55 protein-coding genes and 2 riboswitches (1 of these 57 only partly in view) are annotated in these 55624 nt (G+C 70.0%); of the genes, 15 read left to right on the plus strand and 40 right to left on the minus strand.

The features are described 5' to 3' along the window. Positions 1-422 (plus strand): hypothetical protein (locus ABZ297_RS03750; RefSeq protein ID WP_355338846.1); only part of this gene is annotated, 422 nt, incomplete at its 5' end. A 334-nt stretch (positions 423-756) separates the two neighbouring features. Here the strand turns inward: ABZ297_RS03750 and ABZ297_RS03755 are convergent. Further along, entirely contained in the window at positions 757-1314 is a 558-nt protein-coding gene (locus tag ABZ297_RS03755; RefSeq protein ID WP_355338849.1) for an amino-acid N-acetyltransferase, read from the minus strand. Between the two features lie 286 nt (positions 1315-1600). Beyond that, positions 1601-1761: riboswitch (cyclic di-AMP (ydaO/yuaA leader) on the plus strand. A 5-nt stretch (positions 1762-1766) separates the two neighbouring features. Here ABZ297_RS03755 and ABZ297_RS03760 point away from each other — a divergent pair. Further along, entirely contained in the window at positions 1767-2819 is a 1053-nt protein-coding gene (locus tag ABZ297_RS03760) for an NlpC/P60 family protein (RefSeq protein WP_355338852.1), read from the plus strand. A gap of 10 nt (positions 2820-2829) precedes the next feature. Here the strand turns inward: ABZ297_RS03760 and ABZ297_RS03765 are convergent, their stop codons facing one another. Together ABZ297_RS03765 and ABZ297_RS03770 are read right to left on the minus strand one after the other, a co-directional pair. Beyond that, positions 2830-3042 carry a LuxR C-terminal-related transcriptional regulator gene (locus ABZ297_RS03765; RefSeq protein WP_043615366.1) on the minus strand — a complete coding sequence of 71 codons (213 nt, stop codon included), beginning with the start codon at positions 3040-3042 and terminating at the stop codon, positions 2830-2832. Between the two features lie 431 nt (positions 3043-3473). Beyond that, positions 3474-3881, minus strand: a complete 408-nt coding sequence (locus ABZ297_RS03770) for a helix-turn-helix domain-containing protein (protein WP_355338855.1) — start codon at positions 3879-3881, stop codon at positions 3474-3476. Positions 3882-3959: 78 nt separating this feature from the next. On the opposite strand from ABZ297_RS03770, the gene ABZ297_RS03775 reads away from it, so the two are divergent. Then, complete coding sequence (locus tag ABZ297_RS03775; protein ID WP_355338858.1) at positions 3960-4889, plus strand: NADP-dependent oxidoreductase; 930 nt, start codon at positions 3960-3962, stop codon at positions 4887-4889. 100 nt (positions 4890-4989) lie between these two features. Here the strand turns inward: ABZ297_RS03775 and lysX are convergent, their stop codons facing one another. Continuing rightward, positions 4990-6471: a bifunctional lysylphosphatidylglycerol synthetase/lysine--tRNA ligase LysX gene (gene lysX / locus ABZ297_RS03780; RefSeq protein ID WP_355338861.1), complete on the minus strand. Its 1482-nt coding sequence runs from the start codon at positions 6469-6471 to the stop codon at positions 4990-4992. Between the two features lie 144 nt (positions 6472-6615). On the opposite strand from lysX, the gene ABZ297_RS03785 reads away from it, so the two are divergent. Continuing rightward, positions 6616-7107 carry a hypothetical protein gene (locus ABZ297_RS03785; protein WP_355338864.1) on the plus strand — a complete coding sequence of 164 codons (492 nt, stop codon included), beginning with the start codon at positions 6616-6618 and terminating at the stop codon, positions 7105-7107. Positions 7108-7180: 73 nt separating this feature from the next. Here ABZ297_RS03785 and ABZ297_RS03790 read toward each other — a convergent pair whose 3' ends face one another. The 5 genes from ABZ297_RS03790 to ABZ297_RS03810 form a co-directional block, all read right to left on the minus strand. Further along, a complete protein-coding gene (locus ABZ297_RS03790) occupies positions 7181-7963 on the minus strand; it encodes a type III pantothenate kinase (protein ID WP_355338867.1) in 783 nt (260 codons plus the stop codon). A gap of 3 nt (positions 7964-7966) precedes the next feature. Next, positions 7967-10480, minus strand: coding sequence for an L-aspartate oxidase (locus ABZ297_RS03795; RefSeq protein WP_355338870.1), 2514 nt, complete (start codon positions 10478-10480; stop codon positions 7967-7969). Positions 10481-10558: 78 nt separating this feature from the next. Continuing rightward, positions 10559-11392 (minus strand): pantoate--beta-alanine ligase, encoded by an 834-nt coding sequence (gene panC / locus ABZ297_RS03800; RefSeq protein WP_355338873.1) that lies wholly within the window; start codon positions 11390-11392, stop codon positions 10559-10561. 22 nt (positions 11393-11414) lie between these two features. Then, positions 11415-12305, minus strand: a complete 891-nt coding sequence (locus tag ABZ297_RS03805) for a DUF2520 domain-containing protein (RefSeq protein ID WP_355338876.1) — start codon at positions 12303-12305, stop codon at positions 11415-11417. Positions 12306-12617: 312 nt separating this feature from the next. Then, positions 12618-12842 (minus strand): chaplin family protein, encoded by a 225-nt coding sequence (locus tag ABZ297_RS03810; RefSeq protein WP_355338879.1) that lies wholly within the window; start codon positions 12840-12842, stop codon positions 12618-12620. 191 nt (positions 12843-13033) lie between these two features. Here ABZ297_RS03810 and ABZ297_RS03815 point away from each other — a divergent pair, with 191 nt between their 5' ends. Then, the gene (locus ABZ297_RS03815) at positions 13034-13996 is read left to right on the plus strand and encodes an SAM-dependent methyltransferase (RefSeq protein ID WP_355338882.1); all 963 of its coding nucleotides are present in this window, start codon (positions 13034-13036) and stop codon (positions 13994-13996) included. Here ABZ297_RS03815 and ABZ297_RS03820 read toward each other — a convergent pair. Next, the gene (locus tag ABZ297_RS03820) at positions 13980-15173 is read right to left on the minus strand and encodes a cytochrome P450 (protein WP_355338885.1); all 1194 of its coding nucleotides are present in this window, start codon (positions 15171-15173) and stop codon (positions 13980-13982) included. The genes ABZ297_RS03815 and ABZ297_RS03820 overlap by 17 nt on opposite strands. Beyond that, the gene (locus tag ABZ297_RS03825; protein ID WP_355338888.1) at positions 15173-15358 is read right to left on the minus strand and encodes a hypothetical protein; all 186 of its coding nucleotides are present in this window, start codon (positions 15356-15358) and stop codon (positions 15173-15175) included. The genes ABZ297_RS03820 and ABZ297_RS03825 overlap by 1 nt, the downstream gene beginning before the upstream one ends. Before the next feature lie 121 nt (positions 15359-15479). Continuing rightward, positions 15480-15595, plus strand: a riboswitch (SAM riboswitch). A 102-nt stretch (positions 15596-15697) separates the two neighbouring features. On the opposite strand from ABZ297_RS03825, the gene ABZ297_RS03830 reads away from it, so the two are divergent. Further along, positions 15698-16948, plus strand: coding sequence for an aminotransferase class V-fold PLP-dependent enzyme (locus tag ABZ297_RS03830; protein WP_355339045.1), 1251 nt, complete (start codon positions 15698-15700; stop codon positions 16946-16948). Between the two features lie 49 nt (positions 16949-16997). Here the strand turns inward: ABZ297_RS03830 and ABZ297_RS03835 are convergent, their stop codons facing one another. After that, positions 16998-17699: a DoxX family protein gene (locus ABZ297_RS03835; RefSeq protein WP_355338890.1), complete on the minus strand. Its 702-nt coding sequence runs from the start codon at positions 17697-17699 to the stop codon at positions 16998-17000. A gap of 140 nt (positions 17700-17839) precedes the next feature. Between ABZ297_RS03835 and ABZ297_RS03840 the strand changes: the two genes are divergently transcribed. Both ABZ297_RS03840 and ABZ297_RS03845 read left to right on the plus strand, forming a co-directional pair. Then, positions 17840-18982, plus strand: coding sequence for an NADH-quinone oxidoreductase subunit D (locus ABZ297_RS03840; RefSeq protein ID WP_355338893.1), 1143 nt, complete (start codon positions 17840-17842; stop codon positions 18980-18982). A 7-nt stretch (positions 18983-18989) separates the two neighbouring features. Further along, positions 18990-20078, plus strand: coding sequence for an acyltransferase (locus ABZ297_RS03845; protein ID WP_355338896.1), 1089 nt, complete (start codon positions 18990-18992; stop codon positions 20076-20078). Between the two features lie 4 nt (positions 20079-20082). Here ABZ297_RS03845 and ABZ297_RS03850 read toward each other — a convergent pair whose 3' ends face one another. The 11 genes from ABZ297_RS03850 to dacB form a co-directional block, all read right to left on the minus strand. Then, positions 20083-20538 (minus strand): DUF3180 domain-containing protein, encoded by a 456-nt coding sequence (locus tag ABZ297_RS03850; protein ID WP_355338899.1) that lies wholly within the window; start codon positions 20536-20538, stop codon positions 20083-20085. Continuing rightward, positions 20535-21038: a 2-amino-4-hydroxy-6-hydroxymethyldihydropteridine diphosphokinase gene (gene folK / locus ABZ297_RS03855; RefSeq protein WP_355338902.1), complete on the minus strand. Its 504-nt coding sequence runs from the start codon at positions 21036-21038 to the stop codon at positions 20535-20537. Before folK ends, ABZ297_RS03850 begins: the two co-directional genes overlap by 4 nt. Beyond that, positions 21035-21400: a dihydroneopterin aldolase gene (folB, locus tag ABZ297_RS03860; RefSeq protein WP_355338905.1), complete on the minus strand. Its 366-nt coding sequence runs from the start codon at positions 21398-21400 to the stop codon at positions 21035-21037. Before folB ends, folK begins: the two co-directional genes overlap by 4 nt. Then, the gene (locus ABZ297_RS03865; protein ID WP_350804921.1) at positions 21390-21836 is read right to left on the minus strand and encodes a nuclear transport factor 2 family protein; all 447 of its coding nucleotides are present in this window, start codon (positions 21834-21836) and stop codon (positions 21390-21392) included. Before ABZ297_RS03865 ends, folB begins: the two co-directional genes overlap by 11 nt. Continuing rightward, a complete protein-coding gene (gene folP, locus ABZ297_RS03870) occupies positions 21833-22684 on the minus strand; it encodes a dihydropteroate synthase (RefSeq protein WP_355338908.1) in 852 nt (283 codons plus the stop codon). The genes ABZ297_RS03865 and folP overlap by 4 nt, the downstream gene beginning before the upstream one ends. Positions 22685-23547: 863 nt before the next feature. Then, positions 23548-24132 (minus strand): GTP cyclohydrolase I FolE, encoded by a 585-nt coding sequence (folE, locus tag ABZ297_RS03875; protein ID WP_355338911.1) that lies wholly within the window; start codon positions 24130-24132, stop codon positions 23548-23550. Further along, positions 24129-26123 carry an ATP-dependent zinc metalloprotease FtsH gene (gene ftsH, locus ABZ297_RS03880; protein ID WP_355338914.1) on the minus strand — a complete coding sequence of 665 codons (1995 nt, stop codon included), beginning with the start codon at positions 26121-26123 and terminating at the stop codon, positions 24129-24131. The genes folE and ftsH overlap by 4 nt, the downstream gene beginning before the upstream one ends. Positions 26124-26362: 239 nt before the next feature. Further along, complete coding sequence (gene hpt, locus ABZ297_RS03885) at positions 26363-26914, minus strand: hypoxanthine phosphoribosyltransferase (RefSeq protein ID WP_355338917.1); 552 nt, start codon at positions 26912-26914, stop codon at positions 26363-26365. A 10-nt stretch (positions 26915-26924) separates the two neighbouring features. Next, positions 26925-27926 carry a tRNA lysidine(34) synthetase TilS gene (tilS, locus tag ABZ297_RS03890; protein ID WP_355338920.1) on the minus strand — a complete coding sequence of 334 codons (1002 nt, stop codon included), beginning with the start codon at positions 27924-27926 and terminating at the stop codon, positions 26925-26927. A 58-nt stretch (positions 27927-27984) separates the two neighbouring features. Beyond that, entirely contained in the window at positions 27985-29061 is a 1077-nt protein-coding gene (locus ABZ297_RS03895) for a zinc-dependent metalloprotease (RefSeq protein WP_355338923.1), read from the minus strand. A gap of 205 nt (positions 29062-29266) precedes the next feature. Next, positions 29267-30688, minus strand: a complete 1422-nt coding sequence (gene dacB, locus ABZ297_RS03900; protein WP_355338926.1) for a D-alanyl-D-alanine carboxypeptidase/D-alanyl-D-alanine-endopeptidase — start codon at positions 30686-30688, stop codon at positions 29267-29269. An 85-nt stretch (positions 30689-30773) separates the two neighbouring features. Between dacB and ABZ297_RS03905 the strand changes: the two genes are divergently transcribed. Then, positions 30774-31268: an inorganic diphosphatase gene (locus tag ABZ297_RS03905; protein ID WP_355338929.1), complete on the plus strand. Its 495-nt coding sequence runs from the start codon at positions 30774-30776 to the stop codon at positions 31266-31268. A gap of 4 nt (positions 31269-31272) precedes the next feature. Here the strand turns inward: ABZ297_RS03905 and ABZ297_RS03910 are convergent, their stop codons facing one another. The 5 genes from ABZ297_RS03910 to ABZ297_RS03930 all read right to left on the minus strand — a co-directional run bounded on the left by ABZ297_RS03910 (position 31273) and on the right by ABZ297_RS03930 (position 37257). Beyond that, positions 31273-32385 carry an NlpC/P60 family protein gene (locus ABZ297_RS03910; RefSeq protein ID WP_355338932.1) on the minus strand — a complete coding sequence of 371 codons (1113 nt, stop codon included), beginning with the start codon at positions 32383-32385 and terminating at the stop codon, positions 31273-31275. An 81-nt stretch (positions 32386-32466) separates the two neighbouring features. Further along, positions 32467-33123, minus strand: coding sequence for a hypothetical protein (locus tag ABZ297_RS03915; protein ID WP_355338935.1), 657 nt, complete (start codon positions 33121-33123; stop codon positions 32467-32469). Between the two features lie 8 nt (positions 33124-33131). Beyond that, positions 33132-34577: a sigma factor-like helix-turn-helix DNA-binding protein gene (locus ABZ297_RS03920; protein ID WP_355338938.1), complete on the minus strand. Its 1446-nt coding sequence runs from the start codon at positions 34575-34577 to the stop codon at positions 33132-33134. Positions 34578-34772: 195 nt separating this feature from the next. Then, a complete protein-coding gene (locus ABZ297_RS03925) occupies positions 34773-35582 on the minus strand; it encodes a hypothetical protein (protein ID WP_355338941.1) in 810 nt (269 codons plus the stop codon). A gap of 64 nt (positions 35583-35646) precedes the next feature. Then, complete coding sequence (locus tag ABZ297_RS03930; protein WP_355338944.1) at positions 35647-37257, minus strand: ATP-binding cassette domain-containing protein; 1611 nt, start codon at positions 37255-37257, stop codon at positions 35647-35649. Between the two features lie 187 nt (positions 37258-37444). Here ABZ297_RS03930 and ABZ297_RS03935 point away from each other — a divergent pair, with 187 nt between their 5' ends. The 5 genes from ABZ297_RS03935 to ABZ297_RS03955 all read left to right on the plus strand — a co-directional run bounded on the left by ABZ297_RS03935 (position 37445) and on the right by ABZ297_RS03955 (position 41439). Further along, positions 37445-37906, plus strand: coding sequence for a hypothetical protein (locus ABZ297_RS03935; RefSeq protein ID WP_355338947.1), 462 nt, complete (start codon positions 37445-37447; stop codon positions 37904-37906). A gap of 44 nt (positions 37907-37950) precedes the next feature. Further along, positions 37951-38256: a hypothetical protein gene (locus tag ABZ297_RS03940; RefSeq protein WP_355338950.1), complete on the plus strand. Its 306-nt coding sequence runs from the start codon at positions 37951-37953 to the stop codon at positions 38254-38256. Between the two features lie 224 nt (positions 38257-38480). Next, positions 38481-39665 carry a DUF4185 domain-containing protein gene (locus tag ABZ297_RS03945; RefSeq protein ID WP_355338952.1) on the plus strand — a complete coding sequence of 395 codons (1185 nt, stop codon included), beginning with the start codon at positions 38481-38483 and terminating at the stop codon, positions 39663-39665. After that, on the plus strand, positions 39662-40672 hold the full coding sequence (locus ABZ297_RS03950; protein ID WP_355338955.1) for a DUF4432 family protein: 1011 nt from the start codon (positions 39662-39664) through the stop codon (positions 40670-40672). Before ABZ297_RS03945 ends, ABZ297_RS03950 begins: the two co-directional genes overlap by 4 nt. After that, complete coding sequence (locus ABZ297_RS03955; protein ID WP_355338958.1) at positions 40669-41439, plus strand: SDR family oxidoreductase; 771 nt, start codon at positions 40669-40671, stop codon at positions 41437-41439. The genes ABZ297_RS03950 and ABZ297_RS03955 overlap by 4 nt, the downstream gene beginning before the upstream one ends. A gap of 928 nt (positions 41440-42367) precedes the next feature. Here ABZ297_RS03955 and ABZ297_RS03960 read toward each other — a convergent pair. The 8 genes from ABZ297_RS03960 to ABZ297_RS03995 form a co-directional block, all read right to left on the minus strand. Then, positions 42368-43570, minus strand: a complete 1203-nt coding sequence (locus ABZ297_RS03960) for a transposase (protein WP_355338961.1) — start codon at positions 43568-43570, stop codon at positions 42368-42370. A gap of 73 nt (positions 43571-43643) precedes the next feature. Next, positions 43644-44129 carry a hypothetical protein gene (locus tag ABZ297_RS03965; protein WP_355338964.1) on the minus strand — a complete coding sequence of 162 codons (486 nt, stop codon included), beginning with the start codon at positions 44127-44129 and terminating at the stop codon, positions 43644-43646. A gap of 9 nt (positions 44130-44138) precedes the next feature. Further along, positions 44139-45371: an enolase C-terminal domain-like protein gene (locus ABZ297_RS03970; protein ID WP_355338967.1), complete on the minus strand. Its 1233-nt coding sequence runs from the start codon at positions 45369-45371 to the stop codon at positions 44139-44141. Then, a complete protein-coding gene (locus ABZ297_RS03975; RefSeq protein ID WP_355338970.1) occupies positions 45368-48409 on the minus strand; it encodes a hypothetical protein in 3042 nt (1013 codons plus the stop codon). The genes ABZ297_RS03970 and ABZ297_RS03975 overlap by 4 nt, the downstream gene beginning before the upstream one ends. Further along, positions 48409-49218: a carbohydrate ABC transporter permease gene (locus ABZ297_RS03980; RefSeq protein ID WP_355338973.1), complete on the minus strand. Its 810-nt coding sequence runs from the start codon at positions 49216-49218 to the stop codon at positions 48409-48411. Before ABZ297_RS03980 ends, ABZ297_RS03975 begins: the two co-directional genes overlap by 1 nt. Next, positions 49215-50060 carry a sugar ABC transporter permease gene (locus ABZ297_RS03985; RefSeq protein WP_355338976.1) on the minus strand — a complete coding sequence of 282 codons (846 nt, stop codon included), beginning with the start codon at positions 50058-50060 and terminating at the stop codon, positions 49215-49217. The genes ABZ297_RS03980 and ABZ297_RS03985 overlap by 4 nt, the downstream gene beginning before the upstream one ends. 150 nt (positions 50061-50210) lie before the next feature. Further along, positions 50211-51467: an ABC transporter substrate-binding protein gene (locus ABZ297_RS03990; RefSeq protein ID WP_355338979.1), complete on the minus strand. Its 1257-nt coding sequence runs from the start codon at positions 51465-51467 to the stop codon at positions 50211-50213. A 17-nt stretch (positions 51468-51484) separates the two neighbouring features. Then, positions 51485-52186, minus strand: coding sequence for a FadR/GntR family transcriptional regulator (locus ABZ297_RS03995; protein WP_355338982.1), 702 nt, complete (start codon positions 52184-52186; stop codon positions 51485-51487). 60 nt (positions 52187-52246) lie between these two features. Between ABZ297_RS03995 and ABZ297_RS04000 the strand changes: the two genes are divergently transcribed. After that, a complete protein-coding gene (locus ABZ297_RS04000; RefSeq protein ID WP_355338985.1) occupies positions 52247-52396 on the plus strand; it encodes a hypothetical protein in 150 nt (49 codons plus the stop codon). A 3-nt stretch (positions 52397-52399) separates the two neighbouring features. Here the strand turns inward: ABZ297_RS04000 and ABZ297_RS04005 are convergent, their stop codons facing one another. The 4 genes from ABZ297_RS04005 to ABZ297_RS04020 all read right to left on the minus strand — a co-directional run. Continuing rightward, positions 52400-52933, minus strand: a complete 534-nt coding sequence (locus ABZ297_RS04005) for a DUF305 domain-containing protein (protein WP_355338988.1) — start codon at positions 52931-52933, stop codon at positions 52400-52402. Positions 52934-53006: 73 nt separating this feature from the next. Beyond that, the gene (locus tag ABZ297_RS04010; protein ID WP_355338991.1) at positions 53007-53930 is read right to left on the minus strand and encodes a phosphotransferase; all 924 of its coding nucleotides are present in this window, start codon (positions 53928-53930) and stop codon (positions 53007-53009) included. Between the two features lie 56 nt (positions 53931-53986). Then, complete coding sequence (locus ABZ297_RS04015) at positions 53987-55210, minus strand: acyltransferase (RefSeq protein ID WP_355338994.1); 1224 nt, start codon at positions 55208-55210, stop codon at positions 53987-53989. A gap of 219 nt (positions 55211-55429) precedes the next feature. After that, positions 55430-55624: the 3' portion of a hypothetical protein gene (locus ABZ297_RS04020; protein WP_355338997.1), read on the minus strand. The gene runs 27 nt beyond the window's last position; only the last 195 of its 222 coding nucleotides appear in the window; its start codon lies off the right edge, out of view; it ends in the stop codon at positions 55430-55432.

Consider the following 55624-nt stretch of genomic DNA (forward strand, 5'->3'; position numbering starts at 1 on the left):
TGGCCGTAGCCCTGCTGGCCGTACTGCTGCTGACCGTAGTCAGGCTGAGACTGAGCCTGCTGACCGTAACCCTGCTGCTGGCCGTACTGCTGCTGGCCGTAGTCGGGCTGGGAGGCGGACTGCTGGCCGTAGCCCTGCTGGCCGTACTGCTGCTGACCGTAGTCAGGCTGAGACTGAGCCTGCTGACCGTAACCCTGCTGCTGGCCGTACTGCTGCTGACCGTAGTCAGGCTGGGAGGGGGCCTGCTGGCCGTAACCCTGCTGCTGGCCGTAACCCTGCTGGTACTGCTGGCCCTGCTGGCCGTAGTCAGGCTGAGACTGAGCCTGCTGACCGTAACCCTGCTGCTGGCCGTACTGCTGCTGGCCGTAGCCGGGCTGGGAGGGGGCCTGCTGGCCGTACTGCTGGCCCTGCTGGCCGTATGAGGGCTGACCGTACTGCGGCTGCTGGCCGTACTGCTGCTGGCCAGGCTGGCCGTACTGCGGCTGCTGCCCGTAGCCGGGCTGCCCGTACGCGTCGTCGACCCGGTAGCCCACGACCGTGGCGTCGGGATCGACCTGACCGTGAGGGCGGCTCGCGTTTTGTTGTCCGTATTCGGGCGCCCCGGGAGACGGATTCTCGCCGGAGTCGTCCTGCGGATACGGCGGCTGTCCGGTGCTCACCGTGTCACCTCGCTTCGAGTGCGCGTGTGGCACATGTCAGGACACATGCCTGTGCCGCCCAACGTATCGACATAGGTATCAACAATCACCTTTCCACTTAGTCAAGGACTGCGTCACCCGATGTCAAGTGGAGCAGCATCCGGGTGTTGCCCAGGGTGTTCGGCTTGACGTGTTCAAGATCAAGGAACTCGGCCACACCCTCGTCATACGAGGCCAGAAGCTCGGCGTAGACCTCGGGCGAGACCGGTGTGCCGTTGATCGGCCGGAATCCGTGCCCCGCGAAGAAATCCACCTCGAAAGTGAGACAGAAAACACGGCGCAGCCCAAGATCCTTGGCCGTACCGATCAGGGCGGAGACGATCTGGTGACCGATTCCGAACCCCCGGAGGTCGGGGTCCACCGCGACGGTGCGGATCTCCGCCAGGTCCTCCCAGAGCACGTGCAGCGCCCCACAGCCGACGACCCGCCCGCCCCTCTCGGCCACCCAGAACTCCTGCACGTCCTCGTACAGGGTGACGGTGGCCTTCTCCAGCATCCGGGGCCCGGCGCCGGCGTAGGTGTCGACCAGGCGCCTGATGGTCCGGACGTCGGGCGTGCGGGCACGCCGCACGACGGTCTCGGTGTCAGCGACTGACAGTTCGGCGACCTGCTCCATGGCTCTCCAGGGTACAGACCCGATTACGGCTCACCCCTATCTCTCATCTCTCCCCCATCTTGTGACATGCCGTGGCCGGACGAGCACGTTGAGATTCGTCCCGTTCATCCGACCGCCTACCATGCCAAGTTTGGCCAAAGTGGGCATAAAGTCTGTTCCGTACGTGTAGGCACGAGATCACCTTGTGACTCTTCGGTTGTGAAACCTCTACAGACTTGGCAGTTCTGGTTGAGCACCAACCGCGAGTGCACTAGTGTCCAGCGACGATGCCACCGCCGCGACCCGTTGCGATGGCGCGCCCAATCCCCACGCGGGGAGCCGGGGACCCAGCGGTGGCGAGCTGTTCAGGCGCCACCTACCCCGGGGTGAATCCGGATCACCGCGTCCGGTAGGGCTGCTCCGGCCCGAACCCGTCAGCTAACCCGGTAGGCGCCTACGAGAGGAGCTTGTTGGTGAAGCGCACGCGCGACCGTGGGGGGAAGTCGGCGGGCAAGCACGCCCGCCCTCCAGAACCGGCGCCCTCCAGCAGGCGCGTTCGCCGGTTCGGCGTGGTCGGCGCCGCGATCGCGGCCCTGCTCTTCGCCATCCCCGTCGGTTCGGCCGCCGCCGAGCCCAAGCCCTCCCTCAAGGAGCTCTCCGACCGCGTCGAGAAGATGCACAACGAGATCGAGACGCTGAGCGAGCAGTACAACGGCCAGCGCGAGAAGCTCAAGGCCGCCCAGAAGGCCGTCGACGCCGCCAAGAAGGTCCTGTCCACCAGCGAGGCCGAACTGGCCGCCAAGCGCGCCAAGGCGAGCCTGCTGATCCAGCACGAGTACATCTCCGGCGGTCTCGACCGGGGCCTGGCCTTCGCCACCGACTCCGACCCCGAGTCCTTCCTCGACAGGGCGGCCACGACGTACGTCCTCGCGCAGGAGCGGGGCCAGGAGGTCAACCAGCTCGCCGCCGCAAGAGCGAACGCCGAGCAGGCCAAGACGACCGCCACCTCGCGCATCGCGGAGGTCCAAAAGCTCGTCTCCGACCTGGGCAGCAGACGCGACAACATCACCAAGCTGGTCGCCAAGGTCGAGAGCGGTCTGTTCAAGCGCGCGATCGGCGAGGCCGGGCGTCCCGGCACCCGTGCCACGCGGGTGAGCCTGCCCATCGCCGGATCGGGCAAGGCCGCCCAAGCCGCCAGGTGGGCGCTCACCCAGCAGCTCAAGCCGTACGTCTGGGGCGCCGAGGGGCCGGGGTCCTACGACTGCTCCGGCCTGGTGATGGCGGCCTACCAGCAGGTGGGCATCTCGCTGCCGCACTACACGGGCGACCAGTGGACCGCGGGCAGGCACATCTCCAGGGAGGAACTGCGCCCCGGCGACCTGGTGTTCTTCTACGGCGACCTGCACCACGTCGGCATCTACATCGGCGGCGACATGATGGTGCACGCGCCGCAGACGGGCGACGTCGTGCGCATCGCGTCGCTGGCCCGACGCCCGTTCGCGGGCGCCGTGCGCATCGCCGACTGAAGGCGAGGCGTCAGATGAGCTGACGCCTCGCGGCCCAGGCCACCGCCTCGATCGCGGTGGCCACGCCGATTCTGTCGCAGATTCCGCGAAGTCTTCGGCGAACCGTCCGTCCGCTGATATCCAGACGCCTTCCGACCCGATCTACTGTGACTCCCTTGGCCAGCTCCGCCAGCAACGCTAAATCGGCATGGCTGAGCTCAACGCCTTCAGTGAGCACATCCATCGGGAGCCCTCCCCCCAACAGCTCTGACCCCTGCAAAGCTGCTCGTCTCGCAGAAGGTAAACGCTTCTCCGAAACGCCGTCAAGCATGACGATCGTCGCATTTGACGAACTGCATTGACATGATCAGCTCTATGTGAACTACTCGCCATATGTCGGCACACTTCGGAGCACAATGAGCGATCACACTGATCCTTACAGTGCTCCTCCTGCATCGATCACAGCTATCGATGTGCTGGGATTCGATCCATTCAATGAAGATTTTCTTCGGAAGCCGCGCCCGACATACACAAAAATGCGCGCTTCCCGCGGCCGGCGCGAGATACCGGCCCGCAGCCTCGACTCGATCGCGCGGGACGGGCCGGCCTCTGAGAGCGCCGCCTTCGCGTACGTCCGCGCGCTCGTCCCGCCAGGCGCAAGCGGCCCGGCCCGGCTCAAACGCTGGACGGGGTGGCGTCGTAGCGCTCTCTGGCGGCCTCGACGTCGCCGATGTTCGTCTCGGCCCAGCTCTTGATCGCGGCCATCAGTGGCAGCAGGCTCTCGCCCAGCGGCGTCAACTCGTAGTCGACCCGGACCGGCACCGACGGTGTGACCGTACGCGTGACCAGGCCGTCGCGTTCGAGCCCGCGTAGGGTCTGGGTAAGCATCTTCTGGCTGACCCCGGCGATGATCCTGGCCAGGTCGCTGTAGCGGAGCGGCCCCCCTGACAGCGCGTTGAGCAGCAGCGTCACCCACTTGTCGCTGAGCCGGTCGAGCAGCTTCCTGGACGGGCACTCGGCGATGTAGGCATCGAACGCCTGCTTGGCCTCGACCCGCCGCTCGGCCGCCGTCGTCGTCGCCACGCCGCACTCCTCCCGGTTGGTTACGCACTTCTGGGTGCCTACTTACCATAAGAGAGTAACCCTCCTACGGTCGACGGCATGACGAACATGCGTGCACTCATCGGCGGTTCCGGCGCTCCCCAGCTGGTGGAGGTCCCGGTGCCGGAGGCGGGGCCCCTACAGGTACGGATCAAGGTGTCGGCGGCGGGGGTGAACCCCTTCGACCTCGCGGTGGCCGCGGGGACGCTGGCGCAGTACGGCGTGGCGCGCCAGCTCGACTCCTACGGGCTCGGCTTCGACGTGGCCGGAACCGTTGACCAGGTCGGCGCGGGCGCCGCCTTCGAGGTCGGGGACGAGGTCATCGGGCTGGCGGCCAGACTGGAACTGCCGGTCAAGGCCCAGGCCGACTACGTGGTGCTGGACGCGTCGGCCGTCGCGCGGGCTCCGCGGGGCGTCCCCGCGGCCGAGGCGGCCACGATCCCGCTCAACGGGCTGACCGCCTGGCAGGCCCTGGACCGCGCCGGCCTGTCGCAGGGACAGGCGCTTCTGGTGACGGGAGCCGCGGGGGCTGTCGGCGGCTACCTGGTGGAGCTGGCGGCCCTGCGCGGGCTGCGGGTGGTGGCGGTCGCCGGCCCTGGCGACGAGGAGCTCGTACGGGGCCTCGGGGCCGAGTGGTTCGTCCCGCGTTCGGCGGATCTCGCCGCGTCCGTCAGAGCGCTCGTGGCGGGCGGTGTGGACGCCTGCGTCGACGCGGCGGTCATCGGCCTGGGCGCGCTCGACGCGGTACGGGACGGCGGCACGTTCGTCTCGCTCACGCCCGGGGTCTCGCTCGTCCCCCTGCGGGGCACCGACGTCACGTCGGTCTTCTTCCGCGCGGACGCGGCGCAGCTCGCCGAGCTGGCCCGGCTCGTCGAGACGGGCAGGCTGATGCTCCGGGTGGCGGACACCTACCCGCTGGAGAAGGCCGCCGACGCGCACGCCCGCCTCGCCTCGGGCGGCCTGCGCGGCCGCCTAGTCCTGGTGCCCTGAGCCCGCCCATGCCACGTCGCCGTGCGCGGTGGGCGCGGTGGGCGTGAGTCCGGGTGCCCGCCACGGGTGCCCCGCCGCGTCGGGCGGCGGGGCGAGGTGGTCACTGCGAGGGCTTCACCAGCGGGAACAGGATGGTCTCGCGGATGTTCTTGCCGGTGAAAGCCATGATCATCCGGTCGATGCCGGCGCCCATACCGCCCGTGGGCGGCATCGCGTACTCCAGCGCCTGCAGGAAGTCCTCGTCGAGCTGCATGGCCTCGGGGTCGCCGCCCGCGGCCAGCAGCGACTGCTCCACCAGGCGGCGACGCTGCTCGATCGGGTCGACGAGCTCGGAGTAGGCGGTGCCGAGCTCGGTGCCGAAGCCGATGAGATCCCACTTCTCGGTCAGCAGCGGATTGTCGCGGTGCTGGCGGGTCAGCGGGGACGTCTCCAGCGGATAGTCCATGACGAACGTGGGCTGGATGAGCGTGTGCTCCACCAGCGCCTCGAAGATCTCCTGGACCAGCTTGCCCTGACCCCACTTCGGATCCCAGTGGACGTCGTGCTTGTCGGCCAGCACGCGGACGCGTTCGAGCGGCGTGTCGGTGGTGATCTCCTCGCCGACCGCCTCCGACACCGCGCCGTACAGCGTGATGCGGGGCCACTGCTCGATGCCCAGATCGACTTCGACGCCCTCGTGCACGACCACCGAGGTGCCCAGCGCGGCCACCACGGCCTTCTGGTACATGCGCTGGGTGAGGTCGGCCATGTCGTTGTAGTCGAGGTAGGTGCCGTACGCCTCGATCATGGTGAACTCGGGGTTATGCGTGGAGTCGGCGCCTTCGTTGCGGAAGTTCCGGTTGATCTCGAAGACCTTCTCGATACCGCCGACCACGAGCCGCTTCAGGTAGAGCTCGATCGCGATGCGAAGGTAGAGCTCCATGTTGTAGGCGTTGATGTGGGTGGCGAACGGACGGGCCGCCGCGCCGCCGTGGATCGGCTGCAGCATCGGCGTCTCGACCTCGAGGTAGCCCTCCTCGTGCCAGAAGTCACGCACGGCGCGCACGGTGGCGCTGCGGATGCGGGCCATCTCGCGGGCCTCGTCGTTGACGATGAGGTCGACGTAGCGCTGCCGGACGCGCGCCTCGGGGTCGGTGAGCCCCACGTGCTTCTCGGGCAGCGGCCGCAGGCACTTGGACGTGATCTGCCACCGGTCGGCCAGGATCGACAGCTCGCCGCGCCGGGAGGTGATGACCTCGCCCTCGATGCCGACATGGTCGCCCAGGTCGACGTCGCGCTTCCAGGCCGCCAGCGACTCCTCGCCGACCTTGTCGAGCGAGATCATGACCTGGAGGTCGCCGCTGCCGTCGCGGAGCGTGGCGAAGCAGAGCTTGCCGCCGACGCGGTTGAGCATGACGCGGCCCGCGACGCCGACACGGTCGCCGGTCGCGGTGTCAGGCTCGAGGCCCTGGTATTTCTCCCTGATCTCGGCGTTGGTGGCCGTACGGGGGAAGTTCACCGGGTAAGGATCGACGCCCTCGCTGCGAAGGCGGTCGAGCTTCTCCCTCCGGATGCGCATCTGCTCAGGAAGTTCCTCGCTCACCCCACAAAGAGTAGGGGATATGGCGAACTGAAAGAGTTCGTCGGTTCTCTGCAGGGGCGCTGCAAGAGCTCCGCCTTACCAATGACTCAACGAGCTCAGGGGGACCGGTAGGGCGCCGGACCAGGGGGAGCTCAAGGAGAGATCATGTTCAAGAAGATCGCGTTAGGCTTCCTCGCCGTCGCAGCCACGAGCGCGCTGGCCCTGTCGCTTCCTTCGGCCGCGAGCGCGGCGACCACCGCCGACTCGCCCAGCTACGACGACTACTCCGACTACTGGGGCCCGGTCTACGCCCAGCACCGCCTGGCCAAGTCGCAGGGTTCGGTCGACGTCCAGTGGGACGACGACCAGGAGTCCAACTCCGTGCACGTCAGCGGCAGGCTCTACGACCGGGACGACCGTGACTACGACGAGGGCGGCAAGTGCGGATACGTGCAGTTCCAGGCCAGCGACTTCGACCACGACTGGTCGACGGTCTACACCAAGAAGTACTGCGGCTTCACGGGCTACAAGAAGTTCCAGTTCGACACCGAGGACGTCTTCAGCCTGCGGGTGAAGGTCTGCCAGGTCGGGCCGTCGGGTGGCTACCCGACCAGGTGCGGTCGGTGGGACTACCTGTACACCGCCGAAGCCGAGTAGTCGTCCGCAGCCACAGGCGGCCCCCGACCCGAGCGGGGGCCGCCTGCTCCGCTGTCCAGGGGCGCGTTCCTGGCTAGGTCACGTTCCTGTTGTAGACGAGCCGCAGGCCGATGAGCGTCAGCCACGGCTCGTGCACGTCGATCGAGCGCGACTCGCCGACCACCAGCGCCGCGTGCCCGCCGGTCGCCACCACGGTGACCTCGTCGGGGTCGTCGGACAGCTCGGCCGCCATCCGCTCGACGATGCCGTCGACCTGGCCGGCGAATCCGTAGATGATGCCCGCCTGCAACGCCTCGACGGTGTTCTTGGCGATCACCGAGCGGGGCCTGACCAGCTCCACCTTGTGCAGCTGGGCGCCGGCCGCCGCGAGCGCGTCGACGGAGATCTCGATGCCGGGCGCGGTGACGGCGCCGACGTACTCGCCCTTGGCCGAGACGGCGTCGAAGGAGGTGGCGGTGCCGAAGTCGACGATGATGCAGGGCCCGCCGTACTGGTCGATGGCCGCCAGCGCGTTGACGATGCGGTCGCTGCCGACCTCCTTGGGGTTGTCCATCCGGACGGGCACGCCGGTGCGCACTCCCGGCTCCACGACCACCGCGGTCACGTCGCCGTAGTACCGGCGGCACATCTCGCGCATCTCGTTCAGCACGCTCGGCACGGTCGAGCAGATCGCGATGCCGCTGATGTCGGCCCCCTTGAGCAGCGGCGACTGCCCCAGCAGGCCCTGGAGGACGACCGCGATCTCGTCGGCGGTGCGGCGGGCGTCGGTGGCCAGCCGCCAGTGCTCGATGACCTCGTCGCCCTCGAAGAGGCCGAGCACCGTGTGCGTGTTGCCGACGTCGATCGTGAGCAGCATCAATTACCCCCGTAGGTCCAGCGCGATGTCCAGGGCCTGCGCCGAGTGCGTGAGAGCGCCCACCGCAAGGTAGTCAACGCCAGTTTCAGCTACATCACGGGCGGATTCCAAGGTCAACCCCCCGCTCGCTTCCAGTTTCGCCCTATTTTTCACAATTTGGACGGCCTGAGCGGTCTCCTCGATCGTGAAGTTGTCCAGCAGGATCTCCTGGGCTCCCTCGTCCAGCACCGGACCCAGCTGGTCGATCCGGTCGACCTCCACCTCGATGGGCAGGTCCGGATACCGTTCTCGCACCGCGCGGAAAGCCTCGGCCACGCCTCCCGCGGCCACCACGTGGTTGTCCTTGATCAGGGCCGCGTCCGACAGCGACATCCGGTGGTTGACCCCGCCGCCGCACCGCACCGCGTACTTCTCCAGCGCCCGCAGCCCCGGCAGCGTCTTGCGGCTGTCGCGCACCCGCGCACCCGTCCCGCTGACCGCCTCGACCCACCTGCCGGTCAGCGTGGCGACGCCCGACAGGTGGGTGAGCAGGTTCAGCGCGGTGCGCTCGGCGGTCAGCAGGCCGCGCGTCGGGCCCTCGACCGTCATCAGCACGTCGCCCGCCCTGACGCGCTCGCCGTCCTTGGCCCTGCGCTCCACCCGCGCCGCGCCCAGCCTGACGAACACCGCCTCGGCGACCGCCAGGCCCGCGACGATGCCGTCGGCGCGCGCCACCACGTCGGCGACCGAGCGCTGCTCGGCCGGGACGGTCGCGGCGCTGGTCACGTCGCCCGCGTGCGTCAGGTCCTCCGCCAGCGCCCGGTCGATCAGCGCGTCCACCTCGGACGCGTCCAGCTCCGTCGCGGCCAGCTCCTGCGCCAGGCGAGCCGGCATCGCGTCTCCGTGCGGCGTGTACGTCATGCGTTGCCCCTCCTCCGTCAGGGTCACGTCCAGGTGCCCCAGCCAGTCGTTGTCGTCGCGCTCGGGGAAGTCCTCGCGCCAGTGCGACCCGCGCGTCTCCAGCCGCGCCCCCGCCGTGCCCACCAGCACGGTGGCCACGGTGAGCAGGTTCGTCGCCTCCCACGCCTCGGTGCACGGCGCCACCGCGACGGGGGTCCAGCGGGCGTCGCGCAGCGCCCTGGCCGTGGCCGCGAGCGACTCGCGGCTGCGCAGCACGCCGGCTCCGGTGCTCAGGTGGGCCTGGACCCTGGCCCTGGCCCTGGGATCGACCAGGCCGGTCGGCCCCCGGCCCGCGACGGGCTCGCCGGGCGCGGGACGTCCCTCGTGGATGTCCCGCGCGATGCGCTCGGCGAACACCAGGCCCTCCAGCAGCGAGTTGGAGGCCAGCCGGTTCGCGCCGTGCACGCCGGTGCAGGCGACCTCGCCGCATGCGTACAGACCCTCGATGGACGTCCTGCCGCGCAGGTCCGTGCGGACGCCGCCGCTGGCGTAGTGCGCGGCGGGGGCGACCGGGATCGGCTCGGTGGCGGGGTCGATGCCGTGCTCGCGGCAGACCGCGTAGATCGTGGGGAACCTGGCCTTCCACCGCTCCGCGCCGAAGTGCCGGCCGTCGAGGTGGACGTGGTCGCGCCCGCTCTCCTGGATGACGCGCATGATGGCCTTGGCCACGACGTCGCGCGGCGCCAGGTCGGCCAGCTCGTGCACGTCCCGCATGAACCGGTTGCCTTCGTGGTCGATCAGGAACGCGCCCTCCCCCCTGACCGCCTCGGAGATCAGCGGCTGCTGCCCGGAGGAGCCCTCCCCCAGCCAGAGCACGGTGGGATGGAACTGGACGAACTCCAGATCGCGCACCACCGCCCCGGCCCTGAGCGCGAGCGCCACCCCGTCGCCGGTGGAGACGGCGGGGTTCGTCGTGGACGCGTAGACCTGACCCATGCCGCCCGTGGCGAGCACCACCGCCCTGGCGCGTACCGCGCCCACCCCGTCGCGCGCTCCCTCGCCCATCACGTGCAGCGTGACGCCCGTGGCCCGGCCCCTGGCGTCCTTGAGCAGGTCGAGGACGAGCGCGTGCTCGATCACCTCGACGGCGCTCGCCCGCACCGCCTCGACCAGGGCCCGCTGCACCTCGGCGCCCGTGGCGTCGCCCCCGGCGTGCACGATGCGGTCGCGCCGGTGCCCGCCTTCGCGGGTGAGCTGGAGGTCCCCGTCGGCGGTGCGGTCGAAGCGCGCGCCGCGCGCCATCAGCCGCCGCAGCGCGCCAGGCCCCTCGGTCACCAGCGCCCGCACCGCCCGCACGTCGCACAGCCCGACCCCGGCCACCAACGTGTCGTTCAGGTGCTCCTCGGGCGTGTCGGCCGGGTCGAGCACGGCCGCGATCCCGCCCTGCGCCCACCTGGTGGACCCGGACGAGAGCACGTCCTTGGTGACGACCAGGACCCTGGCCGCCGGATCGAGCTCCGCGTACCGCAGGGCCACCGTCAGCCCGGCGACGCCCGAGCCCACGACGACCACGTCCGCCTCGGCGGTCCAGCCGGGCTCAGGGGCCGTCAGCCGGAGGGGAATCGCCGGTGCACTCATGGGGGACCTCCTCGCTGGACGATTTCGTCAACATGACGATAACGTCCGCCCGCGAGTGCCCCGGCCCGGGGGGCGGTTTCAGCCGTCCAGGGTGAGGACGACGTTGTCGATCAGCCGCGTGGCGCCGACCCTGGCCGCGACCGCGAGGACCGCCTCGCCCTTGAACGCCTCGCCCGCCTCCTCGAAGGTGCCGGGATCGACCAGCGCGAGGTAGTCGACCGACAGCGCGGGGCCGGCCTCGTCGAGCACGGCCTGCGCCGCCGCACGGATCTTCGACGGGGTGAGCTCCACCGCGCCCGCGCGCAGGGCCCGCGAAAGGATCAGGGCTGCCTGCCGGTCGTCGGCCGACAGGTAGCGGTTGCGGCTCGACAGCGCCAGCCCGTCGGCCTCGCGGACGGTCGGCGCGCCGACGATCTCCACGGGCAGGTCGAGGTCGGCCACCATGCGCCGGATCAGCGCGAGTTGCTGGGCGTCCTTCTGCCCGAAGACCGCGACGTCGGGCTGGACCAGGTTGAACAGCTTGAGGACGACCGTGAGCACGCCGTCGAAGTGGCCGGGCCTGGACGCGCCCTCGACGATCTCGCCCATCCGCCCGGCGTGCACGCTCACCTGGCGGTCGGGCCGGTACATGTCCTCCGCCGAGGGGGCGAAGACGACGTCCACCCCCTCGGCGCGGCAGACCTCAAGGTCGGCGTCGAACGTGCGTGGATAGCGGGAGAAGTCCTCGCCCGGGGCGAACTGCAGCGGGTTGACGAAGATGCTCACCACCACGTGGCCGGCGCGGGCGCGGGCCTCGCGGATCAGCGAGCGGTGGCCCTCGTGCAGCGCGCCCATGGTCGGCACCAGCGCGACCTCGCCCTGACCACGGGCGTTGACCAGGTCGGTGCGGTTGCGGGCGACGGTCAGCTGCATGCGTTCCCTCCGAAGGCGGCGGTCAGGTCCATATGTTTCCCCCGAGGGCGTCGAGCAGGCGTTCGGCCTCCTCCGGCTTGAGCAGCCCGGCCGCCAGCGCCCTGTCGGCCGTCAGTCTTGCCAGCGCGATGTAGGCGTCGGCCACCTCGGGCGCCGCCAGGATCAGCGCGTCGACGTGCTTACGCACGGTTCCCGCGTCGCCGCGCACCACCGGACCCGTCAGGCCGGCGATGCCGAGCCTGAGCACGTTGTCGAGGGCCGCGCCGAGCAGCGGGCCGAGCATCCGGCCCGGGTGCTCGACGCCGATGCGGCGCAACAGCTCGGACGACTCCGCGATGAGCGTGACCATGTGGTTGGCCGCGTTCGCCAGGGCCGCGTGGTAGAGCGCGCGGTCGGAGTCGGCGATCCAGACGGGCTCGCCGCCCATCTCGATGACCAGGGCCTCGGCGATGGGACGTAGCGGCTCGGGCGCGGTCACGCCGAACGAGGAGCCGGTGATCTTGTTGAGGTCGTCGTCCCTGCCGGTGAACGTCATCACCGGGTGCAGCGCGAGCGGCATCGCCCCCGCCTCGGCCGCCGGATCGAGCACCGACAGCCCGTACGCGCCGCTGGTGTGGACGAGGATCTTGCCCCTGAGGTCGGCGCCCGTGGCGGCCAACCCCGTGACGAGGTCGGGCAGCGCGTCGTCGGGCACGGTGAGCAGGATCAGCTCCGCCGCCGTAACCACCTCGTCGGGCCTGGACAGCTCGACGCCGAGCCGATCGGCGGCCCAGCGGCGGGCGGTGTCGGAGACCCCGCTGGCGGCGACGACCCGGTGCCCCGCCTGGGCGAGCGCCGCGCCGAGCGCGGAGCCGACCTTCCCTGCTCCCAGCACGCCGACGGCCAGCCGTGCCGGGCGATCACCTGCGTCCATGACGTCCCACCCCTGTCGACCTGATGGCACTGCCGACCAGCGTAACGGCCACCGGACACTACGCATGTGACTGGGGTTTTGCCGCATGTTGAGTTAGCGACAAATTGGACAAGGGCAGACAATTCATGCACCCCCTGTCGGAAGAGATGAGGAGAGGGGTCATCGCAGGGCAGCGGGCGCCGAGCCCTGGCTGGGCCCGACGCCCGCAACCGTGCCCTCGGACTCCTCGGGGGTGCGCACGTGGCACGGCCATCCGCCGACTGGCCGGCCGCAGAGCTCGGACCGGCGTCTCAAGCCGGCCCGGGCTTTTGTCTAGTAGCGGTGCACGTGGGCGGAGGCGCCGCCCATGCAGCCGGCGCCCGCGATGCCGAGGATCGCCACCGCGTTGCCGCAGATGTCGATCGGCACGGTGATGGGCGCGAAGATCTGGTTGCCGGACAGCACGCCACCGTCGCCGCTGGTGTCATCGGCGTAGGCGGGGGCGGCCAGCGACAGCATGGCGAGCGCGCCGGCCACGACCAGGGTCTTCTTGAACACGAGAGCTCCTCTCGGAACGCGGCCTGAGCCGCGGGGACGAATGTCACGTTCGAGACGACCACCCCGACACAAAGGGGACGACCGATCGTGGCCGCTCGATGACTTTCGGTAACGCTAGCGCATGTTCGCCACAAGACGTGGCCATCTCATTACTGTGCGTTGTCTGCCCAGAGCGTGAGATAGTCCAGGGCATGTGGCTCACCTGGCGCGCCGCGACCCAGCGCGCGCTGTACGGCGAGGGCGGCTTCTACCTGCGCGAACGGCCTTCCGGTCACTTCCGCACCTCGGTCAGCGCCTCGGCCGCGTTCGCCGAGGCCGTGCTGGCCCTGCTGCTGGAGGTCGACGCCGACCTCGGCTCGCCGCCCCGGCTCGACCTCGTCGACATCGGAGCGGGTGAGGGCGTCCTGGTCGGCCGCGTCCTCGACGCCGCGGAGCCCGCGCTGCGCGAGCGGCTGTGCATCACCGCCGTCGAGCTCTCCACCAGGCCCGACGGCCTGGCCGAGCCGATCGCCTGGCGGGCGACGATCCCCTCGGGCATCACCGGGCTGGCGATCGCCAACGAGTGGCTCGACAACGTCCCGCTGGACGTGGTCGAGCAGACCGCCGACGGACCCCGGCTCGTCCTGATCGACACGGAGACGGGCGAGGAACGGCTCGGTGACCCGCCGCCTCCCGCCGACCTCGCCTGGCTCGAGCGGTGGTGGCGGCTGTCGCGAGTGGGCGCGCGGGCCGAGATCGGCCGCCCCCGCGACGCGGCCTGGGCCTCCGTCCTGGGACGGCTCAGGAAGGGCCGCGCAGTGGCCGTCGATTATGCACACCCTGTGGATAACCGTCCGCCTTGCGGCACTCTCACCGGATACCGCGACGGTTCGGTCGTCGCGCCCATCCCCGACGGTACCTGCGATATCACCGCACATGTCGCGCTCGACGCATGCGCGGCGGCCGGCGAACTGGCCGGCGCGATATCCACAACCTTGTCCACACAGCGCGACGCGCTGCGGGCGCTGGGCATCACCGGCACCCGTCCGCCGATCGACCTGGCCCGCACCGATCCGCGCGGCTATCTCCGGGCCCTGGCCCGAGCCTCGGAGGAGGCCGAGCTGATCGACCCGCTGGGCCTGGGCGGCTTCGGCTGGCTCAGCCAGCGACGCTGAGGTCCAGCGACCGCAGGCCCCGGATGACGTAGCCCGGCTTCCACTCGGGCTCGCTGACGAGCTCCAGCTTGGACGTCCGGTCCAGCAGCGCGCCGAACGACTCCATCAGCTCGATCCTGGCCAGCGGCGCGCCCAGGCAGAAGTGGATGCCCGCGCCGAAGGAGATGTGCGGGTTGTCCGCGCGGCCCACGTCGAGCCGTTCCGGGTCGTCGAACACCTCGGGGTCGTGGTTGGCCGAGCCGAACAGCAGCGCCACCTCGACCCCGCGCGGGATGCGGACCCCGTGGATCTCGATGTCCTCCAGCACCCAGCGCTCGAACAGCTGCAGCGGGGTGTCCCAGCGCATCAGCTCCTCGATGGCCGTGGGCAGCAGCGAGCGGTCCTCGCGCAGCCTGGCCAGCTCGCCCGGGTTGCGCAGCAGGGCCCGCCAGCCGTTGCCCGTGACGTTCACGGTGGCCTCGTGGCCGGCGTTGAGCAGCAGGACGCAGGTGCCGGCCAGCTCGTCCTCGGTCAGCTCGTCGATCTGTGCGAGCGCGCTGATCAGGTCGTCGCCGGGGGCGGCCTTCCTGGAGCGCGCCAGGTCCTTGAGGTAGTCGGCGAACTCCGACGCCGCCCTGACGGCCGCGTGCTGGGCCTGCAGGCTCGGGTTGAGCTCGTACATCCCGCACATATCCGCCGACCAGGGGCGCAACAGGTGCCTGTCCTGCTCGGGAATGCCGAGCATCTCGGCGATCACCGTCACGGGGAGCGGCTCGGCCACCTCGGCGATGAGGTCGCCGCCGCCCTTCTCCACGAACGCGCCGACCAGGCCCTCGGCGATGGCCCGGACCCGGGGGCGGAGCGACTCGACCATGCGCGGGGTGAACGCCTTGGAGACCAGCCGGCGCAGCCTGGTGTGCACCGGCGGCTCGACGTCCAGCATGCCCGCTCTGGAGATCCGCCAGAACGGCTCCTGGAACTCCGGCTCCGGCTGCCTGCCGAACTCCTCGTGAGTGGCCACCTCCAGGTAGGAGCGGCCCAGCCGGCGGTCCCTGAGCAGGGCGTTGACGTCGGCATGGCGGGAGACGAGCCACTGACCCGTCGGCTCGAAGAAGCTGACGGGCGCGTCACGCCTCAGCTCGGAGTAGACACCGTAGGGGAAAGCGACGAAATCCGGATTCCAAGGATCGAAGCGCACTATTTCATCTTAGAAGCGACCTCTTCGTGCTTGGCGTGCTTGTTGCGTACTCGAATGTTGAGCGGCAGGTCGCGTCCCGAGATGCCGAACACCTCGAGCAGCGGCGGCTTCAGCCGCACCACCCACGACAGCCCGAGCAGCAGGAGCAGGCGGCAGAACCCGATCCAGATCTGAGGGTCGATCACCCAGTCTCACATCTGCCTTCCGCCGTACCGTGGCGGATCGTTCTGGGTCCAACGACCCGACGGCTGGAGAAGTTCGCGACTTGCGATCGTGGGCCGGGTGTCGGTTATAGTTCCCGACGTAGGTCATGAGTGCCAGCGCACAGCCCCGGCTTGCTGGCCGGCAACCCTCGCGTCCGCGGCGGGGTGCCCCGGGTGAAGACCTGGTCCGCCACGGGGTGTGGCGGGCAAGCGCGGGCTCCGTGGCTGCTCCAGGGGTCCGATGACCCCAGGAGGTTTGCTGTGTCCACGCTGACGATCTTCAACTCCGCGACGGTCCCCGCCGCTCGCGAGGACCGTCCCATCCATGACCGGCGTCCCCTGCCCGCCGTACTCGGCGCGGACCTGGAAGTACCGGTCAAGGGCGGCAAGCTCGTCGGCTACGCCAACCTCGACTACGCGGCGAGCGCCCCCTGTCTCGAGCCGGTCAGCGCCGCCGTCACCGCCGCGCTCCCGGCCTACTCCAGCGTGCACCGCGGCGCGGGGTACGCCTCCCAGCTCACCACCGCCCGCTACGAGCAGGCCCGGCACACCGTCAGGGCCTTCGTCGGCGCCCGTCCCGACGACGCGGTGATCTTCACCCGCAACACCACCGACGCCACCAACCTGCTGGCCGGCTGCCTCCCCGCCGACACCACCGTGGTCGTCTTCGACACCGAGCACCACGCGTCGCTGCTGCCCTGGGCCCGCGCGGTACGCCTTGCGCCGCCCCCCTTCCCCGGTGAGGCCGTCCGCATCGCCGACGAGGCGCTGGCCGGCATCGACGGGCCCAAGCTGCTGGTCGTCACCGCCGCGTCCAACGTGACCGGCGAGCTCTGGCCGATCGCCGCCCTCGCCCACATCGCGCACCGCCACGGCGCCCGCATCCTGGTCGACGCGGCCCAGCTCGTCCCCCACCGGCAGCTCAATCTGACGGCGCTCGCCCTCGACTACGTGGCCTTCTCCGGGCACAAGCTGTACGCGCCGTTCGGCGCGGGCGTCCTCGTCGGCAGGCGCGACTGGCTCTCGGTCGGCGAACCGTACCTGAAGGGCGGCGGCGCGGTCCGCTCAGTCGGCGCGGCCGACGCCGCCGACCAGGGCACCGACTGGCACGACGACCCGGAGCCACGCCACGAGGCGGGCACCCCCAACGTTCTCGGCGCGATCGCGATCGCCGCCGCCTGCGACGCGCTGACCGCCACCGGCTGGACCGCGCTGGTGCGCGAGGAGGAGCGGCTGATCGCGCGGCTCCGCGCCGGGCTGGCCGCCATCGACGGCGTGCGCGAGCTGTCACTGTGGGGCCCTGACCACCCGCGGGTCGGCATCGTCTCGTTCGTCGTCGACGGGTACTCGGCCCGCGAGGTCGCCGAGGCGCTGTCGGGCGAGCACGGGATCGGGGTGCGCGACGGCAAGTTCTGCGCGCACCCGTTCGTCCGGCACCTGCTCGGGACGGCCGACGGCGGCTGCGAGGACGGCACCGCCTCGGCCGTGCGGGCCTCCATCGGCCTCGGCACGACGGAGGAGCACGTCGACCGCCTGATCGGCGCGCTCCGCGACCTCACCACCCGGCGCTAGCCCTCCACCAGGCCGGCGACGGCGCGGCTCAGGTGGCGGTCGGCTCTCGTCAGCGGTTCGGCGGGCGCCCCTTTCCCGGCTCGTCGGAGATCAGCGAGTCGATCTCCGGGATGTCGTCGTCGGTCAACTTGCCCGAGCTGGGTGCGGTGCCCTGCCGGGGAATCGAGGTCGGCCTGGTCTGGTGCGCCGACTCCCCAGCCCCGCTCTCTCCGCGGCGGGGCTCGCCAGTGCCGGACTCCCCAGGGCGGGCCTCACCTGCGTGGGGCTCGCCGGTGCCCGTCGGGGCGGGCACGGTCGGCGCGTGCGCGGCCAGGTCCGCCTCGGCGGCGCGGCGCTCGGCACGCCGTCTGTACATCCTGTTGAGGATGCCGTCGACGCCGACCCGGCCTCCGCCCAGCGCGAGGAGCGGCACCAGCGCGGCCGCCGACGCGCCTGCGAGCTCCCACCCGCCGGTCTCGATGAAGATCCCGTGACCGGCGTGCACGAAGAGGTACGCGCCGATCATCTCGATGAGCAGCAGCAGCGCCGACAGCCGCACCAGCAGGCCGATGATCAGGAAGGCGCCGCCGACAGTCTCCACGACAGTGGCGTACGCGGCCGAGAGCTGCGGCAGCGGGATGCCTGCCTGGGTGAACAGCCGGCCCATGATTCCGAAGCCGGCCTGCCACTTCTGCAATCCGTGCGCCAAGAAGATCACGCCGAGCAGCAGCCGGGAGATCAGCGCGGCTCCGTCGAACAGAACTCTCTTCATGGTGTCTCCCCCCGTTGCTCGTACCCCTCCCCCCTCGACACCCCGCGATGCGCTTTCATACCGTTCCTTGACCCTTGCCCTGTGGTGTCCCCTTGACCCCCCGGCTGGAACACCACAGCGGCCGGTGGCAGCATGGCCGTATGACGGAACGCGTGGTCGGGATCGGGGCAGGCGCGAAAGAGCTCGCCACCGAGGACATGATCCTCAACATCGGCCCGCAGCACCCGTCCACCCACGGCGTGCTGAGGCTCAGGCTGACCCTCGACGGCGAGCGCATCGCCGCCGCCGAACCGATCATCGGCTACATGCACCGGGGCGCGGAGAAGCTGTTCGAGGTCCGCGACTACCGGCAGATCATCATGCTCGCCAACAGGCACGACTGGCTGTCGGGCTTCGCCAACGAGCTGGGCGTGGTGATCGCCGCCGAACGCATGCTCGGCATGGAAGCGCCCGTCAGAGCGGTCTGGGCGCGTACGCTGCTCGCCGAGCTGAACCGGGCGCTCAGCCACCTGATGTTCCTCGGCTCCTACCCGCTCGAACTGGGCGCGATCACCCCCGTCTTCTACGCGTTCAACGAGCGCGAACGCATCCAGGGCGTCATGGAGGAGATCTCCGGCGGACGCATGCACTACATGTTCAACCGCGTCGGCGGGCTGAAGGAGGACCTGCCGCTCGGCTGGCTCGACCGCGTCGCCGAGGTGGTGGCCGAGACGCGGCGCCGGGTGCCCGACATCGAGAACCTCATCCTGAACAACGAGATCTTCCTCGCCCGTACGCGGGGCGTCGGCGTCCTCAGCCGCGAGCAGATCATGCAGTACGGCGTGAGCGGCCCCATCGCCCGCGCCTCCGGCGTCGACTTCGACCTGCGGCGCGACCAGCCCTACCTGGCCTACCCGGAGCTGCCCGTGAAGGTCGTCACCCGCAGCGCGGGCGACTGCCACTCGCGCTTCGAGGTGCTGCTCGACCAGCTGAAGGTCTCGCTCGACCTGGCCGACGCGTGCGTCGAGCGGCTGCGCTCGATGCAGGGCCCGATCAACCAGCGCCTGCCCAAGGTGCTCAAGGTGCCCGAGGGCCACACCTACGCCTGGACGGAGAACCCGCTCGGCATCAACGGCTACTATCTCGTGTCCAAGGGGGACAAGACCCCGTGGCGACTCAAGCTTCGCTCCGCGTCCTACAGCAACATCCAGGTGCTCCGGGAGATGCTGCCAGGCCACCTCGTGGCCGACATGGTGGCCATTCTCGGCTCGATGTTCTTCGTCGTAGGTGACATCGACAAGTGACAGACAAGTGACAGCTCCTCAACGTGACAAGCCTCAGCGTGACAAGTACGTCGACTGGTTGCGCGCTCTCAGCCTGGTCGTGGTGGTCGTCTGGCACTGGGCGTTCACGATCCTGCAGTGGAAGCCCGATGGCCCGGAACCGACCAGCCCGCTCGGCTTCACGTCCGGGCTGTGGATCTTCACCTGGCTCTTACAAGTTCTGCCGCTCTTCTTCTACGTGGGAGGGCATGTCCACCTGCTGTCGTGGGAGCGTGCGCAGGCGCGCGGGCTCGGCATCGGCAGGTTCGTCTGGCGGCGCATCCGCGCGCTGGCCATCCCCGCGCTCTTCCTGTCGGGCATCTGGATCGCCATCGGCGCGGCCGTCACCTGGGCGTTCGGGGTGCCATGGATGTGGCGGGTGGTGCTGCTGGTGCTCAGCCCGCTCTGGTTCCTCGGCGTCTACCTGGTGCTGATCGCGCTGCTCCCGGTCGCGCTGTGGCTGCACCGCCGCTACGACGTGCTGGCGCTGATCTGGCTCGGCGGCGCCTCCCTGGTCGTGGACGTCGTGCGCTTCCGCTACGGCGTCGACTGGGTGGGCTGGCTCAACATGGTCCTGGTCTGGGGCCTGGCGCACCAGGCAGGGTTCTTCTACGACCGGATCGTCATCCTGCCCAGGCGCTACGACGTCGGCATCCTGTGGACCGGCCTGTTCGCCCTGTTCGGGCTCGTCTACTCGGGCATCTACCCCGGCTCGATGGTCGGTGTCCCCGGCGACAAGTGGTCCAACATGGCCCCGCCCACGTTCGTCATCGTCGCCCTGCTGATCTTCCAGATCGGCCTGGTGGAGGTGCTGCGCCCGTCGATGGAGCGCCTCCTTGAGAAGCCGGGCTGGCGTCGCGTCAACGACACCATCAACCGCTACGCGCTGCCGCTGTTCCTCTTCCACACCACCGGCATGGCCATCGCGCTCGGCCTGTCGTGGTGGCTGTTCGGCTCGCTCGGCGCGCAGGTGCCGCCCGATCTCAAGTGGTGGCTCGAACGTCCCATCGCCGTCATCGGCCCGCTGGTCTGCACCCTGCCGGTCATCTACCTCTTCAGGCGGAGAACGCCCACATAGCCCCCTACTTGGGCTGCTTGTCCTCCGGGCCCTTCGGGATGCGGCAAGAGTGCTCCAGGTAGAGAGCTGCACCGATCAGCACCACGAACGCCAGGAACGAGCCCGTCGCGATGAAGAACTCGAAGCGGGGCGTCTCCTTGGTCAGCATCTGGACGGTGAACAGGGCGAACCCGGCGAAGACGCCCGCGAAGACGGCGCCCGCGTACGCCGACGCCTTGGCCAGCGCCGCCAGCCGAGCCACCGCCAGCGGCTCCACCGGCTTGGTGTCGGGCTTCCTGGCGATCCTGGCCTTGGTGACCCACCCGCTGTACGCCTCGCCCAGCGCCAGCAGCAGGACCGTGGGGATCGCGGTCCACGGGACGATCGGCAGCTCGTCGTAGAACTGGCGGACGACCACCCAGGTGACCAAACCGACGACGATGACGAGGCCGACCAGCGGGCCGGGACGGGTGGGCGTCAATCGGGCCTCTGCAGCTTCAGGTCGTCGCGGAGCGAGACGCCGCTCTGGTCCACGCCGACGAGCAGGTCGGCCACCCTCCCCCGGCCCGGCAGCACGCCGTCGGGATCGATCTGCAACCACGGCACCAGGACGAACGCCCGTTCGTGCGCCCGCGGGTGCGGCAGCGTCAGCTCCGGGTCGTCGCTGATCACATCGCCCACCGTGATCAGGTCGATGTCGATCGTGCGCGGCCCCCAGCGTTCCCGGCGGACCCGGCCGAACGCGGCCTCCTCGCTCTGCACCCGCTCAAGCAGCGTGCGCGGCGCGAGCGTGGTCTCGGCGATCACGATCGCGTTGAGATACGGCTCCTGACCCGCCGGGCCGCCCACCGGTTCGGTCTCGTAGACCGGCGACGCCGTCACGAAGTCCAGCCCCGGGGCGTCGAACAGGCTGTCGATGGCGCCCTGCAACGTCTGGAAGCGGTGACCCAGGTTGCTGCCGAACGCGAGAACGGTCTTCACGAGCGTCCCCTCTCGATCGTCACCACCACGTCGTCGAACGGCAGCGGGATCGGCGCCGCCGGTTTGTGCACGCTCACCTCAACCGACCGTACCTGCTCGTAGGCCAGGCAGACGTCCGCGAGGCGCTGCGCGAGTGTCTCGATCAGCTGGACGGGCTCGCCCTCCACGACCTTCACCAGCGCCTGTGCGAGCTCACCGTAGTGGACGGTCTGGGTGAGGTCGTCGGAGGCCGCCGCCGGGGCCGTGTCGAGGGACAGCGTCGCGTCGACCACGAACTCCTGCCCCAGCTCCCGCTCCGCCGCCAGCACGCCGTGCCTTCCCCGGGCCCGCAGGCCCTTCAGCGCGATGCGATCAGCGCTCAAGCTCGCCTTCCTCCTCCTCGTCGTCGTCTCCCTGGAGCACCGGCGAGCTGTGGTGCATCCACAGCCGCCACCCCTGCCCGGTGCGGACGTACACGTTGCTGGCCACCACCTTGCCCGCGGCGAAACTCGACTCGCCCTCCTCGCCCGCGGTGAGGATGTTCTCCACGCAGGTCAGCACGGCCACATCGCCCAGCACGGTGGTGTTCACATCCGTCAGCACGAACTGGATGTAGGTTGTGTTCGCCATGATCAGCGCCCACGAGCGCAGCACCTCCGACCGCCCGGACAGCAGCGACCAGCCCGGATGGACGCAGCTCACCTGCTCCTCGGCGGAGTCTTCGGCCCAGATCTCGGTCATCCTGTCGAGGTCAGCGTCCTCGATCGCGGTGTAGAACGCCTGGTTGACCGTCTCGATCGCGGCGGTGTCGACGCTCATGTGCTGGCTCCGGCTCTCTTCCACGCGGAGGCCACCCGCACGGCATCGGCGTTAGGACGTACCTGATGAACCCGGACGCACCAGGCGCCCTGATGCGCGGCCAGCGCCGTCACCGCCGTCGTGGCGTCGTCGCTGTGGTCGAACGGACGCGGTGTGCCGTCGGGGTCGGCGAGCAGCCGCCCCAGGAACCTCTTGCGGGACGCCCCGACAAGCAGCGGGTAACCCAGCTCGGTCAGCTGCGACAGCCCCGCGAGCAGCGCCCAGTTGTGCTCGGCGTTCTTGGCGAAGCCGAGCCCCGGATCCAGCACGATCTGCTCCTCGGACACGCCCTCCGCCAGCACCAGATCGACCCGCTTGGCCAGCTCCTCGCGCACCTCGACCACCACGTCGGCGTAGACGGCCCTGCTCTGCATGTCGTGACTGTGACCACGCCAGTGCATCACCACGTACGGGACGCCCGTCTCGGCGACCACGCGCGGCATCTCCGGGTCGGCCAGGCCGCCGCTCACGTCGTTGACCAGCTTCGCACCGGCCTCGACCGCCGCCTTGGCGACCTCTGCCCGCATCGTGTCGACGCTGACGGAGACCCCCTCGCGGCTCAGCGCCCGGATCACCGGCACCACCCGGGCCAGCTCCTCCTCCAGCGACACCCGCGCGGCGCCAGGACGCGTCGACTCGCCGCCCACGTCGACCAGATCGGCCCCGTCGGCGACCAGTTCCAGCCCGTGACTGATGGCCGCGGCCTCGTCGAACCAGAGGCCGCCGTCGGAGAACGAGTCAGGCGTCACATTGACCACGCCCATGACAAGGCACCGCTCCTCGACTCTCAGCCCCGGCACGCTAGTCATGCCCCAAGCCTAGGCGGTGCCCGATCCCGCACACCGCCACGGGTCCCCCCTTCCCCATAACGATCCCGCGTCCCGGCCACGATCCCCCCACCCCAGCGATCCGCTCCCCGCCCCCATCCCGTTCCCGTGATAGTGCACACCCCGCCTGCGCCCCGGCCTCTCCCCGATCCCCCGTGATCCGCTTCCCGCCGGGATTCATCCCCTCCGCGATCCTGGCTCCCGCCCGGGTCCGTCCCCTCCGTGACCCGCTTCCCGTGGTCGCAGAAGAGCTTCTTTTACGGCCGGCATGGGCCAGCCCCACCCGCCGACCATGGCGGGCGCCTGTCCAGGGAAACGCTCCTCCGGTGGGAGGCGCCCCCGCCGCTACGACGCGTCCTCAGCCACCTCAGAGGGACGCCGCACCCACCTCGAAGCCCGACCTCGTCACCCCCGAGGGAGGCAACCCACGTTTGACCAGATAGACACCGTCACCTTCGTTCCACAGGGGTTGGAGAGGTGCCGGCGGAGTCGCAGGAAGGCCCTGACGAGGGGCGCCATGCGCGCGATTCGCCCCAAGTGCCCAATGAGAAGCGTGAAGCCCGGAGATTGAAAGGGGCTGAGATGGTCTCACCGTCTCGTAACGGCGCCCGGCCACGTACCGGTCAGAGGCCGTATTCCTGGAGGCCCTCAGCCCCGTACGGCGGGTGGCGTCTGCCCCCGCCGTGCCGTAACAGAAAAAGGCCTCAACAAGCGACGCCGGCCCGCCACACCGAAACAGAAGAAGGCTTCAACGAGCGACGCCGGCCCGCCGCGCCGTAACAGAAAAGCGCCCTAGCGAGCGGGACCGGCCCCGCCGGAACAGAAACAGAAACAGAAGCGGACGACTACGGGTGGCGGCCCAGGATGAGCGCCATCGCCTCGGAGCGGGTTTTGTCGCTGGTGCGGAAGTCGCCGCGGACGGCGGAGGTGACGGTCTTGGCGCCCGGCTTGCGCACACCCCGCATCGTCATGCACAGGTGCTCGCATTCCACCACGACGATGACCCCGCGCGGATCCAGGACGCGCATCAGCGCGTCGGCGATCTGGCTGGTCATGCGTTCCTGCACCTGCGGGCGGCGGGCGAAGACGTCCACCAGGCGGGCCAGCTTGGACAGGCCCGTCACCTGGCCGCGGTCGTTGGGGATGTAGCCGACGTGGGCCACCCCGTGGAACGGGACCAGGTGGTGCTCGCAGGTCGAGTAGACCTCGATGTCCCTGACGAGCACCATCTCGTCGTGGTCGACGTCGAAGACCTTGGTGAGGACGTCTTCCGGCCGCTGCCCCAGCCCCGAGAACTGCTCGGCGTAGGCGCGGGCGACCCGGGCGGGCGTGTCGAGGAGGCCGTCGCGGTCGGGATCCTCGCCGATGGCGTAGAGGATCTCGCGGACGGCCTTCTCGATCCGCCCCAGGTCAACGTCGTGCGAATTCACGCACTTTCTCCGGAGGGCAGAGCGTCCTGGCGGCCGGAGGGGAGGGAGCCGTTGGTCGACTGCTCCTTCGGCGTCAGGATCGGCGGACGGTCGGAGGGGAGCCGCTTGCCGTAGCCCGCGTAGGACGGGCGGTGCTCCTTGACGACCACCGGTGCGAAGATCTGCAGCACCTGCTCGCGGGAGAGAGTCTCCTTCTCCATGAGCTCCAGCACCAGGTTGTCGAGGACGTCGCGGTACTCGACCAGAATGTCCCAGGCCTGGTCGTGCGCCGTCTCGATCATCCGGCGGACCTCTTCGTCGATCGTGGACGCGATCTTCTCGGAGTAGTCGCGCTCATGGCCCATCTCGCGGCCCAGGAAGACCTCGGCCTGGCCGGTGCCGAACTTGCGGGCGCCGAGCTGCTCGCTCATGCCGTACTCGGTCACCATCCGGCGGGCGACCGCCGTGGCCTTCTCGATGTCGTTCGAGGCGCCGGTGGTGGGCTCGTGGAAGACGAGCTCCTCCGCCGCGCGCCCGCCGAGCAGCATGGCGAGCTGGTCCATCATCTCGGACCTGGTGGCCAGGAACTTGTCCTCCATGGGCAGCGTCATCGTGTAACCGAGGGCGCGGCCGCGGGACAGGATCGTGATCTTGTGGACCGGGTCGGAGTTCGGCAGCGCGTGCGCCACCAGCGCGTGACCGCCCTCGTGGTAGGCGATCATCTTCTTCTCCTTGTCGGACATGACCCGCGACTTGCGCTCGGGCCCTGCCATGACACGGTCGATCGACTCCTCGAGCACGTCCATCGTGATCAGCTTCTGGTCGGCGCGCGCCGTGAGCAGCGCGGCCTCGTTGATCACGTTGGCCAGGTCGGCGCCCGTGAAGCCGGGCGTGCGACGGGCGATGACGTCCAGGTCGACGTTCGGCGCGAACGGCTTGCCGCGGCCGTGGACCTTGAGGATGCCCTTGCGGCCCTCCAGGTCGGGACGGTCGACGGTGACCTGACGGTCGAAGCGACCAGGACGCAGCAGCGCCGGGTCGAGGATGTCGGGCCGGTTCGTCGCGGCGATGAGGATCACGCCGCCCTTGACGTCGAAGCCGTCCATCTCGACGAGCAGCTGGTTCAGCGTCTGCTCGCGCTCGTCGTGACCGCCGCCCAGGCCGGCGCCGCGGTGGCGGCCGACGGCGTCGATCTCGTCGATGAAGATGATCGCCGGGGCGTTCGCCTTCGCCTGCTCGAACAGGTCGCGGACACGCGAGGCGCCGACGCCGACGAACATCTCGACGAAGTCGGAACCGGAGATCGAGTAGAACGGCACCCCGGCCTCACCTGCGACCGCGCGGGCCAGCAGGGTCTTACCGGTGCCGGGCGGGCCGTACAGCAGGACGCCCTTGGGGATCTTCGCGCCGATCGCCTGGAACTTGGCCGGGGCCTGCAGGAACTCCTTGATCTCCTGGAGCTCCTCGATGGCCTCGTCGGCGCCGGCGACGTCGGCGAAGGTGGTCTTGGGGGTGTCCTTGGTGATCAGCTTCGCCTTGGACTTGCCGAAGTTCATCACCCGCGAGCCGCCGCCCTGCATCTGGTTCATGATGAACAGGAAGATCAGCACGATGATGACGATCGGCAGGAAGCTCACCAGGATGCTGATCAGGACGTTCTCCTGAGGCACCTCGGTGGTGAAGCTCTTGGTCTTACCAGCCTGGACCTGGTTCTGCAGCTCGTCGGTCAGCTTGCTGCCGTAACCGGACACCCAGTCGGACTGGATCATCTTGGTCGGAGTGTCGCCGGACTTGACCGCGATCGGGGTGTTCAGCGTCACCTCGATCCGGTTGTCCTTGTCAACGATCTTGGCGTTGCTGACGTTTCCGGCGCGAATCTGCTGGAGGACCGTGGACGTGTCGGCTTGCTTGAAGTTGCCCCCGCCGCTCCAGAGCTGGGTGACGAGCAGGAGCAGCACGACGATGCCCAGGATCCACAGCAGTGGCCCACGTGTAAATCGCTTGAGATCCATCCGATGCGGAACCCCTTGCGGGCCCGTCCCTTCCTGACCATGGCCTGGAACCCCGGGTACGCCCCGGGGCCGCGGCATCCGACGCCGCGACTTCTGACTACCCGAAGGGGGACACAGGGTCGCCCTCCTGGAGTCAGAAGGTACACCGGCACAGCGCGCGGAGGGACCGCCCGCTACACCGGTCTTGCCCTACCAACGTACGTCAGGTTGCGGCGTGTTCCCGGCCACCGTCAGGATTGCTACCTGTAAACGTGCGGGGCAAGCGTGCCGATGAAGGGCAGATTGCGGTACCGCTCGGCGTAGTCAAGGCCGTAGCCGATGACGAATTCGTTGGGAATGTCGAAGCCCACGTACTTGACGTCGAGCGGCACCTTCACCGCGTCCGGCTTGCGGAGCGCGGCGCAGATCTCCAGCGAGGCCGGGTTGCGCGACTTGAGGTTCTCCAGCAGCCAGTGCAGCGTCAGGCCCGAGTCGATGATGTCCTCGACGATCAGCACGTGGCGGTTCATGATGTCGGTGTCGAGGTCCTTGAGCACCCGCACGACGCCGGACGACCTGGTGCCCGCGCCGTACGACGACACCGCCATCCAGTCCATCTGCACGGGCACGTGCAGCGCTCTGGCCAGGTCGGCCATCACCATGACCGCGCCTTTCAGCACGCCCACGAGCAGGACGTCCTTGCCCGCGTAATCCTCGTCGATCCGCCCGGCCAATTCTTTGATCTTCGCCTGGAGCTCGTCCTGTGGAATGAGGACCTTCTCCAGGTCCTTGCCCATGTCGGCAGCGTCCACCTGTGGTTCCTTACGGGATGGGACTGATGGCGAGTATCAGGGTGCCACACCGCCTCACGGCGGTCCGACCCCCGGGCAGGTCCACGCCCTTCTGCCCGTGCCAGGCGGTGACGAGCCGCTCCACGGCGAGCACGTGCGTGGCGGACAGCGCCCCGGACGGCGCTCCGACGGCGATGGCGGCCCTGCGCAGCACCCGCCGTCTGACGGCCCCTGGGAGCCCTTCGAGCCCGGGGACGGTCAACGTCACGATTCCGCCGATATCGCTAAGAGCGCAATTCTGGTACGCCATGTCCGCCCACTCGTCGAGGGCGTCGGCGTCGTCCCTGGCGAGTCTCGCGGTGCGCGCGAGCGCTTCTGTGACGCCTGGGCCGAGTTCCCGTTCGAGCAGCGGCAGGATCGCGGCCCTGACGCGGACCCGCGTGTAGCGGACGTCGTCGTTGTGCGGGTCGTTCCACGGGGCGAGCCCGAGCGCTTGGCAGGCGGCGACCGTGGTGGCTCGCGAGAGCTCCAGGAACGGCCTGCGGTAGCGGCCGCTCGCCGCGGCCATGCCGGAGAGCGATCTGAGCCCGCTCCCCCTGGCCAGGCCCAGGAGCACGGTCTCGGCCTGGTCGTCGCGGGTGTGACCGAGCAGCACCGCCACGGCTCCGAGCCTGTCGGCGGCCGCGGTGAGCGCGGCGTACCTGGCGTCTCTGGCGGCGGCCTCGGGGCCGCCCGCCGTGCCCACGCGCACGGTGAGCACCTCGGCGGGGTCGAGCCCGAACTTGCCCGCGAGCGCGGCGACCTCCACCGCGCGCTCCGCCGAACCGTCCTGCAGGCCGTGGTCGACGGTGAGCAGCCCACCCCTGAGCCCGGCGCGCGGCGCGACGAAGCCGAGCGCGGCGGCCAGGGCCAGCGAGTCGGCGCCGCCGCTGCACGCGGCGAGCACGAGCGCGCCCCGGTCGAGGTCGCTCAGCGCCTCGCGCACGACCCGCCGCACGTCGGCGACGGCTGGATGGGGACCCACGGGTCCCATTGTTCCGCGCCCCCGCACCTCGCGCCGCCGAAGCGGATCGGGTTGGGGGCGCGGTGGGTCAGGCCGGGAGCGCGGGGGTGCCGATCACGCGGCGCACCCAGCTGCGCGGGTCGGTGATCTCCGAGGACGTCGGCAGGGTCTCCGGGGACGTCCAGACCCGGTTGAAGCCCTCCATGCCGACCTCCCCCACCACGGTGCGGACGAACGCGGAGCCCTCGGCGTACTGCTTCATCTTGAGGTCGATGCCCAGCAGCCGGCGCACGGTGCGGTCGAGGCGCGAGCCGCCCTCCCTGCGCTGGGCGAACTTGGACCTGATGTCGGACACCGACGGCACCACCGACGGCCCGACGGCGTCCATGACGTAGTCGCCGTGGCCTTCCACCAGCGTCATCACGGCGGTCAGCCGGTCGAGGATCTCCTTCTGCTCCGGCGACTGGATGGCGTCGATCAGGTTGCCCTCGCCGCCCCTGACCACGTCGGCCACGGTGTCGGCGGCGTTGCGCAGCCGTTCGAGCAGCGTGCCCAGGTCGAGGTCGGACGCCAGCAGGAAGTCGGTCATCTGCGAGCGGACGTACTCGCGCAGCCAGGTCACCCCGGTGAACTGCACCCGGTGCGTCTCCTCGTGCAGGCAGACCCACAGCCGGAAGTCGTGCGGGTCGACGTCGAGTTCGCGCTCGGCGTGCACGATGTTGGGCGCGACCAGCGTCAGCCGGCCCGCAGCCTCGCGCCCGGTCGGGTCGGGCGGCAGGAACAGCTCGTACTGGCCGAGCACCCGCGAGGCGAGGAAGGCCAGCACTGCGCCCACCTCGACGCCGGTGATGCGGGAGCCCACCGCGGAGACGATGGCGGGCGGCCCGTTGACGGCGTCGGCCATCCGCTGGGTGAGCGGTTCGAGGACGACGCGGAAGCCCTCCACGTTCGCCTTGATCCAGCCGGGCCGGTCGACGATGGTCGCCGGTTGCGGCGCCGTCTCGGCGTGAATCCTGGTGAACTCACGGACGTGCCCCTCGGCCTCGCGCGACAGTGTGCGCAGTTCGGCGACGGCCTGCCTGGCCTCCTCACGACTCACTTGGGGACCGGGGCGCACCAGGCGCGTGCCGGTCGAGACGGCCAGATCCCAGTCGATCACCTGCATACCGTCCACCGTACGTGCTCCACTCCCAACCCGCGAAGAAGCGCCGGTCTCTGACCCGCTAAGGAGCAAAGCGGCTGAGAAGTATCGCCATCAAACCCGCGAAGGAGCGCCGGTGTCTGGACTGAGGAGAGAAGGAGCGAAGCGACTGAACGACGAGGGAAGACACCGGATCACAGCGACTGAGCCGCGATCCGAAGGATCGCCATCAAGCACGCGCGACGATGGCCGCGAGCCGGTCGAGGACGGGTTCGGCGTTGATCGGAACGCGGTCGGCCATGAAGGCGAACGTGACCAGCCGCCCGTCCTTGGTGGTGGCCATGCCCGCCAGCGTGTTGACGTTGTTGAGCGTGCCCGTCTTGGCGCGGACCAGCCCGACCTGCCCCTTGCTCTCCTTCTCGGTGAAGCGCCGGCCGTTGCCGAGCGTGCCGGAGAACCCGGCGATGGGCATGCCGGACGCGATGGCGTGCAGGCCGGGGTTGGCCGGGCTGCTGGCGATGGCGATCAGCCTGGCCAGCGCGTCGGCGCTGATGCGGTTCCTGGGGGACAGCCCGCTGCCGTCCTGGACCTGGATCCCCTTGGACGCGCCGAGCCGCTTGAGCACCCCCAGCACGGCGGTGGTCGCGCCCTGGAACGACGGCTCCTGTCCTTCCTTGACGGCGACGTGCCTGGCGAGGGCCTCCGCCAGGTCGTCGTCGCTGAATGTGAGCGTGTGCTCGACCAGGGCGTAGACGGGCGGCGAGTCGACCCTGCCGAGCTCGGCGGCCCCGGGAGCGGCCTTCACCGAGCGGACCGTCCGGCCGACCGTGAAACCGTTCTTGCGCAGCAGCCGGGCGAAGGCGGCGGCGGCGTACTGCGGCGGGTCGGCGACGCGCGGCTGGGAGGAGGCCGGGTTCTGCTTGCCCTCGTCGATCGCGAGCGCGGACACCGGCGCGATCTCGCCGTCGGGGATGTAGTTCGGCTTCCAACCGGGGTTGATCGGCGCTCCGGTGAACAGGCTGGTGTCGTAGCTGAGTGTGATCTTGGTGACGCCTCGCGCCTTCAGCGTGGCCGCGGTGCGCGCGGCGAGCGTGGCCAGCGACGCCTGCTTGGGGTAGCTGCCGGGTTTGGCCGACGGGCCCGCGAGGGTCGGGTCGCCGCCGCCCACCAGCACGATCGAGCCGGGCTGGGCGCCCTGGACGACCCGGGTGGAGAAGCGGGTGTCGGGGCCGAGCGAGGCGAGCGCCGCGGTGCTGGTCACCAGCTTCGTGGTGGATGCGGGGGTGATGCCCGTGTCGGCGTTCGAGGCGAAGATCCGCTCGCCGGTGGCGGCGTCGAGGACGACCGCGCCGACCCGGTCTCCGAGCGCATCGTCACCCAGGGCGTCGGTGAGCTGCTGCGTCAAAGTACCCTTGGTCGGGAGAGGTCCTTCTCCGGCCCTCGCCGGAAGCTGGGCCAGCACAGGCCCCGCGGTGACCACGGAGGCGGGGGGAGACTCCTCGGGAGACGCCGTCGGCCCGTCCGGTGGTGACTGGTTCGTCAACGCGTCCAGGCTGAAGTTGTTGTTCACCGCGTACACACCGGTGACGATCACCATCACCTGGAGCAGGGCGAGAGTGGCCAGCATCACCCACCGCTCGTGCCGCGCCACGTCGCCTGACCTCTCTTCTGGTGTTCGCCTACGAGACATTAACGCCCTGCCGGGGGTTCCCGGGGGCCTGAGCGGAGGAACCGCGGTGGAGTTCGACGTTGTCGTTGAGATTCCCAAGGGACAACGGAACAAGTACGAAGTGGACCATGAAACCGGGAAGATCAGACTTGACCGGCTCCTGTTCACCTCCACGCAGTACCCCGCCGACTACGGCTTCATCGAACACACCCTGGGTGAGGACGGTGACCCGCTCGACGCGCTGGTGCTGCTGCAGGAGCCGACGTTCCCCGGCTGTTACATCACGTGTCGTGCGGTCGGCATGTTCCGCATGACGGACGAGAAGGGGGGCGACGACAAGGTGCTCTGCGTCCCCTCCACCGACCCGCGGATGGAGCATATCCGCGACATCCACCACGTGGCCGAGTTCGACCGGCTGGAGATCCAGCACTTCTTCGAGGTCTACAAGGACCTCGAGCCCGGCAAGTCGGTCGAGGGCGCCAACTGGGTGGGCCGCATGGAGGCCGAGGCCGAGATCGAGCGGTCCTTCCAGCGGGCCAAGACCGAGGGCCACGCGCACTGACACGTCATTGGGGCCTGGTGGCGCCCACCAGGTCCCATCGGTCGATCGGGGCGACCCGCACCACGTCGCCCGTCTGCGGGGCGTGCACCATCATGCCGTTCCCGACGTACATGCCGACGTGGTGGATCGTGCCGGGGTCGTCGCTGATGTAGCCGAAGAACAGCAGGTCGCCGCGGCGTAGCTGGTCCAGCGGCACGTGCGGGCCGGACGTCCACTGGGTGCCCGTCCAGTGGTCGATGGTCACTCCCGCCTGCTCCCAGGCGCGCATCGTCAGGCCGGAGCAGTCATAGCTGGACGGGCCGTCGGCCGCCCATACGTACGGCTTGCCGAGCTGGGTCAGGGCCCAGTTGGCGGCGAGGTCGCCGTGGGTGGAGCCGGTGCCGACCAGCGCGCTGCTGTACCTCGTCCGCATGATCGTGCGCTGCCTGGCCAGCCGTTCCGCCCTGGTACGGGCCGCTTCGACCTCCCGTTGGAGCTCGTCCCGCGTGGCCTTGAGGTCCTTGGTCTCGCGCTTCTGCTCGGCCACCGCCGCCTCGGCGGCGAGCTTGGCGAGCCTGACGCGCTCGGTCGCGGCCTGGTGGTCGGCGTAGGCGTCGGCCGCCTGGGCCCGCAGGATGGCCGCGACCTCCTGCACGTCGCGCATGTGCTCGAGGATCTGGGCGCGCTCGCGGCCGAGGTGTTCGAGCAGGCTCGCGCTCTGCAGGGCGCTGTCTCCGTCGACGCCGACGAGCAGGCTGAGCGCGGGTTCTGGCAGGTCCAGGCCGCCGTAGCTCTCGGCCGCGAGCACGGCCACGGCCTGCCGCGCCTTCTCGACCTCGGCGTCTGCCGCGGCCAGCCGGGTGTTGGCCTCGGTGGCCGCCTGCTGGGAACGTTCCAGCTGGACCTGTTCGCCGTTGTACGCCTCGACCAGCCGCTCCACCCTGGAGTCCAGCTCCTCCAGTTGCGACTGCGCGACCGCGAGCTTCGCGCCGGCCGCGCCGAGCCGCTTCGCCCGTTCCTTGACGGCCTCCCGGGCTTTCGCCACGTCGCGCGGGGACGGCACGGGGTCGGCGTGGACCTGGGGGCACGTGGCGAAGACCAGGGCGGCGGCCAGAAACGCTGCTCCGACGGAGTGCATAGATCCCCCTCACGCGTGATCTCCCTATGCACTCCGTTCCCCTTGATCACTCAGCGCACACATGCACCTCACGCAACGTAGTCACCGCAGGCGGAAGAGTCGTTCCATCCACGGGCGGACCCCTGGGGCGGCGGGCTGGGCGGCCCGGGGATAGGTGAAGACGGGGGTACGGCTCCCGTACGCGGCATGGAGTTCGGCCGCCTTGCACCAGTCGGCGGTGACCCGGGCGGCGGACCAGGCGGCGGCGAGCGCCGGTCGGGACTCCGGATGCCTGTCGTAGGTCTGGTAGAGGGTCATCGCGGCGTCGGCCGCCACGTGCCCGTCGCCGGGGTAGGCGGTGCCCGCCAGGTAGGGGGCGGTGACCCGGCCGCCGTGGCGGGTGTCGAGCACCCAGGTCCAGTTGGCGAGCACCAACCCGAGCACCGGCTCGGGCACCCTGGCCGCCGCGGCGTACATGCGTTCCTGGCGGGGGCCCGCCAGGCGGCGGGAGGCCCAGAGCCAGTCGAGGTCGGCCGGCGGCTCGTCGCCCGCCAGCCAGGACAGCACGGCCAGGCCGCGGGCGGTGCGCAGGCGGCAGAGCTCGAGAAGGTCGCGGAGCATGCGGGGGCTCTGGTCGAGCCAGGTGGGCCAGGAGACGCGGTGGCTCCTGGGCACGAGCGCGGCCAGCTCGTCGCGGACCGGCAGCGGGCAGACCCGGCGCCCGAGGTGGGGGTCGTCGCGGATCTCGTACGCCTCCATCGGCTGGCTCAGCCGGTCTGGGTGGGCGTGGGGACCTGGGGGTCGCTGGGCGTGCCGACGGGGCCGGGAGTCGTCGGCGCGCTCGTGGGTTGCTGGGTCGGGGTGACGGTGGCGGTGGCCGTGGGGGTGGCCGTGGGAGCGACTGTGGGGGTCGCAGTGGGAGTCCGGGACCGTGACGGGGTCGGGCACGGGGTGCGGGTCGGGCGGGTCTGGTGGTCCCTCGGAGGCTCGCTCGGCGTGGCGGTCGGCCCGGCAGGTGCGGGGGTGGGCGTGAGCACCCCGGAAGGTCGCACGGTCGCCGTCGGCGCCTTCGTGTGGGTGGAGGACGTCTGGACGGGGACGGCGCTCGGCGTGGGGAGGGTCACCGGGCGGGCGGAGGCGATCGACACGATCGGGAACGTTCCCGTGCTGTCGAGAATGCGCTCGACCTTGACGAGAGAGTCCTGCGGGGCGGGCTGCCAGGGCAGCCTGACGCCGGGCGGCTCGCCGGGCGGCGGGAACGCGGCGGTGGCGAGCCCCGGCAGGCCGCCACTCTCGCTGCCGAACTGGTGGAAGATCAACGCTATCGCCACCACGGTCGCGACCGCCGCCAGCGCGCCGCCCACTGCCTGAGGCCATTTTCGCGGCCGCCTGCCGTCCGGTACGGGAAACCCGGCGGCGTCGAGCCCGCCCGAGCGCCTGGCCACGTACCGCCGGTACGGCGTCAGCTCGGGGTCGATGAAGCAGCTCATCACCCTGACCCTGAGCGAGCCGGGCAGCGCGACCCGGGGCAGCAGCTCGAAGACCTTGGCCGCCGACACCTGCCGCGAGCGCTGGGGCGAGCAGACCTCGCAGCCTCGCAGGTGGCGCACCAGCTGCTGGCGCATCTCCGGCGTCAGCTCTCCGGAGAAGCCGGACAGGATGCGGGCCCGGCGCGGGCAGTCGTAGGGGCCTTTCCTGGCCAGGATCTCCGCCGCCACCGCCTCGCGCAGCCGCTCGCGCGCCTCCTCCTGGGCCGTCTCGACCTGGCGCGGCGGCACCCCGAGGACCGCCGCGAGCTCCGCGGTGGACAGCTCGTGCCCGGCCGACAGCTCCAGCACCTCGCGGTCGGCCGGCGCCAGGCTCCGCGTCGCGTTCCACGCCATCACCCGCAGGTCGGCGTCGGCCGGGTCGTCGAGCACCGGGGCCTCCGCCAGCGCCTCGTCCGCGCCGGGCGGTGTGGCCATGCGGCGGCGCAGGCATTCGGCGCGCGCCAGCGCGTAGAGCCAGGCACGCAGCCTGCCCGGGTCGGACAGCGCGCCCGCGTGCGCCTCGGCCGCGATCAGCGTGTCGCGCAGCGCCACCTGCGCGCTGTCGGCGCTCATGAGAAGGGACCAGCAGTATCGGTAGATGCTCTCGGCGTACGCGTCGTACAGCGCCGCGAGGGCACCCGGGTCGCCGGCGCGGAGAGCCTCGACCAGGACGCGGTCAGTCATGTGACCGAAGGTAATGGATTAGTAACTAGCAGTTCTACCGATTCAGCGGGAATGGCATCCCTTGCTAACCGCACAGCCATAAACGTTTTTAGCCATTTGCACGACACGCACGTATTCGTCCGCGATTTGGTTTGTGCCTGATTTATCGCTTTATTGAGGAACGCGTTTCCGCCGCGCCCGCGCAGGGCGCGGCGGTCACTGCTTGTGGTCGGCCATCTGCATCGCCTGGGAGCCGCGGTCCACGGCGAACGGCTCCGTGGTGGGCTTGACCGTGTGCACCGGCACCGCGCCGCCGAGCGCCAGGTCCTCGAAGGGGCGGGCGGTCGAGCCCCAGGTGCGGGCGGTCACCTCCGTGCTGGCCACCTTGGTGCCCCGCGGCAGGCCCTCGACGGTCAGGATGAAGCGCGGCGGATCGCCCGCCTTGACGTCGTCCACGAACGTACTGCCGCCGCCGAGCAGCTTGCCCGAGCTGTCGCGCAGCAACGCGTTCACCACCAGGCTGCTGGCGGCGAGCTGGTACGGGTTGGAGACGTATCCGGTGATGAGGTACGACCCGTCCTTCTGAGGCAGTGTCTGCACCCGTGAGACGGGGAACTGCTTGAACGCCGAGACGATGCGGGCCGCGGGACGCCACTGGGCCGGCCGGTAGTCGATCGTCACCTTCGCCGGCTTCGCCGTGGCGGTCGCCTGGCCGGTGAAGGCCAGCGACCCTCCCGGCGGCACCGCGTCGAGCGGCTGGTCCATCCTGACCACCTCGGCGCCTCCGGCGTCGCGGGCGACGACCGTGGCGACCACGTGCTCGCCGAAGTGCCACGGGTTGCTGTTCGTGAGCACTCCGGCCCAGTTCACGGCGTACCCGCTGCCGGACTTGACGATGTTCGACACCTGCTCTTTGAGGGCGAGCGGTTTGAGCTGCTGTTGTGGCTTCTGTTCCTCGCTGGAGCACCCGGCGAGGCAGATCGCCCCGAGTGCGAGGAGGCTGACGGTTCGACTACACGGGATCACTTTGCCGTGATAGCCGGTTCACGAGCGCCTCTGGCAGAGGACACGCGACGGCCGTACCAACTCTTTAACGGGGACGCACCACCCGGGCCTCGTCCCAGACCGGGGTCGGCGACTCGTAGACGGTTCCGTCGGAACCGAACACCAGGAACCGATCGAAATCCGCGGCGAACCAGCGGTCGTGGGTGACCGCCATGACCGTGCCGTCGAAGGCGTCCAGACCGGCCTGAAGCGCCTCGGCGCTGGCCAGGTCCAGGTTGTCGGTCGGCTCGTCGAGCAGCAGCAGCGTCGCGCCCGACAGCTCCAGGAGCAGGATCTGCAGCCGTGCCTGCTGGCCGCCCGACAGCGTGTCGAACCGCTGCTCGGCGACCCTCCCGGCCAGTTCGTACCTGGCCAGCGCCTTCATCGCCTCGTTCTTCAGCCTGGCGTGCTCGGTCATCACGATCTCGACCGGCGTCCGTCCGAGCAGGTCGGGACGGGCGTGCGTCTGGGCGAAGTGGCCGGGCACGACCCTGGCCCCGAGCCTGGCGACGCCGGAGTGGCCGATCTGCTCGCCCGCGAGCAGCCGCAGGAAGTGCGACTTGCCCGACCCGTTCGAGCCGAGCACCGCGACGCGCTCGCCGTACCAGACCTCCAGGTCGAACGGGCGCATCAGACCGGTCAGCTCCAGGCCCTCGCAGATGACCGCCCGCTTGCCGGTGCGCCCGCCTCTAAGTCGCATGCTGATGTTCTGGTCGTTGGGCGCCTGCTCGGGCGGACCGGCCTCCTCGAACCTGCGCAGCCGGGTCTGGGCCGCCCGGTAGGCCGGGGCCATGCTGTCGTTGTACCTGGCCTTGTCACGGAGCATGACGACCAGGGCCTTGAGCTTGGCGTGCTCCTCGTCCCAGCGCCTGCGCAGCTCGTCGAGCCGCTCGTTGCGGGCCTTGCGGGCCTCGGCGTAGGTGGCGAACCCGCCACCATGAATCCAGATATTTCCGGATTCCACGGTCACGATCCGGTCGGCCGCGTTCGCCAGCAGCTGGCGGTCGTGGCTGACCAGCAGAACGGTCTTCGGCGTCTCCCTGAGCTGCTGCTCCAGCCACTCCTTGCCGGGGACGTCCAGATAGTTGTCGGGCTCGTCGAGCAGCAGCGTCTGGTCGGGGCCCCTGAGCAGGGCTTCGAGGACGAGCCGCTTCTGCTCGCCGCCGGACAGCGTGGACACGTCCCGATATTTCACGTTGTCGTACGGCGCGCCGAGCGCGGCGACCGTGCACGTGTCCCACAGGACCTCGATGTCGTAACCACCGGCGTCGGTGTAGTCGCTGATGGCCTGGGCGTAGCGGAGCTGCGCCTTCTCGTCGTCGCGCTCCATCATCACGAGCTCCGCCTGCGCCAGCCGCTCCGCGGCCAGCCGCACGGCGGGCGGCGCGACGCTCAGCAGCAGGTCGTGCACCGTGCTGCCGTCGCGGACGCTACCCACGAACTGCCGCATCACCCCCAGCCCGCCGGAGCTCGCCACGCTCCCCTCAACAGGCTGCAGATCACCCGCGACGAGCCGCATGAGCGTGGTCTTCCCCGCCCCGTTGGGCCCGACGAGCGCGGCCTTGACCCCTTCGCCGATCCTGAAGGAGACATCGGTCAGCAACGGCCGCCCATCGGGCAGCACATAGGTCAGATGTCCAACTTCGACGTGCGGCACTTCAATCCCCTCCAGCTCCCGCCGTAGGGTATCGACCACCTTCCCCGCCGGTCACCACGTTTTCCGCCAGCCTGCCGCCCGGACGCGCCCCCGCGCCCCAGAGCCGTGTGCCCGCGCTCGACACACCGGGAAAGGCGGCCGACCCGCGGCACCAGCATGTCTGAACTACTTCAGATAGACTGTGGTCGTGACGACGAAGAGCTTTCCGTACAGCGCCTTTCTGCGAGGCCCATCGCAGGTCCTCCCGTCGCTGGAAAGCGCCGACGTCATCCTCGAGCGGCGCGACGACGAGAACCTCATCTTGATGCGGGCGGAGCGTTTCGAGGCCGGTACGGCCAGCCTGCGTATCGCCGCCCGGGCCCTGGCCATCGTCGCCCGCCGTAACAGCGACCTCGCCGAGGAGGTTCTCACCGAGGAACTCCCCTGGGTCACCTGGCTGCCCGACACCGAGCGCCATGAGTGCGTGCGTGAACTGCTCGGCCACCTGATCGCGGGAGCCGACACCGGCGAGCTGCTGCCGTTCGGACGCGCGCTGGCCTCCTGGCGATCCACCGCGATCGTCTGGAGCGACCCGCAGCTCGCCCGTGAACTGCAGGGCCCGTTCACCGGCGACGGGCCGGACGTTCCTCGCCCCATCGACGAGTCCTGATGGCCGGCCGAGGTGACGATGTTCCCCGGCCTCATCCGTGGCGCGTGCGTTTCGCCGACCGCCGCGCCGCCGAGGGCTGGAGCCATCTGCTCGCCCACGCCCAGGAGAACCTCGACAGGGCCTGGGTCGCCATCACCGGCGACCCGCGGCATGTCGACAGCCGCCAGCATCCACTCAAAGGCGCTCTCGGCGTTGTGAAGGTGGGGGGCGACGCGCTGGAACAGTGGCAGTACGAGGCCACGTCAGGCGGGCGCGTCTGGTACGCGATCGACGACGAGCGCCGCACCTTGTGGATCACACGGGCAGGGACCGGGCACCCGAAGCACGCTTCCTCGGCACCTACGGCGTGACGGTGAAGGACAGGACGATGAAGTACACCAGCACCCCGTCGATCTTCGTCAAGGCGGGCACGCCGCTCACCCTCACGGCCCAGCTCGAAACGAAGCTCGTGGACAAGCCGGGACAGCGATGACGTAACGGCGCGATGAGGGCGGGCTCACAGAGGGGGTAGACAGTAAGTGATCTAATGACTAGAACTGTAGGGAACTTCTCCCCTTCCCCCTAGGAACGTCCGATGACGCGATTCCGGTCCGCCCTCATCCCCCTCGGCGTCGCGCTGCTCGGCCTCACCGCCGTGCCGCACCAGGCGGTGGCCGCACCGCCCAAGCCCACTCCCTCCGTGTCCATGACCGAGCGGGCCGCCACGACCGAGCGGGCCGCCACCGCCGCGTCCGCGTGTGCCCCCGCCGTCAAGGGCGCGACCGTCGACGCCCGGCTGACCAGCCTGTTCACCAACTACGGCAACGACAACAGCCGCACCGACGACTGGACCGGCGCCGACGGGACGTACTCGCTCAGGCTGCCCAGCGGCAAGGAGCTGTGGATCTTCTCCGACACCTTCCTCGGCCAGGTGAACGCCGACGGCTCCAGGCCGCCGGTCGTCGAGGAGGGCGGGACGACCGTCTTCCTCAACAACTCCTTCGCCGTCGAGCAGGACGGCAGGCTCTCCACGATCCACGACGGGACGCAGGAGCAGCCGAAGGCCGTGATGCCGCCCCGCGACCAGAACCACTGGTACTGGGCCGGCGACGCGACCCTCGCCGGTGGCGTGGTGGAGGCGACCTACCAGGAGTACGAGCGGTACGGCACCGGCGCCTGGGACTGGCGCTGGCACAAGAACGTGGTCGCCCGCTTCGTCCCGGGCCGGCTGAACCAGCCGATCGACGTCCACGACCTGCCTTCCGGCCACGGCGTCTCCTGGGCGTCCGCGACACTCAAGGAGGGCGGCTACACCTACGTCTACGGCGTGGAGGACCTGGGCTCGCCCAAGTACATGCACCTCGCCAGGGTCAAGGGGCAGAGCCTGCTCGGCCGGTGGGAGTTCATGAAGGCCGACGGCACCTGGTCGCCGGACGAGGCCGACTCGGCCCGGATGATGAGCGGGGTGGCGAACGAGTACAGCGTGACCAAGGTGGGCAACGGCTACGTCCTGATCACGCATGACACGAGCGAGGTGCTGAGCCCGCGGATCGTGGCCTACACCTCGTGCTCGCCCACCGGCCCGTTCACCGGCAAGCAGCTCGTCTACACGACCCCGGAGACGGGCGGGAACATCTTCACGTACAACGCCCACGCGCACCCGGACGTCTCGGGCAACGGGCTGGTCGTCTCGTACAACGTCAACAGCTTCGTCAACACCGACCACTACCGGGACGTCTCCATCTACCGCCCGCGGTTCATCGACGTGAGCTTCGAGTGAGACGGAACTGGGCGGCTCGCCTGCGGCTCGTCACGATCGACGGGCTGCGGGCGGTCGTGCTTGAGAACGAGGCGCTGCGCGTGACCGTCGTGCCCGACAAGGGCGGCGACGTGGTGGAGTTCCTGCACAAGCCCACCGACACGGACTTCGTCTGGCTCTCCCCGCAGGGCCTGCGCAATCCGCACGACCACCTGCAGGGGGCGGCGGACGACGTCGCGCAGTTCATCGACCACTACGAGGGCGGCTGGCAGGAGATCTTCCCCAGCGGCGGCGCGCCGAGCGAGTACCGGGGCGCGCGGCTGGCGCAGCACGGGGAGGTGGCCGGGCTGCCGTGGGAGGTCGAGGTGCTGGCCGACTCCCCGCAGGAGGTGGCCGTCCGGCTGAGCGTGCGGACCAGGCGGCTGCCGTACCGGCTGGAGCGGACCATGCGGCTGGCGTCGGGCACGGCCGCGCTGGAGGTCGAGGGACGCGCATCCAACGACTCGGGGCTCGACCTGCACGCCATGTGGGGCCAGCACATCGTGTACGGCGAGCCGTTCCTGCGGCCGGGCGCCAGGATCAGGCTGCCGGAAGGCGTCACCGTGGTCCCGCACGACAGCGCGATCAACCCCGCCGGGCGCCGGGTGCAGGCAGGTGGGCCGTGGCGGTGGCCGGTCGTGCCCGCCGAGGGCGGCGGCGAGACGGACCTCAGCGTGGTCCCCGGGCACGGCGCGCCGAGCGACATCGTCTACCTGACCGGCTTCAGCGAGGGCTGGTACGAGATCGTGGGGGACGTCGGGCTGCGCGTGGAGTGGGACGCGACGCTCCTGCCGTACCTGTGGATGTGGCAGGAGCTCGGCGCGTCCACCGGTTACCCGTGGTGGGGCCGGGCGTACACGATCGGGCTGGAACCGTTCTCCAGCATGCCCACCGACGGGCTGGCCGCGGCCGTGGCGAACGGCACGGCGCTTAGCTTGGGACCGCACGAGACGAGGACGTCGCGGTTTCGCGTGGAGGTGCTGACATGAGTGAGTTCGAAGGAAAGGTCGCGCTGGTCACGGGCGGCTCGATGGGGATCGGCCGGGCGGTGGTGGACCGGCTGGCCGACGGTGGGGCGTCCGTGGTCTTCTGCGGCGCCGACAAGGACGCGGTGCTCGACAGCGAGCACGTCACCGGCGTGGTCGCGGACGTGCGGCGGGCCGGCGACATGCGCGACCTCGTGGACCTGGCCGTGGCCAGGTATGGCGGGCTCGACATCGTGGCCACGTGCGCGGGCGTGCAGCGGTACGGCACCGTGGTCGACACCCCCGAGGACGTCTGGGACGAGGTCCTGGACATCAACCTCAAGGGTGTCTACCTGACCTGCAAGGCGGCGATCCCCCGGCTGAAGGCGCGGGGCGGCGGGTCGATCGTGGTGATGTCGTCGGTGCAGGCGTTCGCCTCGCAGGCGCAGGTGGCGGCCTACACGGCGAGCAAGGCGGCGCTGAACGGCCTGACCAAGGCCATGGCGCTGGACCACGCGGCCGACGGCATCAGGGTGAACGTGGTCTGCCCCGGCTCGGTCGACACGCCGATGCTGCGCTGGGCCGCGGACCTGTGGCGGGGCTCGCTGTCACAGGAGGAGCAGGTCGCGCAGTGGGGCCGGGCGCACCCGCTCGGCCGGGTCGGCAGGCCGGAGGAGGTCGCCGAGCTGGTGGCGTTCCTGGCGGGACCGCGCTCGTCGTTCATCACGGGCGCCGAGCACCGCGTGGACGGCGGCCTGCTCGCGCGCAACCCGGCGGCCCTCCCCGAGTGACGGCCACGGGCAATAGGCGCACGGGCAGAGAGCGCACGGGTAATAAGCCCTCGGGTAATAAACCGCGCGAGCGCGTGATGGCCGCGCGCCCGCTACCTGTCAGCAGCCTGGCGTGCACGGCACGCGGGACTCGCGGCGCCGGTGCCGGCGGAGGCCGGTGCGGGAGGCCGCGAGCCGGCCGAACGCGCGGCGCCGCCGGAGGCCGCCGCGGCACACCGCCGACCGGCCGCGCCCGGCGGTGACGATCCCCCGCCGAAAGGCTGAGCCGACGCAGAACCGGGCCTCCGGCTGACCCGACGCCCACCTGCGGGCGAGCCCGTCTTCCACCGGACACGCCCGGCTGCGCGCCGACCGGGCCGCTACCTGGCCTGACGACCGCCTGCCCGCGGCGCCGACTTCCAGCAGCCGTCGCGGGGCGCTGAAGGGCGGCGCCGGGGCGGGATAAGAACGGCCTGCGCGGCGTGGAAGGCCGCGAACCGGCCGAACGCGCGACCGGCGCGCGGCTCCGCGGGCCGGACGGGCCCGGCGGGCGGCCGGCGCGGCGACGGCCCGTTCCAGCGTGTTGGGATCCTGCGATGCTGCCCATGGCCGACCCGCTTTCTGTGCGCCCTGGTTCGGTGTGGCCGATCCCGGAAACCGGAGCCGCCGCGGTCGTTCAGCGGCGCCCGTGGCTCGGCCGGTGGCCGTCGAGCGCGTCGCCGACAGCCCGGACGGTCGGCCGCACGGTGGTGTCCTCGGTCGGCGAGTTCCTCGATCGGTAACCTAGCGTGTTGACAGGTATACCCAAAGTTATGACTCGCCGATCCTCGCCGGGCGTTACACGGCCTATTTTCCCAGTTCAGACCCCTCGGACGAACGCCGCCAGGTCGGCCGACTGCCGGAGGCGGCTCGGCTCGTGAACGTACATCATTTGACTTCCTCCCCGCTTCTAAAGGAGGGGGATTCCCACCCTCGCGAGTGAGGTTTCCTGCTTCACAGCCGACCGCACCCGGGAGGACCCGGAGTGTCTCACGTCAGCTCCACAGGCGGACACCGCTTGACCAGCGGCCAGAATGTTCTTGGCAGCGTTGATGTCCCGGTCGTGCCGGGTGCCGCAGGACGGGCAGTGCCACGTCCGGGTGTTGAGCGAGAGTTCGGCGAGCAGGTGCCCGCACGCCGAGCAGGTCTTGCTGGAGGGGTACCAGCGGTCGATCACGATCAGGTGCCGCCCCTGTCTGGCGGTCTTGTACTGCAGCTGGCGCCGGAACTCGCCCCATCCGCAGTCGGAGATGACCCGCGCGAGGCTACGGTTGCGGACCATGTTCTTGACGGCCAGGTCCTCGATCACGATCAGGTCGTGCTCGCGTACCAGGCGGGCGCTGGTCTTGTGCAGGAAATCGGCGCGGGCGTCACGGACCTTGGTGTGCGCGCGGGCGACCTTCGCCCTCGCCTTGTTCCTGTTGTTGGAGCCGCGCTGTTTGCGGGCCATGCGCCGCTGGTAGCGAGCCAGATTCTTCGCCTTGCGTTCCAGATGACGGGGATTGGCGATGCGCTCCCCGGTGGACAGGACCGCGAAGTCCTTGACCCCCAGGTCCACACCGACCGCCGAGCCGGTGGCCGGGGCCTGCCCGGGTTCGCCGGCGGTCTCAACGGCGAAGGAGGCGTGCCACCGGCCATCGGGGTCGCGCGAGACGGTCACCGTCGTCGGGTTCAGCGTGGCAAGGTCCACGCCGGGCCAGGACCACACGAACGCGACCGGCGCGTCCATCTTCGCAAAGAACAGCCGCCCGTCCTTCCAGCGGAACGCCGAGCGTGTGTAGGTCGCCGACTGCTTGCCGTGCCGGGACTTGAACCGGGGATAGCGGGCGCGTCCGGCGAAGAAGTTCACGAACGCCGTGTACTGGTGCCGCAACGTCTGCTGCAATGGCACACAGGAGACCTCGAACAGGAACCCGAACTCGGGATCGCGCTTCAACTCGGTCAGATACCGGTCGCTCTGCGCGTAGGACGTCGTGATCCCGTCGGCGCGGTAGCGGTGGACTCGCCACGCCAGCGCCTTGTTCCACACCAGGCGTACGCAGCCGAACGTGCGGTTCAGCACCACAGCCTGTTCGGGGGTGGGGTAGACCCGCACCTTGTACGCCGTACGCACGTTCGCATTTTGCCGCAGCACAGAAAGATCCGTCAGCGAACGGGAGAAGGTGAGGTTATGTGCGCTTCGCGCCCTAGGTTGTCCCGACTCCGCAGGGCCACCCCTCGCGGGATCCGGATTCCGCCCGGCCCTCAAGGACCGGGCTTCCTCCGGAGGTCATGGCGAAGTGGACCGTGCCGAAGTCGAGCACGGTGGAGATGAGCATCAGGCCGTTGAGGTACATGCCGTAACGGGTCTGCAGGTGGTCGGCCAGCGCCCCCGCGTCGCCCATCAGCACCCGGCGCGGGCCGAGCACGCCGAGGTGCAGCCACACGCTCGACGAGCCGGGCCCGCCGTTGAAGGCGAACGTGACGGGCCTGGTCAGCGGGTCCGCGCCGTCGAGCGTGTAGGCGGTGACGAACACCTCGGCCTTGGGCCGGTGGCCGTCGAACCTGCCGTCGGTCGTCACCTCCTCGCGCAGGACCACGGTGCCGGTCGTCGCGGTGTACGGCCGGCCGTCGGCGAGCGCATGCTGGGTGGTGACGAGGTTGTCGGCAGGTTGCCGCTGTTCTTCAGCCATGACGGCTAATTATGTAGCGACATCTCCTGAAATAGCGGGGTCAGCAAAGCGCTCATTCGGCACCTGGGCGTACCAACCGGGCCGTCCAGGGTCGCGATCGTACGGATAACCGCCTATTTCGCGATAAAGCTCCGCGTAGCGGGCGACACGCTCCCTGTCCAGCTTCACGCCCAGTCCCGGCCCCGTCGGCACGGCGATGCCGCCCTCCGAGTAGGCCAGTTTGCCGCCCTCGATCACGTCGTCGCGAAGCTGGTGATAGTGGGCGTCGGCCGCGTACGTGAGGTTCGGCAGCACCGCGCCCAGGTGCAGCATCGTCGCGAGCTGGATGCCCAGCTCCCCGGACGAGTGCACCGCCACCCCGAGCTGGAACGTCTCGCACACCCCCGCCGCCTTGATGCACGGCCGGATCCCGCCCCAGAACGTGGTGTCCAGCAGCACCACGTCGGCGCTGCGGCGCAGCACGTTCGAGGCGAGCTGCTCGAAGTTGACGACGACGGTGTTCGTCGCCAGCGGCACCTTGACCTGCTCGCGCACGGCCCTGAGCCCTTCGAGCCCCCAGACGGGGTCCTCCAGGTAGTCGTTGTTCAGCCCCTCGATGGCGCGGCCGAACCGCAGCCCCTCGGCGACCGACAGCACCGCGTTCGGGTCATAGCGGAGCCGGTCGCCGGGGAACGCCTCGGCCAGCGCGCGGTAACACTCCAGCTCGTAGTCGGGCGGGAAGACGCCGCCCTTGAGCTTGTGCACGGTGAACCCGTGCGCCGCCTTCAGCTCGCGGGTGTGCTCCACGAGCTGGTCAGGCGTGCGGATCTCGGCGTACCCCTCGGCCGCGTACCGGAAGAACAGGTAGGACGCGAACGGCACCGCGTCGCGGATGCGCCCGCCGAGCAGGTCGCAGACCGGGACGCCGAGATGCTGCCCGATCAAGTCGAGGCAGGCGAACTCGATGGCCGCGAGGAGCTGGGTGCGGTTGTTGTAGAGCGACGCGGTCGGATTGGCGATCTTGAACCGCAGCGCCTCCAGCTGGAAGGGGTCGTGCTCCTTCAGGTACGGCAGGAGCGCGCGGAAGGCCGCTTCCGCGCTCTCCCCGCCGCCGCCCATCTCCCCCAGGCCGATCAGCCCGTTGTCGGCCTCGACCTCGACGATCGTGCGGACGAACCGTCCCCAGTGGGCGCCGTTGCTGTGGCGCAGCGGCGCCTCCAGCGGGACGGCGACCGTCGTGGCCCGGATGTCTACGATCTTCACTCGCACGTCCCCCAAACGGCGGCGACCCCGCAGGCGGGCAGCCGCACCTTGACCGATTCGTCTACTACGTCGAGCTGCTCCCGCTCGCGCTCCAGGCCCGCGCTCGCCCGGGCCGTGCGCAGGCCCGGCAGGCTGACCGTCACCTCGACCGGCTCGTCGGCCAGCGACTGCAGCCGCACCACGTGCTCGGCTCCCGCCTGCCCGATCGAGTTGACCAGCACGTCGGGGTGGTCGGCGGTGACGAACGAGCGGGTCGCCGGGGCTGCGCTCCCAGCCGGGCCCTCGGGTAGCAGCGCGCCGACGAACTGGTCCGTCAGCCCGGCCGCCGCCCGCGCGCCCAGCCGCCTGCCGGGCACGCCCACCTCGGACGTGACGGCGTACCTGAACGTCGTCTCGCCCTGCTGCTGGGAGGGGAAGTTGGTGTCCCAGATGTTGTTCAGCGCCCAGGAGTAAACCGTCCCCTGCTCCTCTTCTAGGGTCGGCGGGAACGGTGCGTACGGCATGTGGATCGTGCCGAGCTGCACCAGCGGCGCTTCCAGGGTGGCCCAGGCGATGGTCAACTCCGGGTCCTCGAAGGCGATCCAGTGCCTGATCGGCAGCATGTACTCGGCCGAGCCGGGCACCCGGGGCACGTCCGGGCCGCCCACGCCCCCGGTCAGCTCCCAGGCCGAGGCGGGGCCGGACGCGAACGGGAAGGCCAGGAAGACGGCCTCCTTGGCCGGGGTGCCCTGCTTGGCGAGCTGGTAGGTCAGGTCGAGGCGGGCGACGCCGTGGTGCAGCTCGATCGTGGTGCGCAGCCAGTCGACGCCCTTGCCCTGCAGCTCGATGACCAGCTTCTCGCCGACGGCGGTGCGCTGTGCCTTGAGCACGGTGGCGTTCCTGCCGATGGCACGGTCGCCGAGCAGCGTCCTGTCGTGCGCCCCCACGTGCCCCGACATGTGGTTGAAGTGCGGGGCGGTGGCGTACCGGTCGTAGACGTACTGCCCGAAACCGGCCGCGGCGTCGGCGTTGACCAGCTCACGCCCCGCCTTCTTGTCGAAGATGGAGCTGATGTAGCCCTCGTGGACGTCGTACGCCACCCGGTAGAACTCGTTCTCGATCACGCCGCCCAGGTCGAGCGCGACCGGTTTGGGCGCCAGGGCCTCGGCGCGGACCACGTCGAGCCGCGCGTATCCGAAGCCGGGGATCTCGGGGACGACCGCGTGCAGGTGCCGCCCGATCGGCCGGGTCGGCCACTCGGCCGGGTCCACGACCTCCTCGTGGTGCGCGAGCGTCTCGCCGGTCCGCGCGTCCACCAGCGCGATGGGCACGTTGGCCGCGACGACGTCCCGCGGCAGGAACGCCCGCACGACGTCGGTGCGGGTGCGGGTGCCCGGGTTGAAGACGGCGAACGAGGCCAGCGCGGCCCGCTCCGCGGGTTCCTCCGCGGGTTCCTCCGCTGGGCCGGAGAGCGCGGCGGCGAACCGGCGGGTGGCGGCCTGGAGCAGGTCGGAGGCGTCGTCCTGGGCGTCGTAGGCGCCCGACGACTTGCGGGTCCACTGCAGGCCGCCCGAGTCGCCCGCCTCCTCGGCGTCCTCCCACGGGTTGGCCGCGCCCCAGGTGTGCTCGTTGAACAGCGCCACCTTGTCGTACGCCTCGTCGATCTCGCCGGTGGCGTCCGCGCCCGCGATCGTGTGCAGGGTCTCGGCGGCGCGCAGCGCCGACTGCGCGCGCCGGACGTAGCCGAGCGGGCGCGCGCCCGAGCCGAGCCCGTCGGCCCACCAGTCGGTCCAGTCGCCCTCGTGGACGGCCAGCCGGTCGTGATAGTGCTCCTCCACGTGCGCGAAGAAGTCGCTGTTGACCGCCGAGCGCAGCCGTGGGAACGCCCACTGCTCGTTCCACCGGCGCGCGATCGACGCGGGCACGATCGAGGGGCCCGCGTTGTCGGCGTGCGCGCCCTGCACGCGCAGGTGCAGCACGTCCAGCTCGTACGGCTCGCGCGGCGCGTCGGGGCCCTGCCAGCCGAACGTGCCGGGCCCGTACGGGTAGCCGCGCGAGGCCAGCGCCGACAGGTAGCGGGGCAGCAGGTCGTCGGCCAGCTCGTAGGAGTCGGTCAGCCCGACCGTGTTGCCCTCCATGTAGGCCATGCCGTGCGGGGTGTCGGTGAACCAGACCAGCACCTCGTTACCGCTGGGCGCCCGCCAGCGGAACGGCCTGGTCAGCTTGTCGCCGCCGTGCAGGTACGGCACCGACCGCCCGGCCCAGTTGTGCGCGGCGGCCAGGTAGCGCACCCCGGCCGCGTTCAGCGCGTCGACCAGGCCGACGACGGCGCCGGGCACGTCGGTGTGCATGGCGGAGCGGGTGGCGAAGCCGTACTTCTCCTGGAGCTGGGTGGTGAAGCGGAGCTGCCGGTACAGCTCCTCGGTGGAGCACGCCTCGGTGTGGAGCTGGAACGGCAGCGCGGTCACCTCGATGACGCCCTCGCGGGCCAGCGCGGCGAAGGCCTCGACCTGCTCGGCCGGACGCGCCCCGAGCCACTTCAGGGCGGGCATCGACGACTCGACCGTCCACCTGAACTTGGCGTCGTCGGGCCAGGAGGCGGTCTCCTCGGCCAGCCTGACCGCCGCGTCGAGGTAGTCGAGGTGGTGCCGCAGGACGGTGCCCTGCGGGTCGGTGTAGCCGATGTCCAGGTGGGAGTGGTGGACGACGAACACGCTCCACTTGCGCTGCGGCGTGACGGTGATCCGCGCGGAGCCGACCACGCCCGCGTCGTCCCGCGACTCCAGCGTGAACTCGCGCGGCTCGCTCACCTCGGGCACGAGCAGCGTCACGTCGGTGCCCGACGCGCTGTCGACGCCCACCAGCACGTGCGTCAGCGGCTGGGTGCTCGAGACCCTGATCGCCTGCCGGCCGTCGTGGGTGAACAGCGGCAGCACGGCGACCCGGACCTCCAGGCCGCGCACACTGATCACCGGGGTCGAGGTGTCGTTGCGCAGCGCCTGCCTGATCCCGTCGTAGTCGGGGGAACCGAGGCTCCGCTGCAACAACCGGCTCGTCATCAAACACTCCCTAGAGACAGGCCTCGGGCGAAGAGGCGCTGGGTGGCCAGGAACAGCAGGACCGTGGGCAGCGAGCAGACCAGCCCCGCCGCCAGGCCGACGGGTACCGGGGTACCGGCGTAGACGTCGGTCATCAGCCCGGCCAGCGCGGTCATCACCGGCCGCACGTTCTCGGTCTGTGTCAAGGTCAGACCGAAGATCAAATCGTTCCAGATGAAGGTGAACTCGAGGATGAACACGGCCGCGAGCGCGCTGGTGGAAATCGGCAGGTAGACCCGCCAGAAGATGCGCCAGGTGGACGCGCCGTCCATCCGGGCGGCCTCGAAGATCGAGAAGGCCACTCCGGTGTAGAAGTTGCGCAGCACGAACGCCGCCAGCGGCACGTTGATGGCCGTGTAGATGAGGATCATGCCGAGCCGGCTGTCGTACAGCCCGGCGTCGCTGTAGCCGACGAACAGCGGCACGAGCAGCATCTGCGACGGGAAGATCGTTCCACCGAAGATCAGCAGGAACCACCAGAACCCGCGCCGCAGCCGCAGCACCACGATCGTGTATCCGGCCAGCGCCCCGATGAGCACGCCCAGGACGGGCGAGACGACGGCGTAGAGCGCGGTGCTGGCCAGGCTGTCGCCCAGGTTCGCGCTCTCCAGCGCCCGGCCGAAGTTCTCGAACAGCGAGAAGTCGCCGGACGGCAACCACGCGCTGCTCGCGTCGTACGAGGCCGCGGGCCTGGAGGCGTTGACGAGCAGCAGGTACGTCGGCCCCAGCCAGATCAGGCCGAGCACGACGAGGACGGCACGCCGGATCATCGCACCTGCCTCCTGAGGTAGAGGAAGGACGCCAGCCCGGTGACCACGGTCAGCACGACCGCGACGGCCGAGCCGTAGCCGTAGTCACTGGCCACGAACGTCTCCTTGTACATGGTCACCGCGAGCGTCTCGGAGTTGCGTCCCGGCCCGCCCTGGGTCAGCACCCAGACGATGTCGAACGTCTTCAGGCTCGCCACCAGCGCCAGCCCGACGACGACCGCGGTCAGCGGCCTCATCAGCGGCCAGATGACGTGCCTGAACAGGGTCCAGCCCGACGCGCCGTCGAGCCGCGCGGCCTCGATCGGCTCTTTGGGGATCGACTGCAGGCCGACCACGAACAGCAGCGTGTTGACGCCGAGCTGCTGCCAGGTCCAGACGAGCAGCATGGCGATCGTGTTGTGCGGCGCCTTCTGCAGGAACGCGGTGTCGACGCCGAGGATCTGGTTGGCGATGCCGTCGTGCGACAGGATCGGGCTCCACACCAGCGCGAGCCCGGCGCCGCTGAGCGCGTACGGCAGCATGAACGGCACCCGGTACCAGGCGCCGCCCTTGATGTCGTACGACAGGACGGCCACCAGCAGGCCGAGACCCACCGGCAGCACCATCGTGCCGACCACCCAGATCAGCGTGTTGCGGATCGAGGTGAGCAGCGCCGGGTCGTCGAACAGCTTGGCGAAGTTGTGGAAACCGATCCATTCGGGCGAGGCGAGGCCGTCGTACCGGGTGAAGCTGAGGTACGCGGTCCACAGGAAGGGGGCGTAGAGCAGCCCCGCGACGAGCAGCGCCGCGGGGGCCACGTACCCATGCCGGAACCGGCCGAGTATGGGAGCGCGCGTGCTCATGGCCTCACTCCGTGAGGCGGGCTCGGTCGCTCAAACCCGCCGCCTTCCCTCGTCACTCTGGTCGCTACGCTCCCGCCACTCCTCAGTCCAGGCGACGGCGCTCCCTCACGGCTCATGGCCTCACTCCGTGAGGCGACGGCGCTCCCTCGCTCACTGATGGGTGCTCCAGTACTCGTCGGCGGCCTTCTGGATGGTCTGGAGCACTTCCTGGTAGGTGCCGGGCTCGTTGACGAACTTGCCGAAGCCGTCGAGCGCGGCCGACAGCACCGGCGGCGGCGTGGCCTCGAAGTAGCGGTTGACCAGCCGGTACTTGCCGCTGCCCGCGTCCTTGGTGATCTGGCCGAGCGCCTCGTCCTTGATCGTCACCTTGGGGTTGGCCGAGACGTCGCCCCTGCTCGTCGCCCACTTCTCCTGGGCTCCGGCGGAGGTCCACCACTTGAGGTACTTCGTGCTGGCGTCGGCGTCGGGCGCCTTGGCCAGCGAGCAGAGCGGGCCGCTCTCGAAGATGATGGACGTCTTCGGCAGCGAGGCGTTCACGTTGGGGATCGTGAAGAAGCCGTAGTCGGTGCCCGCCTTCAGGTCGCGCTGCGTCATGGACGTGTTGAACCAGGTGCCGGACGAGACCATCGCGGCCTTGCCGCTCTTCAGCAGGTCGGCCGGGTCCGTCTTGTCACCCGGGTTGACGAAGTACCCGGCGTCGATGAGCTGCTTCCACTTCTCCATCACCTGCACGACGCCCGGGTCGGTGTACTTGGCCTGGCCGGTGGACAGGCGGTCGTACAGGTCGGGGTCGGTGCCCGCCATGAGCTGCTCGAACCAGACGAAGGAGAACAGCACGCTGGTGTGGTAGAAGGCCTTGACGCCGTTCTTCTTCAGCGTGTCGGCGACCTTGACCAGCTCGTCCCAGGTGGTCGGGGGCTTCAGCTGGTACTTGTCGAAGACCTGCTTGTTGTAGAACATCCCCCAGTAGGCGACGTTCAGCGGCACGCAGTACTGCTTGCCGTCGACCGTGTAGTACGGCGCCAGTTCCTGGGGCAGGTCGCCCGCCTTGATCGCCTCCTGCCAGATGGCCGAGGTGTCGGCCACCTGCTTCTGCTTGACGATCTCCGCCAGCGTCCCGCCGGTCTGCCAGGTGAACAGGTCGGGCTTGACGTTGGTGCGGAACGACGCCTTGATGAACGCCTGGTATTGCGCGGAGTCGGTATAGCCGGTCGGCTTCATGCCCAGGCCGATCTGCTGCTTGGACAGGGCGCCCATCTCGTCGAAGTACTTGCTCCACGCGCCCTTGTCGTTGTACAGCGTCAACTCGGTCTTCTTCGGCGCGTCGGCACCGCTTCCGCCGTTGCCACCGCACGCGGCGAGAACGAGAGCCGCCACGCCGAGCGTGGCCATGCGTGACCGGATCATGCCCCGGCCTCCTTGTTTCACTTGGGGGGGTGTTGCAACCGCTGCTCTATTACTGTCCTGACGTCCACCAGGTGGGCCCGCATGCGCTCTTCGGCGACCTCGGCGTCACGGGCCTCGATGGCCTCGAGGATCGCCTGGTGCTCGTCGAAGTCGCGGCTCCGGTCGTCGAAGATCTGCAGGATCTGCCGCTGCTCCGGCCCGTGGATCGTCAGCAGCGAGTCGACGACCTCGTGCAACACGCTGTTGCCCGCGAGCCGCGCGGTCGCCCGGTGGAAGGTCATATTGGCGTCGTGCAGCTCGGCGTCCTGTCCCCGCAGGTGCCTCGCCGCGTCGTCGAGCACACCTCTGAGCGCCTCCAGCTCCTCGCTGGTGGCACGTTCCGCGGCCAGCGCGGCCAGCGGCGGCTCGATGACGATGCGGGCGCCGAGCAGCTCCAGGAGCTGGGCGCCGTGCATCTCGCGCATGTTGGGGTTCGGGAGCACGATCCGCCCGATGGCGGCGCCGACGTAGATGCCGGAACCGTGCCTCATCTCGATGGCACCGGTGGCTTCCAGTCTGCGTAGCGCCTCGCGCAGTGTCGGGGTGGTGACAGCGAAGCGCTGGGAGAGCTCCCTGGTCGAGGGCAGCCGGTCGCCCGGCTGGTGCCCGCCCGTACGGATGAGCTCCAGCATGCGCTCGGTCAGAGCGTCGGAAAGGGTCGGCCGCGTTACCTCGGACATATCAAGTCATCTAATCACTTCTCGCTATACGCGTCTATGAGGACTCGGTATTTTTCGCGCATGAGGCGCATTGTCGCGCGGGTGGTGGCGGTCGTCCTGGCGCTGGCCGCCGTCGCCGTCGGCGGTGCCGGTTGGTACTACTCCGGCGTGGTCATCAACCGCAGGGGCACGCTGCGGCCTGGCGACTTCGTCGCCAGGGTCGGGCGCTGATCCTCAGCGCTTCAGGAAGCCCCGCATCTGCTGGATCTGCGCCTTGCGTGACGCCTCCACCTGGGCGGCCCACTGTTTGACCGCCGGATCGGCTCCCCCGGACTCCTCGTTCCCCGCCATCCGGACGGCGTCGCCCTGGTGGGCGATCAGCAGGGTGAGGAAGTCCCGCTCGAAGTGCCCGGACGACCTCAGGGCGGCGATCTTCCTGCGGTCGGTCTCGGGCATGCCGCCGTGGTGCTCGTGCGCCCGCGTCGGCGCGGTCAGCGGCTGGTCCCACGCGTGCAGCCAGCGCAGCATCATCTCGACCTCGTCCTGCTGCGTGGTCTCGATCGCCGCGGCCAGCGTCTTCAGCTCAGGCGTGGTCGCCTTCGCCTCGCCGACCTTGACGAGCTCGATGCCCTGCCTGTGGTGCTGGACCATCATCTGCACGAACATGACGTCCTCGGCGTTGACTGGGTCGCCACCCGAGGGGGGCGGCGCGCACCCGGCGACCAGCAGGAGCGCCGCGCCTCCGGCGGCGATCGCGCGCTTGCGCATCCGCGCCCCCAAAGGAAGCTAAAAGGAAACTTTCCTAAGGGTTAACGATTTCCGTCAGGCGCGCAAGGGCCCCTCACCGGTAGGCGAGGACGCGTTCCAGGTTGTGCCTGACGATGCCCAGCATCATCTCGCGGTCAGGGAAGTCGCCGTCCAGGAGCCTGAGCGGGCCGGCGACCAGCGACAGGTGCATGGCGAGCCGGTAGAGCTCCATGCGGGCCTCGTCGAGGCCGTCGGCACGCAGCCACCGGTAGTGGTCGCCGAACCGCATCTGGAGGAAGACGTGCTCCCACTCGACGTCGAAGAACATCGTGCCCTCGATGTCGATGAGTACGGGCTCGCCCTGCTCGTCCACCAGCACGTGGTCGGGGCCCAGCTCCCCGTGGATGAGGGAGTGGCCCGACCTGGGCCTGACATCGGCGTAACACCGGTGCAGGAGGTTCTCCAGCCTGTCGCGCGCGTCCGCGACCGCGTCGACCCGAGAGGCCGCCTCCCGCAGGTCGCGCTCCGCCCGGTCGAGGACGATCCGCTGGCACGAGCGGTCCTGCGGTTCCGTCTCGATCTGGCCGACCCTGCCCAGGCGCGGGTCCTGGTGCTGCCGCATCGCCTCCAGGCCGGCGGCCAGCCCGCGCAGCGCGGGCACGGGGTCGTCCTCCAACCGCGACTCCAGCGTGCCTCCGCGCACGTCCTCGACGAGCGCCAGGTCGGGCCTGCGGATCGCGTGGACGTGCGGGGTCCTGACGCCGAGCGAGTCCAGTCTGGCCTTGCTCGCCTCGAACAGGTCCAGCCCGGACGCGTCGGACAGCGGGCCGTCGTCGGCCGCGTTCGCGGGCCAGTAGTTCTCGGACTCGTTCCAGACGTAGAGGACGGCGGTGCTCCCGTCGTCGAAGGTGAGCCGGTAGACGCCCTTCTTGCTGCCACCCCTCAGCCTGGCCGTGCCGACCGGCCGCCGCCCGAAGGACTCCGCCATGAGGCCCGCCAGAGCCTGATCGTCATACACCGTCGGCATGCTGGCACACTCGAGGCCACGAGTTCCAGCGGATTGTCCGGCACCGGTCAGGACATCCGGCGAGCCAGTTCCCGGCCCCTGCGCTGCATCGGTCTCTCGACGAAGCGGTACGTCGCCCAGCAGACCATCAGCAGGATCGCCAGGAACACCACCAGGGGAGCCGGGTTGTCATAGTCCCGCCAGCGGCCGACCGTCGCGTCGGAGACCTTCAGCAGCAGCGGGTGGAGCAGGTAGACCGAGAAGCTCATCATGCCCAGCCCGGCCAGCCACCCGGGCACCCGCCGGTGCCGCAGCCCCATGCCCGCGCCGAACGTGACCGCCGCGAGCACCAGCGACACCGTCCAGGAGACCGGGCCGCCCTCGACCTCCTCGGGGTGCCACCACCCCTGCGCCACGGTGACGGCCAGCACGCCCGCGCACGCCAGCACCGCCGTCCGCCACCGCACGGTGCCGTTCTCGGCACGGTGCAGGACGGTCCCGCTGAACATCACCGCCAGGATCGACAGCCCGAACCACGGCGACAGCCTGCCGTTCAGGACCACCAGGACCAGCGCGAGCCCGCCGCCCGCCAGCATCCCGGCCCGGCGCAACGCCGGACGGGAGACGCACGCCGACCCGATCGCGGCCACCATGACCAGGGTCGTGACAGCGACCGCGACCGGAGCTCCGGCCGAGCCGCTCAGCAACAGCGCGGGCCCCAGGCCCCCCAGGACCACCCCGCCCACTGTGAAGACGGCGACCAGCGACACCGACCGTCCGTGCCACCGGACCGCGAACAGCCCCACGACCACGAGGTAGAACGCCATCTCGTACGAGAGCGTCCACAGCACGTTGACCGCGTTCGGCACCGCGAGCAGGTCCTGCATCATCGTCACGTGTGCCAGCACGGCCGTCACCGGGTCGAACCGGTACAGTTCCCCGCGCACCTGGCTGACCCCGACGACCGCCAGCAGCAGGAGCGCCACAGCCGCGACGATCCAGAGCGGGTAGATCCGGAACAACCTGCTCACCCAGAACCGCCGCACGGAGCCGTGCCGCTCCAGCGAGGCCGGGATGATGTACCCGCTGACCAGGAAGAACACCATCACGCCCCAGACGCCGGGGTTGAACCAGCCGATGACCGCGGCCCGGGCCTGGGGCGTGTAGACGAAGGTGGAATGGTGGATCGCGACGGCGACGGCGGCTATCCCGCGAAGGGCGTCCAGCCAGCCAAGACGCGCCACCTCACGACCGGCCTGGGGGTGCAGGAGCTCGCTACGTGTTGTGGACAATGACCCGGCTCATGTCTCGTCGGCGAAGGGGGGAGGGCCGACCGCCCCGCGGAGAGATCGGCCCTTGCACTGTAGGCGTTGCCGACGGACACCGCGCAATCGATCCCGATCAGTCGGAGACCACGGTCAGCCGGACGCGGTAGGCCGACGAGGCGGTGGACCCGAACCTCTGGTTGTTGACCACCGCGCCGTAGCCGGCCCCGCTGGCCCAGTTGAGGGTCATGACCGCGGCCGGGTGATCACCGTGAGCTTCTCCTGCTCGGACGCGCGTTCGGGTATTCCCTGGGCGCGCGGGACGATCGAATGGACGACGGCAACGTCGCCGTAATCGGCGTCGAGGGCAATCCTGTAACCGGCGAAAGGGGCACGACCACTTCCTACGCGTGCGGCATCCGGGTGCGTCTTCAGCCGCCG

Origin of the sequence: Nonomuraea sp. NPDC005983 (assembly GCF_040614375.1) — a bacterium.
Taxonomy (GTDB): domain Bacteria; phylum Actinomycetota; class Actinomycetes; order Streptosporangiales; family Streptosporangiaceae; genus Nonomuraea.

What these genes read in the sequence shown, in the direction of transcription:
- ABZ297_RS03945 (WP_355338952.1), top strand. Translation starts at nt 38,481, where the DNA reads ATGACGCGATTCCGGTCCGCCCTCATCCCCCTCGGCGTCGCGCTGCTC.
- folP (WP_355338908.1), bottom strand. Translation starts at nt 22,684, where the DNA reads ATGACTAGCGTGCCGGGGCTGAGAGTCGAGGAGCGGTGCCTTGTCATG.
- ABZ297_RS03955 (WP_355338958.1), top strand. Translation starts at nt 40,669, where the DNA reads ATGAGTGAGTTCGAAGGAAAGGTCGCGCTGGTCACGGGCGGCTCGATG.
- ABZ297_RS03755 (WP_355338849.1), bottom strand. Translation starts at nt 1,314, where the DNA reads ATGGAGCAGGTCGCCGAACTGTCAGTCGCTGACACCGAGACCGTCGTG.
- ABZ297_RS03835 (WP_355338890.1), bottom strand. Translation starts at nt 17,699, where the DNA reads ATGAAGAGAGTTCTGTTCGACGGAGCCGCGCTGATCTCCCGGCTGCTG.
- ABZ297_RS03805 (WP_355338876.1), bottom strand. Translation starts at nt 12,305, where the DNA reads ATGGACGCAGGTGATCGCCCGGCACGGCTGGCCGTCGGCGTGCTGGGA.
- ABZ297_RS03920 (WP_355338938.1), bottom strand. Translation starts at nt 34,577, where the DNA reads ATGACTGACCGCGTCCTGGTCGAGGCTCTCCGCGCCGGCGACCCGGGT.
- ABZ297_RS03995 (WP_355338982.1), bottom strand. Translation starts at nt 52,186, where the DNA reads ATGTCCGAGGTAACGCGGCCGACCCTTTCCGACGCTCTGACCGAGCGC.
- ABZ297_RS03975 (WP_355338970.1), bottom strand. Translation starts at nt 48,409, where the DNA reads ATGACGAGCCGGTTGTTGCAGCGGAGCCTCGGTTCCCCCGACTACGAC.
- ftsH (WP_355338914.1), bottom strand. Translation starts at nt 26,123, where the DNA reads ATGGATCTCAAGCGATTTACACGTGGGCCACTGCTGTGGATCCTGGGC.
- ABZ297_RS03865 (WP_350804921.1), bottom strand. Translation starts at nt 21,836, where the DNA reads ATGAGCGTCGACACCGCCGCGATCGAGACGGTCAACCAGGCGTTCTAC.
- ABZ297_RS03910 (WP_355338932.1), bottom strand. Translation starts at nt 32,385, where the DNA reads ATGCACTCCGTCGGAGCAGCGTTTCTGGCCGCCGCCCTGGTCTTCGCC.
- ABZ297_RS03840 (WP_355338893.1), top strand. Translation starts at nt 17,840, where the DNA reads ATGACGGAACGCGTGGTCGGGATCGGGGCAGGCGCGAAAGAGCTCGCC.
- ABZ297_RS03785 (WP_355338864.1), top strand. Translation starts at nt 6,616, where the DNA reads ATGTTCAAGAAGATCGCGTTAGGCTTCCTCGCCGTCGCAGCCACGAGC.
- ABZ297_RS04005 (WP_355338988.1), bottom strand. Translation starts at nt 52,933, where the DNA reads ATGCGCAAGCGCGCGATCGCCGCCGGAGGCGCGGCGCTCCTGCTGGTC.
- ABZ297_RS03765 (WP_043615366.1), bottom strand. Translation starts at nt 3,042, where the DNA reads ATGGATGTGCTCACTGAAGGCGTTGAGCTCAGCCATGCCGATTTAGCG.
- tilS (WP_355338920.1), bottom strand. Translation starts at nt 27,926, where the DNA reads ATGGGACCCGTGGGTCCCCATCCAGCCGTCGCCGACGTGCGGCGGGTC.
- ABZ297_RS03790 (WP_355338867.1), bottom strand. Translation starts at nt 7,963, where the DNA reads ATGCTGCTCACGATCGACGTCGGCAACACGCACACGGTGCTCGGCCTC.
- ABZ297_RS03965 (WP_355338964.1), bottom strand. Translation starts at nt 44,129, where the DNA reads ATGGCTGAAGAACAGCGGCAACCTGCCGACAACCTCGTCACCACCCAG.
- ABZ297_RS03795 (WP_355338870.1), bottom strand. Translation starts at nt 10,480, where the DNA reads ATGAGTGCACCGGCGATTCCCCTCCGGCTGACGGCCCCTGAGCCCGGC.
- ABZ297_RS03895 (WP_355338923.1), bottom strand. Translation starts at nt 29,061, where the DNA reads ATGCAGGTGATCGACTGGGATCTGGCCGTCTCGACCGGCACGCGCCTG.
- ABZ297_RS04000 (WP_355338985.1), top strand. Translation starts at nt 52,247, where the DNA reads ATGAGGCGCATTGTCGCGCGGGTGGTGGCGGTCGTCCTGGCGCTGGCC.
- ABZ297_RS03980 (WP_355338973.1), bottom strand. Translation starts at nt 49,218, where the DNA reads ATGATCCGGCGTGCCGTCCTCGTCGTGCTCGGCCTGATCTGGCTGGGG.
- ABZ297_RS03775 (WP_355338858.1), top strand. Translation starts at nt 3,960, where the DNA reads ATGACGAACATGCGTGCACTCATCGGCGGTTCCGGCGCTCCCCAGCTG.
- panC (WP_355338873.1), bottom strand. Translation starts at nt 11,392, where the DNA reads ATGCAGCTGACCGTCGCCCGCAACCGCACCGACCTGGTCAACGCCCGT.
- ABZ297_RS03915 (WP_355338935.1), bottom strand. Translation starts at nt 33,123, where the DNA reads ATGGAGGCGTACGAGATCCGCGACGACCCCCACCTCGGGCGCCGGGTC.
- ABZ297_RS03985 (WP_355338976.1), bottom strand. Translation starts at nt 50,060, where the DNA reads ATGAGCACGCGCGCTCCCATACTCGGCCGGTTCCGGCATGGGTACGTG.
- ABZ297_RS03815 (WP_355338882.1), top strand. Translation starts at nt 13,034, where the DNA reads ATGTGGCTCACCTGGCGCGCCGCGACCCAGCGCGCGCTGTACGGCGAG.
- ABZ297_RS03990 (WP_355338979.1), bottom strand. Translation starts at nt 51,467, where the DNA reads ATGATCCGGTCACGCATGGCCACGCTCGGCGTGGCGGCTCTCGTTCTC.